Origin of the sequence: Clostridium aciditolerans, from assembly GCF_016316925.1 — a bacterium.
GTDB lineage: Bacteria > Bacillota > Clostridia > Clostridiales > Clostridiaceae > Clostridium_AM > Clostridium_AM aciditolerans.
In genome coordinates this window covers 1-57,671 of sequence record NZ_JAEEGB010000037.1, presented here as the reverse complement: position 1 = coordinate 57,671, position 57,671 = coordinate 1, and the positions used below count along the sequence as shown (strand labels likewise).

Annotated in this window: 58 protein-coding genes (1 of these 58 running past the window's edge); 47 read left to right on the top strand and 11 right to left on the bottom strand. The window is 30.5% G+C overall.

What is annotated here, in order from left to right; genetic code table 11:
* The 11 genes from rimO to I6U51_RS20060 form a co-directional block, all read left to right on the top strand.
* Positions 1 to 955, top strand: the 3' portion of a protein-coding gene (gene rimO / locus I6U51_RS20110; RefSeq protein ID WP_211144352.1) for a 30S ribosomal protein S12 methylthiotransferase RimO. Its footprint begins 386 nt before the window's first position; the window shows 955 of its 1,341 coding nt (coding positions 387-1,341); the start codon falls outside the window, past its left edge; its stop codon occupies positions 953 to 955.
* The gene (pgsA, locus tag I6U51_RS20105) at positions 939 to 1,526 is read left to right on the top strand and encodes a CDP-diacylglycerol--glycerol-3-phosphate 3-phosphatidyltransferase (protein WP_211144351.1); all 588 of its coding nucleotides are present in this window, start codon (positions 939 to 941) and stop codon (positions 1,524 to 1,526) included. The genes rimO and pgsA overlap by 17 nt, the downstream gene beginning before the upstream one ends.
* 247 nt (positions 1,527 to 1,773) lie before the next feature.
* Complete coding sequence (gene recA / locus I6U51_RS20100) at positions 1,774 to 2,838, top strand: recombinase RecA (protein ID WP_211144350.1); 1,065 nt, start codon at positions 1,774 to 1,776, stop codon at positions 2,836 to 2,838.
* 317 nt (positions 2,839 to 3,155) lie between these two features.
* The gene (gene rny, locus I6U51_RS20095; RefSeq protein ID WP_211144349.1) at positions 3,156 to 4,697 is read left to right on the top strand and encodes a ribonuclease Y; all 1,542 of its coding nucleotides are present in this window, start codon (positions 3,156 to 3,158) and stop codon (positions 4,695 to 4,697) included.
* 145 nt (positions 4,698 to 4,842) lie between these two features.
* Positions 4,843 to 5,103: a stage V sporulation protein S gene (locus I6U51_RS20090; RefSeq protein WP_066620210.1), complete on the top strand. Its 261-nt coding sequence runs from the start codon at positions 4,843 to 4,845 to the stop codon at positions 5,101 to 5,103.
* A 199-nt stretch (positions 5,104 to 5,302) separates the two neighbouring features.
* Positions 5,303 to 6,169: a decaprenyl-phosphate phosphoribosyltransferase gene (locus tag I6U51_RS20085; RefSeq protein ID WP_211144348.1), complete on the top strand. Its 867-nt coding sequence runs from the start codon at positions 5,303 to 5,305 to the stop codon at positions 6,167 to 6,169.
* A gap of 17 nt (positions 6,170 to 6,186) precedes the next feature.
* On the top strand, positions 6,187 to 7,440 hold the full coding sequence (locus tag I6U51_RS20080; RefSeq protein ID WP_211144347.1) for a hypothetical protein: 1,254 nt from the start codon (positions 6,187 to 6,189) through the stop codon (positions 7,438 to 7,440).
* Positions 7,437 to 7,793 (top strand): EamA family transporter, encoded by a 357-nt coding sequence (locus I6U51_RS20075; protein ID WP_211144346.1) that lies wholly within the window; start codon positions 7,437 to 7,439, stop codon positions 7,791 to 7,793. Before I6U51_RS20080 ends, I6U51_RS20075 begins: the two co-directional genes overlap by 4 nt.
* Positions 7,794 to 7,843: 50 nt before the next feature.
* Positions 7,844 to 8,737 (top strand): PHP domain-containing protein, encoded by an 894-nt coding sequence (locus tag I6U51_RS20070; protein ID WP_246517539.1) that lies wholly within the window; start codon positions 7,844 to 7,846, stop codon positions 8,735 to 8,737.
* On the top strand, positions 8,734 to 9,927 hold the full coding sequence (locus tag I6U51_RS20065) for a pyridoxal phosphate-dependent aminotransferase (RefSeq protein WP_211144345.1): 1,194 nt from the start codon (positions 8,734 to 8,736) through the stop codon (positions 9,925 to 9,927). Before I6U51_RS20070 ends, I6U51_RS20065 begins: the two co-directional genes overlap by 4 nt.
* 174 nt (positions 9,928 to 10,101) lie before the next feature.
* Complete coding sequence (locus tag I6U51_RS20060) at positions 10,102 to 10,362, top strand: HPr family phosphocarrier protein (RefSeq protein ID WP_178910834.1); 261 nt, start codon at positions 10,102 to 10,104, stop codon at positions 10,360 to 10,362.
* A 49-nt stretch (positions 10,363 to 10,411) separates the two neighbouring features.
* Here I6U51_RS20060 and I6U51_RS20055 read toward each other — a convergent pair whose 3' ends face one another.
* A complete protein-coding gene (locus I6U51_RS20055; protein ID WP_211144344.1) occupies positions 10,412 to 10,627 on the bottom strand; it encodes a DUF378 domain-containing protein in 216 nt (71 codons plus the stop codon).
* A 261-nt stretch (positions 10,628 to 10,888) separates the two neighbouring features.
* Between I6U51_RS20055 and purB the strand changes: the two genes are divergently transcribed.
* The 4 genes from purB (at position 10,889) to I6U51_RS20035 (ending at position 16,868) form a co-directional block, all read left to right on the top strand.
* On the top strand, positions 10,889 to 12,319 hold the full coding sequence (gene purB, locus I6U51_RS20050; protein WP_211144343.1) for an adenylosuccinate lyase: 1,431 nt from the start codon (positions 10,889 to 10,891) through the stop codon (positions 12,317 to 12,319).
* Positions 12,320 to 12,731: 412 nt separating this feature from the next.
* Positions 12,732 to 14,798 (top strand): glucose-specific PTS transporter subunit IIBC, encoded by a 2,067-nt coding sequence (gene ptsG / locus I6U51_RS20045; RefSeq protein WP_211144342.1) that lies wholly within the window; start codon positions 12,732 to 12,734, stop codon positions 14,796 to 14,798.
* Between the two features lie 264 nt (positions 14,799 to 15,062).
* A complete protein-coding gene (locus I6U51_RS20040) occupies positions 15,063 to 15,596 on the top strand; it encodes a 2'-5' RNA ligase family protein (protein WP_211144341.1) in 534 nt (177 codons plus the stop codon).
* Positions 15,597 to 15,692: 96 nt separating this feature from the next.
* Entirely contained in the window at positions 15,693 to 16,868 is a 1,176-nt protein-coding gene (locus I6U51_RS20035; protein ID WP_211144340.1) for a hypothetical protein, read from the top strand.
* A gap of 115 nt (positions 16,869 to 16,983) precedes the next feature.
* Here the strand turns inward: I6U51_RS20035 and I6U51_RS20030 are convergent, their stop codons facing one another.
* Positions 16,984 to 19,377, bottom strand: coding sequence for a Lon protease family protein (locus I6U51_RS20030; RefSeq protein WP_211144339.1), 2,394 nt, complete (start codon positions 19,375 to 19,377; stop codon positions 16,984 to 16,986).
* Between the two features lie 177 nt (positions 19,378 to 19,554).
* Here I6U51_RS20030 and I6U51_RS20025 point away from each other — a divergent pair, with 177 nt between their 5' ends.
* On the top strand, positions 19,555 to 19,968 hold the full coding sequence (locus I6U51_RS20025; RefSeq protein ID WP_211144338.1) for an acyl-CoA thioesterase: 414 nt from the start codon (positions 19,555 to 19,557) through the stop codon (positions 19,966 to 19,968).
* A gap of 152 nt (positions 19,969 to 20,120) precedes the next feature.
* A complete protein-coding gene (locus tag I6U51_RS20020; protein ID WP_178910825.1) occupies positions 20,121 to 20,531 on the top strand; it encodes a hemerythrin domain-containing protein in 411 nt (136 codons plus the stop codon).
* Positions 20,532 to 20,602: 71 nt separating this feature from the next.
* Here I6U51_RS20020 and I6U51_RS20015 read toward each other — a convergent pair whose 3' ends face one another.
* A complete protein-coding gene (locus tag I6U51_RS20015) occupies positions 20,603 to 21,052 on the bottom strand; it encodes a hypothetical protein (protein WP_211144337.1) in 450 nt (149 codons plus the stop codon).
* A gap of 315 nt (positions 21,053 to 21,367) precedes the next feature.
* On the opposite strand from I6U51_RS20015, the gene I6U51_RS20010 reads away from it, so the two are divergent.
* The 4 genes from I6U51_RS20010 to I6U51_RS19995 all read left to right on the top strand — a co-directional run bounded on the left by I6U51_RS20010 (position 21,368) and on the right by I6U51_RS19995 (position 24,795).
* Positions 21,368 to 22,285 carry a patatin-like phospholipase family protein gene (locus I6U51_RS20010; protein ID WP_211144336.1) on the top strand — a complete coding sequence of 306 codons (918 nt, stop codon included), beginning with the start codon at positions 21,368 to 21,370 and terminating at the stop codon, positions 22,283 to 22,285.
* Positions 22,286 to 22,385: 100 nt separating this feature from the next.
* Positions 22,386 to 23,063, top strand: coding sequence for an HD domain-containing protein (locus I6U51_RS20005; RefSeq protein WP_246517537.1), 678 nt, complete (start codon positions 22,386 to 22,388; stop codon positions 23,061 to 23,063).
* Between the two features lie 71 nt (positions 23,064 to 23,134).
* A complete protein-coding gene (locus I6U51_RS20000; protein WP_211144334.1) occupies positions 23,135 to 23,614 on the top strand; it encodes a hypothetical protein in 480 nt (159 codons plus the stop codon).
* A 38-nt stretch (positions 23,615 to 23,652) separates the two neighbouring features.
* On the top strand, positions 23,653 to 24,795 hold the full coding sequence (locus tag I6U51_RS19995) for an iron-containing alcohol dehydrogenase (protein ID WP_211144333.1): 1,143 nt from the start codon (positions 23,653 to 23,655) through the stop codon (positions 24,793 to 24,795).
* 656 nt (positions 24,796 to 25,451) lie between these two features.
* Here I6U51_RS19995 and I6U51_RS25475 read toward each other — a convergent pair.
* Positions 25,452 to 25,562 carry an iron-sulfur cluster assembly accessory protein gene (locus I6U51_RS25475; protein ID WP_464204168.1) on the bottom strand — a complete coding sequence of 37 codons (111 nt, stop codon included), beginning with the start codon at positions 25,560 to 25,562 and terminating at the stop codon, positions 25,452 to 25,454.
* Between the two features lie 472 nt (positions 25,563 to 26,034).
* Here I6U51_RS25475 and cysS point away from each other — a divergent pair, with 472 nt between their 5' ends.
* The 13 genes from cysS (at position 26,035) to I6U51_RS19930 (ending at position 40,325) form a co-directional block, all read left to right on the top strand.
* A complete protein-coding gene (gene cysS / locus I6U51_RS19990) occupies positions 26,035 to 27,447 on the top strand; it encodes a cysteine--tRNA ligase (RefSeq protein ID WP_211144332.1) in 1,413 nt (470 codons plus the stop codon).
* Positions 27,448 to 28,001: 554 nt separating this feature from the next.
* Positions 28,002 to 29,258, top strand: coding sequence for an FAD-dependent oxidoreductase (locus I6U51_RS19985; RefSeq protein WP_211144331.1), 1,257 nt, complete (start codon positions 28,002 to 28,004; stop codon positions 29,256 to 29,258).
* Positions 29,258 to 30,496 (top strand): NAD-dependent dihydropyrimidine dehydrogenase subunit PreA, encoded by a 1,239-nt coding sequence (gene preA, locus I6U51_RS19980; RefSeq protein ID WP_211144330.1) that lies wholly within the window; start codon positions 29,258 to 29,260, stop codon positions 30,494 to 30,496. The genes I6U51_RS19985 and preA overlap by 1 nt, the downstream gene beginning before the upstream one ends.
* A 46-nt stretch (positions 30,497 to 30,542) precedes the next feature.
* Complete coding sequence (locus I6U51_RS19975) at positions 30,543 to 31,046, top strand: DUF1097 domain-containing protein (protein WP_211144329.1); 504 nt, start codon at positions 30,543 to 30,545, stop codon at positions 31,044 to 31,046.
* 157 nt (positions 31,047 to 31,203) lie between these two features.
* Entirely contained in the window at positions 31,204 to 32,589 is a 1,386-nt protein-coding gene (gene hydA / locus I6U51_RS19970) for a dihydropyrimidinase (protein WP_211144328.1), read from the top strand.
* A gap of 341 nt (positions 32,590 to 32,930) precedes the next feature.
* Positions 32,931 to 33,356 carry a MarR family winged helix-turn-helix transcriptional regulator gene (locus tag I6U51_RS19965; RefSeq protein WP_211144327.1) on the top strand — a complete coding sequence of 142 codons (426 nt, stop codon included), beginning with the start codon at positions 32,931 to 32,933 and terminating at the stop codon, positions 33,354 to 33,356.
* Between the two features lie 99 nt (positions 33,357 to 33,455).
* The gene (locus I6U51_RS19960; RefSeq protein ID WP_211144326.1) at positions 33,456 to 33,701 is read left to right on the top strand and encodes a hypothetical protein; all 246 of its coding nucleotides are present in this window, start codon (positions 33,456 to 33,458) and stop codon (positions 33,699 to 33,701) included.
* 274 nt (positions 33,702 to 33,975) lie between these two features.
* Complete coding sequence (locus I6U51_RS19955) at positions 33,976 to 34,833, top strand: potassium channel family protein (RefSeq protein ID WP_246517535.1); 858 nt, start codon at positions 33,976 to 33,978, stop codon at positions 34,831 to 34,833.
* Between the two features lie 99 nt (positions 34,834 to 34,932).
* Complete coding sequence (locus tag I6U51_RS19950; protein ID WP_211144324.1) at positions 34,933 to 36,099, top strand: alanyl-tRNA editing protein; 1,167 nt, start codon at positions 34,933 to 34,935, stop codon at positions 36,097 to 36,099.
* Positions 36,100 to 36,337: 238 nt separating this feature from the next.
* A complete protein-coding gene (locus I6U51_RS19945) occupies positions 36,338 to 36,937 on the top strand; it encodes a molybdenum cofactor guanylyltransferase (protein ID WP_211144323.1) in 600 nt (199 codons plus the stop codon).
* 208 nt (positions 36,938 to 37,145) lie between these two features.
* On the top strand, positions 37,146 to 37,400 hold the full coding sequence (locus I6U51_RS19940) for a (2Fe-2S) ferredoxin domain-containing protein (RefSeq protein WP_211144322.1): 255 nt from the start codon (positions 37,146 to 37,148) through the stop codon (positions 37,398 to 37,400).
* The gene (locus I6U51_RS19935; RefSeq protein ID WP_211144321.1) at positions 37,397 to 39,118 is read left to right on the top strand and encodes a [Fe-Fe] hydrogenase large subunit C-terminal domain-containing protein; all 1,722 of its coding nucleotides are present in this window, start codon (positions 37,397 to 37,399) and stop codon (positions 39,116 to 39,118) included. The genes I6U51_RS19940 and I6U51_RS19935 overlap by 4 nt, the downstream gene beginning before the upstream one ends.
* 34 nt (positions 39,119 to 39,152) lie before the next feature.
* Positions 39,153 to 40,325: a PP2C family protein-serine/threonine phosphatase gene (locus I6U51_RS19930; RefSeq protein ID WP_211144320.1), complete on the top strand. Its 1,173-nt coding sequence runs from the start codon at positions 39,153 to 39,155 to the stop codon at positions 40,323 to 40,325.
* Positions 40,326 to 40,423: 98 nt separating this feature from the next.
* Here the strand turns inward: I6U51_RS19930 and I6U51_RS19925 are convergent, their stop codons facing one another.
* The 3 genes from I6U51_RS19925 to I6U51_RS19915 are packed head-to-tail and all read right to left on the bottom strand — an operon-like array spanning position 40,424 to position 44,568.
* Positions 40,424 to 42,148, bottom strand: coding sequence for an NADH-dependent [FeFe] hydrogenase, group A6 (locus I6U51_RS19925; protein ID WP_211144319.1), 1,725 nt, complete (start codon positions 42,146 to 42,148; stop codon positions 40,424 to 40,426).
* Between the two features lie 32 nt (positions 42,149 to 42,180).
* Positions 42,181 to 44,076 carry an NADH-quinone oxidoreductase subunit NuoF gene (locus I6U51_RS19920; protein WP_211144318.1) on the bottom strand — a complete coding sequence of 632 codons (1,896 nt, stop codon included), beginning with the start codon at positions 44,074 to 44,076 and terminating at the stop codon, positions 42,181 to 42,183.
* Positions 44,077 to 44,088: 12 nt separating this feature from the next.
* Complete coding sequence (locus I6U51_RS19915; protein WP_211144317.1) at positions 44,089 to 44,568, bottom strand: NAD(P)H-dependent oxidoreductase subunit E; 480 nt, start codon at positions 44,566 to 44,568, stop codon at positions 44,089 to 44,091.
* A gap of 615 nt (positions 44,569 to 45,183) precedes the next feature.
* On the opposite strand from I6U51_RS19915, the gene I6U51_RS19910 reads away from it, so the two are divergent.
* The gene (locus I6U51_RS19910; RefSeq protein WP_211144316.1) at positions 45,184 to 45,687 is read left to right on the top strand and encodes a hypothetical protein; all 504 of its coding nucleotides are present in this window, start codon (positions 45,184 to 45,186) and stop codon (positions 45,685 to 45,687) included.
* A gap of 35 nt (positions 45,688 to 45,722) precedes the next feature.
* Here the strand turns inward: I6U51_RS19910 and I6U51_RS19905 are convergent, their stop codons facing one another.
* On the bottom strand, positions 45,723 to 46,484 hold the full coding sequence (locus I6U51_RS19905) for a tRNA threonylcarbamoyladenosine dehydratase (RefSeq protein ID WP_211144315.1): 762 nt from the start codon (positions 46,482 to 46,484) through the stop codon (positions 45,723 to 45,725).
* 310 nt (positions 46,485 to 46,794) lie between these two features.
* On the opposite strand from I6U51_RS19905, the gene I6U51_RS19900 reads away from it, so the two are divergent.
* The 3 genes from I6U51_RS19900 to I6U51_RS19890 all read left to right on the top strand — a co-directional run bounded on the left by I6U51_RS19900 (position 46,795) and on the right by I6U51_RS19890 (position 48,871).
* Positions 46,795 to 47,625, top strand: coding sequence for a carbon-nitrogen hydrolase family protein (locus I6U51_RS19900; RefSeq protein WP_211144314.1), 831 nt, complete (start codon positions 46,795 to 46,797; stop codon positions 47,623 to 47,625).
* A gap of 197 nt (positions 47,626 to 47,822) precedes the next feature.
* A complete protein-coding gene (locus I6U51_RS19895) occupies positions 47,823 to 48,164 on the top strand; it encodes a CidA/LrgA family protein (protein WP_211144313.1) in 342 nt (113 codons plus the stop codon).
* Positions 48,165 to 48,169: 5 nt separating this feature from the next.
* Entirely contained in the window at positions 48,170 to 48,871 is a 702-nt protein-coding gene (locus I6U51_RS19890) for an LrgB family protein (RefSeq protein ID WP_211144312.1), read from the top strand.
* Positions 48,872 to 48,970: 99 nt separating this feature from the next.
* Here I6U51_RS19890 and yedF read toward each other — a convergent pair whose 3' ends face one another.
* On the bottom strand, positions 48,971 to 49,552 hold the full coding sequence (gene yedF / locus I6U51_RS19885; protein WP_211144311.1) for a sulfurtransferase-like selenium metabolism protein YedF: 582 nt from the start codon (positions 49,550 to 49,552) through the stop codon (positions 48,971 to 48,973).
* A 333-nt stretch (positions 49,553 to 49,885) separates the two neighbouring features.
* Here yedF and I6U51_RS19880 point away from each other — a divergent pair, with 333 nt between their 5' ends.
* On the top strand, positions 49,886 to 51,304 hold the full coding sequence (locus tag I6U51_RS19880) for a glycosyltransferase family 2 protein (RefSeq protein ID WP_211144310.1): 1,419 nt from the start codon (positions 49,886 to 49,888) through the stop codon (positions 51,302 to 51,304).
* A 66-nt stretch (positions 51,305 to 51,370) separates the two neighbouring features.
* Here I6U51_RS19880 and I6U51_RS19875 read toward each other — a convergent pair whose 3' ends face one another.
* Positions 51,371 to 52,126 carry an ABC transporter permease gene (locus tag I6U51_RS19875; protein WP_246517533.1) on the bottom strand — a complete coding sequence of 252 codons (756 nt, stop codon included), beginning with the start codon at positions 52,124 to 52,126 and terminating at the stop codon, positions 51,371 to 51,373.
* Positions 52,127 to 52,128: 2 nt separating this feature from the next.
* A complete protein-coding gene (locus tag I6U51_RS19870; RefSeq protein ID WP_211144309.1) occupies positions 52,129 to 52,785 on the bottom strand; it encodes an ABC transporter ATP-binding protein in 657 nt (218 codons plus the stop codon).
* Between the two features lie 179 nt (positions 52,786 to 52,964).
* Between I6U51_RS19870 and I6U51_RS19865 the strand changes: the two genes are divergently transcribed.
* The 8 genes from I6U51_RS19865 to I6U51_RS19830 all read left to right on the top strand — a co-directional run.
* Positions 52,965 to 53,123, top strand: a complete 159-nt coding sequence (locus I6U51_RS19865) for a hypothetical protein (RefSeq protein WP_178909209.1) — start codon at positions 52,965 to 52,967, stop codon at positions 53,121 to 53,123.
* A 174-nt stretch (positions 53,124 to 53,297) separates the two neighbouring features.
* Complete coding sequence (locus tag I6U51_RS19860; RefSeq protein ID WP_211144308.1) at positions 53,298 to 54,137, top strand: SEC-C metal-binding domain-containing protein; 840 nt, start codon at positions 53,298 to 53,300, stop codon at positions 54,135 to 54,137.
* Between the two features lie 81 nt (positions 54,138 to 54,218).
* Entirely contained in the window at positions 54,219 to 54,479 is a 261-nt protein-coding gene (locus I6U51_RS19855; RefSeq protein WP_178909207.1) for a YkuS family protein, read from the top strand.
* Between the two features lie 171 nt (positions 54,480 to 54,650).
* Positions 54,651 to 55,361, top strand: coding sequence for a pseudouridine synthase (locus I6U51_RS19850; RefSeq protein ID WP_211144307.1), 711 nt, complete (start codon positions 54,651 to 54,653; stop codon positions 55,359 to 55,361).
* Between the two features lie 120 nt (positions 55,362 to 55,481).
* Positions 55,482 to 56,024: a tRNA 5-(aminomethyl)-2-thiouridylate-methyltransferase MnmM gene (gene mnmM / locus I6U51_RS19845; RefSeq protein WP_211144306.1), complete on the top strand. Its 543-nt coding sequence runs from the start codon at positions 55,482 to 55,484 to the stop codon at positions 56,022 to 56,024.
* 49 nt (positions 56,025 to 56,073) lie between these two features.
* On the top strand, positions 56,074 to 56,238 hold the full coding sequence (locus I6U51_RS19840) for a YpmA family protein (RefSeq protein WP_178909204.1): 165 nt from the start codon (positions 56,074 to 56,076) through the stop codon (positions 56,236 to 56,238).
* Between the two features lie 108 nt (positions 56,239 to 56,346).
* A complete protein-coding gene (locus I6U51_RS19835; RefSeq protein ID WP_211144305.1) occupies positions 56,347 to 57,222 on the top strand; it encodes a MurR/RpiR family transcriptional regulator in 876 nt (291 codons plus the stop codon).
* 183 nt (positions 57,223 to 57,405) lie between these two features.
* The coding region (locus I6U51_RS19830) for a Glu/Leu/Phe/Val dehydrogenase dimerization domain-containing protein (RefSeq protein WP_281396391.1) at positions 57,406 to 57,671 on the top strand (266 nt) is incomplete at its 3' end.

Sequence of the window (57,671 nt, the reverse complement as noted above, 5' to 3'; positions counted from 1 at the left end):
TTATAGTGACTCTAGCATAAATGAGGGGAAAAGAATACTCACTACTGCATCCTTTACAGCATACTTAAGAATTGCTGAGGGGTGTGATAACTTTTGTACTTATTGCATAATTCCTAAAATTAGAGGAAAGTATAGAAGCAGAAATATAGAAAACATATTGGAAGAAGCTAAAAATCTTGCAGCTCAAGGAGTAAAAGAGATTATATTAGTTGCTCAAGATACTACAAGATATGGAATAGATATATATGGACAAAAGATGCTTCCAAAACTTATAAATGAAATATCTAAAGTTGAAGGAATCCAGTGGATAAGAATATTATATTGTTATCCTGAAGAGATTACAGATGAATTAATAGATGAAATAGCTAATAATGATAAGGTATGTAAGTATTTGGATATTCCTGTTCAACATATAAGCGATGACATATTAAAGCTTATGGGAAGAAGAGGAAGAAAGCAAGAAATAATAAATAACATAAATAAGTTAAGAACAAAAGTAGATGGAATAGTAATAAGAACATCTATAATTGTAGGATTCCCAGGAGAAAGGGAAGAAAATTTTAATGAGTTAAAAGATTTTATAAAAGAAATAAAATTTGATAAGTTAGGTGTATTTAAGTATTCTCAAGAAGAAGGAACACCGGCTGCAGAAATGAAAGAGCAAGTTGATGAAGGTATAAAACAAAAACGTGAAGAAGAATTAATGATGCTTCAACAAACAATATCGAAAGACATTAATGATAGTAAGATAAATAGAGCTTATGAGGTCATCATTGAAGGAAAAGAGAAAGAAGCATGGTATGGCAGAAGTCGTGAAATGGCTCCTGAAATAGATGGTCTAATTTATTTTGAAAGTGATAAAAAATTACAAGTAGGAACTATGGTTAAGGTTAAAATTACCAATAGCTCCGAGTATGATTTAATGGGAGTTGTATGTAATGAATTTAGCAAATAAACTTACGTTACTTAGAATACTTTTAGTTCCATTTTTTTTAATGTTTATTACGATTAAAGATATTCCTTATGGAAAGGCCATTGCTATAGGTATATTTGTAATTGCATCTATTACAGATAAATTAGATGGATATATAGCGAGAAGTAGAAATCAAATAACTAGGTTTGGTAAATTTATGGATCCATTAGCGGATAAACTTTTAGTTACAGCAGCATTGATTTCCCTTGTAGAGTATCATATTGTACCTGCTTGGGCTGCTATGATAATTATAGCAAGAGAGTTTGCGGTAACTGGATTAAGGTCAATTGCGGCCGCAGAAGGCATAGTTATTGCAGCAAGCAATTGGGGTAAAGCTAAAACAGTGACGCAAATAATTGCTCTTATTTTGGCATTGATAAACCTAAATTACAATCATGTATCACTTGGAATAATTAAAAAGTATATAGCTTATCCTCATAAGTTTTTAAATTTAACAACTAATATTGCAATGGCGATTGCGATTGCAATTACAATAATATCAGGGTTAGATTATTTTATTAAAAATAAAGAGGTAATGAGGGCTGACCGATAAAGATAATGTTGTATAAAAGAAAATCTTTAGATGATCAACTAATTTATTGACATTATTTGGTTAAATATTTGAGATGTGTCTATAATTAAAAATAGAAAGTTCCTGACTTTCAGGAACTTTTATTTTTCTATGGAGATGAGATCCATTGAAAAACTATTATGAAATTTGCTCATTCAGTTGACCATATACATAAGATAGTATATAATATTAATAGAACAAATGTTCGATTTGAAAGGAAGTGAACCCTATGGGGAATATTAATACTGATAAATTAAAAGCTTTAGAAGCAGCTATGGGGCAGATAGAAAAACAATTTGGAAAAGGATCTATAATGAAGCTTGGAGAGCACAGTATACTAAATGTTGATGCTGTTTCTACAGGATGCCTTGACCTCGATATAGCTTTAGGCATTGGTGGAGTACCTAGAGGAAGAGTTGTTGAGATATTTGGACCTGAGTCTTCAGGTAAAACCACTGTAGCGCTTCATATAGTGGCTGAAGCACAAAAGTCAGGTGGTACAGCAGCATTTATAGATGCAGAACATGCCCTTGATCCTGCATATGCTAAAAATTTAGGCGTAGATATAGAGAATTTAATTGTATCACAACCAGATACTGGAGAACAGGCTCTAGAAATAGCTGAAGCTTTAGTAAGGTCTGGGGCAATAGATGTAATTGTTGTAGACTCTGTAGCTGCTTTAGTTCCTAAGGCAGAAATAGAAGGAGAAATGGGTGACTCTCATGTAGGACTACAAGCTAGACTGATGTCTCAAGCTTTAAGAAAACTCACAGGTTCTATAAATAAGTCAAAATGTGTAACTATATTTATCAACCAGTTAAGAGAAAAGGTTGGTGTTATGTTCGGAAATCCTGAAACAACTCCAGGTGGTAGAGCATTAAAGTTCTATGCATCAGTGAGAATGGACGTAAGAAGAATAGATTCAATTAAACAGGGCGATGATATTGTAGGTAATAGAACAAAGGTTAAGGTAACAAAGAATAAGGTTGCACCGCCTTTCAAACAAGCTGAGTTTGATATTATGTATAATCAAGGTATATCAAGACCAGGTAATGTTCTAGATGTAGGGGTAAGGGAGGAACTAGTACAAAAAAGTGGTGCTTGGTTCTCTTATAAAGAAACTAGGTTAGGACAAGGAAGAGAAAATGCAAAGCAATTCTTGAAGGAAAACCCTGAGATCCTACTTGAAATTGAGAATAAAATTAGAGAAAAATACGAATTACCTTTGGCTAAAGCTTTAAATGATAATAAAGTAGATAGTGAACAACCAAAGGAAACTGTTGAAAACGAGTAATTTTCTAAAAATCGCAAGTATACAATACTTGCGATTTTATTATATATTTATACTTCTATTGGTGATTAGATAATCAGGTATTGGTTAAAATACAATAGTATAAAGACAGTATTATAACATAATTATTCAATAGATAATTATAATATAATTTATGTAACACTATAAACTTGACAATATGAAAAATATAATATAAAATTAAGACAAATTCTGGTTTATCATTTGCTTAGTAATTACCATTTGAATAAATATGACACCTTTTCTATGCTTGCATATTTGACTAAATAATAGATACACAAATAAGCGAAGGAGGTGTTCATGTGAGTGGAATTATATACATTATTATTTTCGGTATAATCGTAGCAGTCGGTTTATTTATTGGATTTTATATGACAAAAAGTAAAGCTGATGCTATAAAATCACAGGCTCTTGAAGAGTCTCATAGATTGAAAGAGGAGGCAGAGAGGGCGGCTGAATCCAAAAAGAAAGAAGCCATTCTTGAAGCTAAAGAAGAAGTTCATAGATTGAGATCTGACTCTGAGAGGGAATTAAGAGAAAGAAGAAACGAAATACAAAGGCTTGAAAGAAGATTAATTCAAAGAGAAGAACTACTTGATAAGAAGAGTGATTCACTTGAAAAAAGAGAAGATAGCCTAAACAAAAAACAGCAGGAAATTGATGAATTGCAAGCAAGTATAGAAGAATTATATGAAAAACAAAGGGAAGAACTTCAAAGATTATCAGGATTAACATCCGAAGAAGCTAAGGAAATATTATTAGAAGAAATTAACAAAGAAATTAAGCATGAAGCAGCAATTATGATTAAAGAGGTAGAATCAAAAGCTAAAGAAGAAGCTGACAAAAAAGCACGAGAGATTATAACTTGTGCAATACAAAGATGTGCAGCAGATCATGTAGCTGAAACTACAGTACATGTTGTTGCTCTTCCTAATGATGAAATGAAGGGAAGAATAATTGGTAGGGAAGGAAGAAACATAAGAACATTAGAAACCCTAACAGGCGTAGATTTGATAATAGATGATACACCTGAAGCAGTAATTCTTTCAGGATTTGACCCAATAAGAAGAGAAGTAGCAAGAATAGCTTTAGAAAAGCTGATAATTGATGGAAGAATTCATCCTGCAAGAATTGAAGAAATGGTTGAAAAAGCTAAAAAAGAAGTTGAAAATGATATCAAAGAAGAAGGAGAACAAGCAACTTTTGAAACTGGGGTACATGGTCTTCATTCAGAACTAATAAAGTTACTAGGAAGATTAAAATATAGAACCAGTTATGGTCAGAATGTATTAAAGCATTCTATAGAAGTTTCATATTTAGCTGGTCTCATGGCTTCAGAACTTGGTATTGATCCGACTTTAGCCAAGAGAGCAGGATTGCTTCATGATATTGGTAAAGCAGTAGATCATGAAGTTGAAGGTCCACATGCCATTATTGGAGCAGAAGTTGCGAAGAAATATCGTGAGTCTTCTGTAATAGTTAATGCTATTGGTGCCCATCATGGCGATGTAGAGTTTCAATCTTTAGAAGCTGTACTCGTTCAGGCCGCAGATGCAATTTCAGCTGCAAGACCTGGTGCTAGAAGAGAAACACTAGAAGCTTATATTAAGCGTCTAGAGAAGTTGGAAGAGATAGCAAACACATGTGAAGGCGTAGAGAAGTCATATGCCATTCAAGCAGGTAGAGAGCTTAGAATTATGATCAAACCAGAAGATGTTGACGATGCAGGGGCTGTTGAAATGGCAAGGAATATTGCTAAAAGAATTGAAAGCGAATTAGAGTATCCTGGTCAAATTAAAGTAAATGTTATAAGAGAAACCCGAGCAATCGAATATGCAAAATAGTTAAAAAAGACAATAATATTCCTTTTGAGTTTTGTAAAATATGAAATCTTTACAAAATTTAGAAGGAATTTTTAATTTTTTGTAGAATAGTATATTGTAGCGACAATAACAAATAAAGTTAATTATAGTATATAGGAGGTTTACCATGGAAGTATTAAAAGTTTCAGCAAAATCAAGTCCAAATTCAGTGGCAGGAGCATTAGCAGGAGTTTTAAGGGAAAGAGGAGCAGCGGAGATTCAGGCTATAGGTGCTGGTGCATTAAATCAAGCAATTAAAGCAGTTGCTATTGCAAGAGGGTTTGTTGCGCCAAGTGGAATAGATCTAGTTTGCATTCCAGCATTTACTGATATTGAAATAGATGGCGAAGAGAGGACTGCAATTAAGTTAATAGTGCAACCAAGATAAAAAATAATTAAAATATAATAAATTTGTTAAAAAGGACTTGAATTTGAATCAAGTCCTTTAATTTATGATGAAAATATGTTAAATTAGATGATGTTGACTATATTATAACCTATGATAAAATGTAAAAAGGTATTAACTAGTAGATAAGTAGGCAAATATGATATACAATTTTCAATTTTAATTACTGAGGAGGAAACCTATGGACGTAAAAGCTATATTTCAATTAATGAGGCCTAAACAATGGATTAAGAATTTTTTTGTATTTGCTGCAATAATTTTTTCAGGAAAATTTTTTAATGAAAATATATTGTATTTAAATATTATAACATTTATTTTATTTTGCCTTACATCATCTTCAATCTATGTGCTAAATGATATTGTAGATATTGAAAAAGATAGATGTCATCCTGATAAAAAAAGAAGGCCCCTTCCTAGTGGACGTGTTTCTTTAAAAACTGCTGTAATTTTAGATATAATAATTGTTTTATTTGTAACATATTTTTCATATAAAATGCTCAGTATTAAAATATTAAGTATATTAGCAATATATATGGTGATAAATGTATTTTATTCCTTTAAACTAAAAAATGTAGTAATAATAGATGTAATGATAATAACCTTTGGATTTGTATTAAGAGTTGAAAGCGGAAGTTTAGCAACAGGTGTTCAAGTTTCCCCATGGTTATTTTTATGTACTATATTATTGGCACTATTTTTAGCTCTTAATAAGAGAAGAAGTGAAATTATAACTCTAAAGGATAGAAGTGGCTCACATAGAAAAATATTAGAGGAATATTCTGTTGAAATGTTAGACAAGATGCTTATTATAGTAACACCATCTATATTAATGGCATACTGCCTATATACCTTTAGCTCTGTTCAAAGTAAGACTATGATATTTACTATTCCATTTGTATTGTATGGAATTTTTAGATATGAATATCTTGTAGATAAGAAAAATGTTGGTGGAAAGCCGGAAGATGTATTTGGAAAAGATATACCATTTTTAATAAATATAATATTATGGGTAATATCAGTTTTAACCATAATATATTTGAAATTATAGAAAGGACATTAGACAATATGAAAAGTAAAAACTCAAAAATAGGTACATATTACAAAGTTGTATTAATTATTGGGTTGTTAGTTTCTACATTATGGGTAGTATTTGTAGATGCAAAACCATTTTCAGATTTTCAATATTATTATAATCTTGCTGTTAATATAGCAAATGGGTTACCTTGGGGAGATACCTATACATCTGTAGGATATCCTATAATTCTTGGCGGAATTTTTAAATTATTTGGTTCAAGTTTAATTATTGCTAAAGTATTCAATTTAATTATTACGTTTGCATCTAATTTTTGCTTTTTACTAATACTTAGAAAATTAGATATAAATGAATTGGATAGAAGAATTATATTTACTATGTTTGTATTTATGCCAAATAATATTATGTATAATAGTATTCTTGCCACGGAAATACTTTTTACTTTAATACTATTAATTATAACTAACATTTATTTTGGAGAAATTAAATTTAAGTATATATTAATAGGTATACTTACAGGACTTAATACGATGATAAAGCCATTTTTTATAGCAATTTTCTTTGCAATATTTATTGTAGAGATATTGAAAGAAAAAAGGGTTACATTAGCATTTAAGAATTCTTTTATAGTTTTAATAGTCTCTATAATAGTAATCTCACCATGGATATATAGAAATACGAAGCTTGTAGGACAATTTACATATGTATCAAACAATGGAGGTATCGTTTTATACATAAATAATAATTCTCAAAATAATGTAGGTAGATGGATGGCTGCTAGTGATGTTGAAAATTCGATTGTAAAAACACCGGAATACGAAAAAGCAAATATGACTGAAAAAAATAAAATGCTTGGAGATGCAGCAAAAAAATGGATTAAAAATCATCCGAAAGAATTTTTAACTCTTGGTTTTAAAAGATTGTATAATACTTATTTTGTAAGTGATGATATCTTGTACAGCACTTATGGAAGCAATTTAAGTGATAATACTAAGACGATAATTTTTTCTGTAACAAATAATATAAGAAACATAATATTTACACCAGCTATACTATATATTTTAATCTACAGTATAGTAATCTTAAGAGCAATTGTTTTGAGGAAAACTCAATTACTAGATAAATTTACATTATATATTATAGTGATATTTTTTATGTTTACTTCAGTATATTTTATTACAGAAGGCCAAGGAAGATATGCTTTTCCCGAAATATTTATAATGATATATTGTTTCTATCAGTTTATTAAATTAGCACTATATAAGTTAAAGGAGTTATTTTTATGATTTGGTTAATTCTAACATCGGTTTTTTTAGGTGCAATTGGACAGGTTTTGGTAAAGTATGGAGCTGTAAATCTTGAATTGAATTTTGCTGCAAGGTACATTTTTTCAAGTATATTAAGTATATTAAAAAATGTACCTGTGATGCTGGGAACTGTATCTTATGGACTTAGTTTTCTGATCTGGATAAAAGTTTTGAGCAAGGTTGAATTGAGTTATGCATATCCTATGGTCAGTATAGGATATATATTAATTATGTTTTTCTCTTACTTTATTTTTAAAGAAAATATTTCACTGATAAGAATAGCAGGAGTAATTTTCATTATAATAGGAGTTATATTAGTAGCAAAAAGTTAAAAAAATATCTATAATTGATAATTAAGCCAAATGGTGATATATTGTAGTAAATGAATTTTTTATATTTTGAGAAAACGGGTGATATAATGCTGTACTCAGATTTACACATTCACTCAAACTATTCAGATGGGAAGCTTTCCCCAGAAAAGATAGTTGATTTGTCACAATTTAGAAATATAAAGTGTATTTCCATAACAGACCACGACAGTATTGATTCTCAATATATAGTTAAGAATAGAAACTCCGCAAATATAAAAATCATTCCAGGGTTAGAACTTAGCTCTCAATATAAGGGCATAGAAGTCCATATTTTAGCTTATTTTATTAATTTAGATGACAAGGCACTTAAAGATAGACTTAGTGATGTTAAACAAAGCAGACAAGAAAGGGCTCAAAAGATAATAAGCAAATTAAATGAATTGAATATAGACATAAATATAGAAGATATAGACAAGGAAGATTATGATAGGTCTATTGGAAGACTTCATATAGCTAAAATTCTAGTTAGTAAGGGATTTGCTGAAAGTACTAAAGAAGCATTTCAAAGATATTTAATCAAAAACAGACCTGCATTTGTGGAGCGGTGCAAAATAGATTATAAAGAAGCAATGAAGCTTATATTGAACGCAAAAGGAGTACCAGTTTTAGCTCATCCTGGAGAGATATATAGGAATATAGAAATAGAAAATATAATAAAAGATTTAAAGTCATACGGATTAAAAGGTATAGAAGTGTTTCATCCAGCGCACTCTTCTAGAACAGTAAATAATTGTTATAATTTAGCTAAAAAATATTCATTAATTATTACTGGCGGAAGTGATTGTCATGGCACTATTGTAAATGGCGACTATACGCTAGGAACTATAGGTATTAATGAAACTTTAACTTATAAATTTTTAAAAGCAAAATATAAAAACTTTCGTGATATGGAGGAAACAAAATGATATTATCAAAAAAAGCGCAGCAAATACAACCATCTATAACTTTGGCAATAACGGCTAAAGCTAAAAAAATGAAGGCAGATGGAATCGATGTTATTGGATTTGGAGCAGGTGAACCAGACTTTAATACGCCAGAAAATATTCAAAATGCAGCAATCAATGCCATTAGACAAGGATTTACTAAATATACACCTGCATCAGGTATAATGGAGCTAAAAGAGGCAATAGTAGATAAGTTTAATAAAGATAACAATTTGAATTATAAAACTACTCAAATTATTGTTTCATCAGGTGCTAAACAAAGTTTATCTAATGCTTTCTTATCTACATTAAATCCTGGAGATGAGGTTATTGTTCCAGTACCTTACTGGGTAAGCTATCCAGAACTTATAAAGCTAGCAGATGGAGTACCTGTATTTGTAGAAACAAGTGAAGAAAGCGGTTTTAAATATGATATAGAAGCCTTAAGAAGTGCTATAACAGAAAAAACAAAAATGATATTATTAAATAGTCCAAATAACCCAACAGGTACAGTGTATACTAAAGAAGAACTTGTGGCTATAGCAGATCTTGCTAAAGAAAAGAATATATTAATTTTATCAGATGAAATTTATGAAAAATTGTTATATGGGAACACTAAACATATAAGTATAGCTAGTCTAAGTGAAGACGCATATAACAGAACAATTGTTATTAATGGAGTATCTAAAGCATATTCTATGACAGGTTGGAGAATAGGATATTCCGCATCTAGTGAAGAAATAGCTAAACTTATGTCAAATATACAAAGTCATACTACTTCAAATCCTAACTCAATTGCTCAGTATGCATCTGTAGAAGCTTTAAAAGGTGATGATGCACAAATGATAACAATGGTTTCAGAGTTCAAAGCAAGAAGAGACTATATGGTAAATAAGATAAATTCAATAGAAGGTGTGTCCTGCATTAATCCTGAAGGTGCATTTTATGTAATGATGAATATATCAAAGATTTTTGGTAAAAAAATTGACGGTGTTGAAATTATAGATTCTATGAGTTTTTCTGAACAATTACTTGATAAAGCAAAAGTAGCAGTTATACCAGGTATAGGTTTTGGTGTAGATAACTATGTAAGATTCTCTTATGCAACTTCAATGGATAATATTCAAAAAGGGCTAGATAGAGTGGAGAAGTTTATTAGTGAACTAAAATAATACTATTTATTAATAGAAAATTTGTTTTTTAATAGACTAAAAATCTTTAATAAAATTTATTTTGTGTAATCTTTTACATTGGAAAATAGCCGTTGAAACCTATTAAAAAAATGTTATAATTAAAAGGAAAGTTTGTCATATATTATTATATTATAGAGGATTGAGGTGAATTTGATGGTATCTAAAGAAGTTACAGTAAAAAGTTCTACTGGCTTACATGCAAGACCAGCAACTCTATTAGTGAAAAAGGCTTCTTCTTTCAAATCAGATATAAGTATTGAATTTGATGGAAAAAAGGCTAACGTAAAAAGCTTAATTGGAGTATTATCATTAGGTGTAACTAAAAATTCAACGGTGAAGGTTACTGCATCAGGAGATGATGAAGCTTTAGCAGCTGAAGAAGTATCTAAGTTAATAGAATCATTAGAAGAATAAAATAATTTTTATATAAATAAAAGGCTCATATTAGTGAGCCTTTTATTTATCATTTAAAGGATTTTTTCATTTTTAATAAAAGCAGTAGCATGTCCACACCAGCTGCTCCAACAAGTATGTAAATTATCCTTCCAATTAAATTTACCGGTTCTCCGAGCAGTGCGCCTATTAAATTAAAATTAAATAACCCTATAAGTCCCCAATTTAGTGCACCGATAATTACTAGAATTAAAGAAATTTTATCTAATAAGTTAAACTTATACATAAGTACCTCCAAACCCATATAATTTTATTCTAATAAATTATATTAATTCGGCGATGAAATAGAACAGTTTGTACACAATTTAATTAATATTATTCTTAAGATAAAAATTATTAATAAAAATTAATAAATAAGAAAAGATAAAATATGCGATAAAAAAGAAAAAATACGAACGAAAGATATATGAAATAAGCTTGATATATGCTATAATGTGAATGAAAAAATAAAAAAAATCAATTACATACGTCTGGAGGTACTTTAATTATGAGAAATACGTATAATACACCGTTAAATACAAGATATTCTTCAAAGGAAATGAGCTATTTATTTTCAGATGAGATGAAGTTTAAAACTTGGAGAAAACTATGGGTGGCATTAGCAGAATGTGAAAAAGAATTAGGACTTAATATTACAGATGAACAAATACAAGAGCTTAGAAATAATATAGATAATATAAATTATGAAGTAGCTGAAAAGAGAGAAAAAGAAGTACGTCACGATGTTATGAGCCATGTTTATGCATATGGTGTACAGTGCCCAAAGGCAAAAGGGATAATACACTTAGGGGCAACCAGTTGTTATGTAGGTGATAATACTGATTTAATAGCAATGAGAGAAGCTCTGTTACTTATAAAAAAGAAAATTATAAATGTAATTAATTCTTTGTCTAAATTTGCAATTCAATATAAAGATGTACCTACATTAGGTTTTACTCATCTTCAGCCAGCTCAATTAACTACTGTAGGAAAGAGAGCAACGCTTTGGATCCAAGAACTTTTTTTAGATCTTGAAAATTTACAGTTTGTAATAGATCATATGAGATTTAGAGGAGTAAAAGGAACAACTGGTACACAAGCAAGCTTTATGGAACTATTTAATGGTGATGAAGATAAAGTAAAAAAACTAGATAAGATGGTAACAGAGAGAATGGGCTTTAAAGAAGAGTTCATGGTAACAGGACAGACTTATACAAGAAAGCTTGACTCAATTATACTAAATACTTTATCAGAAATTGCTCAAAGTGCTTACAAGTTCAGTAATGACATGAGAATACTTCAAAATATGAAAGAGATGGAAGAGCCTTTTGAAAAGAATCAAATTGGATCATCCGCTATGGCTTATAAAAGGAATCCAATGAGATCTGAAAGAATAGGAGCTCTTGCAAGATATATAATTGTAAATTCATTAAACCCAGCAATAACTGCATCGACACAATGGTTTGAAAGAACTTTGGATGATTCTGCTAATAAGAGAATTGCAGTTTCAGAAGCATTTTTAGCTTTAGACGGAGTACTTAACCTATATATGAATGTATCTAGTAATATGGTAGTTTATCCAAAGGTTATAGAAGCACATGTAAAGAGTGAGTTACCATTTATGGCTACTGAAAATATCATAATGGAAGCTGTTAAAAGAGGTGGAGATAGACAGGAACTCCATGAGAGAATAAGACAGCATTCCATGGAAGCAGCTAAAATGGTTAAAATAGAAGGAAAAGAAAATGATTTAATTGAAAGAATCATAAATGATGATTTCTTTAATATGACAAAAGAAGAGATACTATCATTAATTGATTCAAAGAAATTTATAGGTAGAGCGCCAGGGCAGGTAGAAGACTTTATTGAAAAGCAAATAAGACCTATACTTGAAGAAAACAAAGAATTACTTGGGGAAGAAGCGGAAATTAACGTATAGGTATTTTAAAAGGAGACTTAACTTATACAATTGTGTATAAGTTAAGTTTTTATATAAACAAAGTTCTTGGTATCATATGGAGATTGTCTACAACCACAAAAATAATATAAAAAAACTTTAAAATATATATTGAAAAAAGAAAAATATCTTGATATAATGAATTTGTATTAAGGCAGTAAAGCAATGTAAAAGTTTACGCCTAATAAATAAAACTTAATAAAAGTTTTGCGTGTTACTGATTCGATCAGGCATGAGCAAAGGTAGTTATAAGAAATAGTATTGTATCTATTTGTATTAGTCAAATAGATGTTTAAGGATTTCTTATTACCTTGCTCATGCCTTTTGTGTTTTAGAGCACAATAATAATTATAAGTAATGAATTAAATTAAAAATATTGAAGGGAGATAATCATATGTCTAAGAAGAGTAGTATTTTTGGTAAACTACAGCAAATCGGAAAAGCATTAATGCTTCCAGTTGCAATATTACCGGCTGCAGGTATATTACTTGCTTTTGGTAACATGTTTCAAAATCCGGCTTTCTTAAGCCATGCATCATTTTTAAATAATCATGCTTTCCAAACTTTCGCTAAAGTTATGGAGCAATCAGGAGATATTGTATTTGGTAATCTTGCATTATTATTCGCAGTAGGGGTTGCAGTAGGCTTAGCTGAAGGCGAAGGAGTTGCAGGACTTGCAGCAATCGTTGGTTTCTTAATAATGAATAAAACTTTAGGAATAGTAGCAGGAGTTACCCCAGAAGTATTAGCTACTCATAATCCAGCTTACACATCAGTTTTAGGTATTCCTTCATTACAAACAGGTGTGTTTGGCGGTATCATAATGGGTGTTGTAGCAGCACAGCTTTATAAGAAATATTATAATATAGAATTGCCTTCATATTTAGGATTCTTTGCAGGAAAGAGATTCGTTCCAATTGTAACAGCAGTAGCAGCTATCGCTATAGGAATTATGCTTGTATTTGTATGGCCGCCAATTCAATACGGATTAAATGCATTCTCACATAATATGATCGATGCAAACCCAACATTAGCAGCATTCGTGTTCGGTGTTATTGAAAGATCATTAATACCATTTGGATTACACCACATATTCTATAATCCATTCTGGTATCAATTTGGGGAATATGTAAGCAAAGCAACTGGTATGGTTGTAAACGGAGACCAAACAATATTTATGGCTCAGTTAAAAGATTTCACTCAATTTGGTGTTCTTAGCAATGGTGCTACACACTTCACAGCTGGTACATTTACAACTGGTAAATTCCCATTCATGATGTTTGGATTACCAGCAGCAGCACTAGCTATGTATCATGAAGCAAAACCAGGAAAGAAGGCATTAGCAGCAGGAATACTTGCATCAGCAGCTTTAACTTCATTCTTAACTGGTATAACAGAACCAATAGAATTTGCATTCTTATTCGTTGCACCAGTACTATTTGGAATTCACTGTATATTTGCAGGTTTATCATTTATGACAATGCAACTATTAAATGTTAAGATAGGTATGACATTCTCAGGTGGTTTAATAGACTATATCCTATTTGGAGTTATACCAAATAGAACAGCTTGGTGGTTAGTAATACCAGTAGGTTTAGTATTTGCAGTAATTTACTACTTCGGATTTAGATTTGCAATTAGAAAATGGGATCTTAAGACTCCAGGACGTGAAGATGATGTGGAAGAAACATCAACAGCTAATGTTGGAAATGCGGAACTTCCAGCAGCAATACTAAAAGCATTAGGTGGAAAAGAGAATATAACAAACTTAGATGCATGTATAACTCGTTTAAGAGTAAGTGTAAATGATATTAAAAATGTAGATAAGGCTGAACTTAAGAAATTAGGTGCAGCAGGTGTTATGGAGGTAGGAAATAATATCCAAGCCATATTTGGAGGAAAATCAGATCAATTAAAATCACAAATTAAAGATATTATGGCTGGAAAAACTCCTGTTATTGCAGAAAACACAACTGTTGAAAAGGAAGTTGCTGTGACAAAATCAGCGGATAATACTTTTGTTGCACCAATAGACGGAAAAATATTGTCTATAACTGAAGTTCCAGATGAAGTTTTTTCACAAAAAATGATGGGTGATGGTTTTGCAATAGAACCAGCAAATGGAGAAGTTGTATCACCAGTTAACGGTACAATAACTACTCTTTTCCCAACAAAGCATGCTATAGGAATAACTGCAGACAATGGTCGTGAAATACTAGTTCATTTTGGTATAGATACTGTAAACCTTCAAGGAGAAGGAATTGAAGCTTTAGTGCAACAAGGTGATAAAGTACAAGCGGGACAACAACTACTTAAAGTTGATTTAGCTCAAGTAAGAGGAAAAGTTCCATCAGTTATTACTCCAATTATATTTACAAACTTAGCTGAAGGAGAAACAGTATCAGTTAAGGTTGGAGAACAAGTAAAAAGAGGTCAAAGAGACATTGTAACAATAAAATAATTTAAACAAAAGTAGTATGTGCTGAAGTTAGGCGCATGCTACTTTTGTTTTATTTCGAGAACATAAGCTTAAAAGCACATAAGGCTCTCACCTGAGTAAATAGTTAGAGCACTTACCCCTATTCCTATAGATGAGTAGTGTTAATGTTAATCAGTTATTGGATAAGTAAAGGGATTTTGGTAAAAATATTTATAGAGGATAGTTATTGGATAAATAACGGAATTATTGTAAGATGAAGAAAAGATAATAAGGGGTTGATATTTTATGGAGAGATATGTGTTAGTATGTAATATTGAAGGTGATGCTTTAAAGTTTCATGAAAAGATTACGAGCGAGGTATGTCGTAAATTCAATAAAAAGCGTCAAAAGCTTCCTGCACATTTTACAATAAAAGCACCTTTTGAAACAGATCAGATAGATGACATGGTAAATGTTTTAGAAAAGTTTTCTAATAGCAAGATTAAAACATCTATAAAAATACAGGGCTTTGGCAAGTTTAGACAAGATGTAGTTTATATGAATGTAGAAGTATCAGAGGAAGCAAAACAAGTTCATGATGAGCTAATAGATGAAATTGCACAAATTCCATGGATAGAATTTAAAAAGAATGAAGGAAAAGATAGAGTATTCCATTGCACCATACTTTCCAGACGAATACAAGATAAATTTAATGAAATTTGGGAGTATGTAAACCAATACGAATGTGAGTTTGATTTATACTTCGATAATTTATCTTTGTATATATGGAGGAATAATACCTGGGAAATATATAAAAAGTTTAAGTTCAATGAAGCTTAGAATTAATGACACAATTACTAAAATGTAAAATTATATACCGTAACTAACTTAGGATAGTATTCATACTATATATTAGCAAGTTATGGAGGTATAATTTTGTCAAGGTCAAGAAATAATACAGACAAATTAGTAGACCTTCTTTTTTATGTACTTCCTCAGTATATGGATGAATATAATAATCAGAATCACAGCAAAAGACATCACAGGAAAAGAGAAGGTTTAAGAGACGAGGAAAGAGAAGGTTTTAGAGATGATGAAAGAGGTGATGAAATAGAAGGTTTTAGAGACGAGATAAAAGAAGAAATTTTTAAAAAATTTAAATCACTTGCTTTTAATGATGATAAGCATAATGTGAAAAGTGAGCATAAGGAAGGTAATGCAAAAAATGTTCAAGGTAATCATCAGGTACGTAAAAATAATACTGATGATGATAAGCATAATGTGAAAAGTGAGCGTAAGGAAGGCAATGCAAAAAAGGTTCAAGATAATCATCAGCTGCATAAAAATAATACTGACAGAAATATTATTGAAGAAAAGCATAATGAAGATGGTAATCATAAATGTAACAAGTTTGATGATGAGTGTAAGAATTGTAAGGGATGTAATGTAAAAAAGGTTCAAGATAATCATCAGCTACGTAAAAATAATACTGACAGAAATGTTATTAAAGAAGATACTGAAGATGGCAATCATAAATACAACAAGTTTAATGAAGATAAAAAAAGCAGTGATTTTAATTTAAATAATAATGAAAAAATGTCAGATAAGGAAGCTGACGATAAGTTTATAAAAGAAAGATATATATATAATGATGAACTTCAATTTAAAAAAATACTAAAAGTATTGATTAATAGAAAGATCAACATAGCCATTTCAGACCCTATAAGAAGTATAATATGTAACGTTATTATATTAGAGATAAGTAGTGATACTGTAAAATTAAAAACAGAAGCAAATGCCACAATAGTATTATGTATAAAAGAAATAGTGGCAATACAATGTGATGAAAAAGACTATGTTGCTTTTGTTAAAAATGTTTATTTTAATAAAAAAGAACATTATGGTGGAGGAGAATTACAGAGCTATCTCTATACTATAATAGGAAAAAGAGTTTTTATACAAACAAAAGGAAATGCAGACTTTAGACACATTAATTGTAAAAAAATAACTGCAGTAGGAGAAGGCTTTGTTGTTATTGAAGATAATATTATAATATCTATTTGTAAAATTATTTTAGTAGAAGAGCTTGAGTGTTATAAAGAGGATTCTTAATTTCAGATGGAGTTTTAAAGCTCCATCTGAAGCTTATTAACAGGCTTCCTAGTGTCTTTAGTACTTAGAAGGCGTTATCCTTTAGGGAGGCCCTTATCTAGGGGAGTAGCCACACTTATAATAAGCATCTATATTTTCCGATTTTACTTAAAATACGATATTTTATAAAATCAATGACAGGAGTACCCCCCATTTCTATTCCAGTGAAGTCAAATAGTATTTCAATACAGTCTTCAATTGTACTTGCAGAATATATGTGAAAAAGATCTTTATTTACTGCATCTAATACTCTGTGGTCTAATACTAGGTTGTTAATATTCTTACTAGGTATTACTACTCCATAAGTCCCGTCTAAACCATAAATTTTGCATATATCAAAGAATCCTTCTATTTTATCATTTACTCCACCAATAGGTTGTATTTTACCTTTCTGATTAACTGACCCCGTTATAGATATGCTTTGCTTTATAGGTATGTCACTGAGGCTAGATATAAGTGCTAATAGTTCTGCAGCAGAGGCGCTGTCGCCATCTATTCCAGAATAAAGCTGTTCAAATACTATTTTAGCGTTAAAAGATAAGAAAGTATTTTGACCTATAAACTCACCTATAAATCCTGATAAAATCATAACTCCTTTACTATGAATACTGCCGCTCATTTCCACCTCCCTTTCAATATTTGTAACTCCGCTATTACCTGCAAAAGTAGTGACAGTTATTTTATGCTGTTGCCCAACTGTACAATCGCCAAAGTCCATAACAGATAAGCCGTTAATTTCGCCAATCTTAGAATTTTTTAGGTCTATCACATATTTTCCTTCTCTGTACATTCTCAAAATTTTTTCTTTAACTAGTCCATGCATGCCATGTAGTTCGTGGATAGATTTTTTTATATCATTTTCATCCACAAAGTTAGAGTTCTTATTTTTAGCAAAGATACTAGATACATCAATAACCTCTAAGAGCTTATTCATATAAGCAGTAAAATAATTTTTATTTTCAGATAATCTACAGGAATATTTTAATAGCTCCTTTATCCCTTCTCTGTTTATATGAATTAAGTTATTTTCACTAATATAATTATTTATAAAACCTAGAATATTTTCTATAGTAGTTTTACTATTCTCAATTTGATTGTCAAACTCAGCTTTTATTTTAAAAAATTTATTAAAATCGTAATCATGATGTGATAATAAATAATAGGTAGAGCTACTACCAATAAGAATAATCTTCACTTTCAACGGAATTGATTCAGGTGCTAAGGTTATTATAGGAAAAAGCTCCATGTTATTTCTTGAATTTTGAATAAATACCCTTTCTAACTTTAAACATCTTTTTAAAGTGTTCCAGGAGCTAGGGTTGGCCAAAAGTTGTTCGGCATTAACTAATAAGAATCCGCCATTAGCAAGATGGAGACTACCGGGGCGAATCATTGAAAAATCAGTAATTGTATTGCCTTCTATGTTTTCATATTCTATTTTGCCAAAAATACTATTATAAGAAGGCAAATCTTCATAAACAACAGGCGCACCTGCATCTTTTTTGTTTGAAACAATTATTTTTACATCGTATCTTTTAAAAAAGTGTTTTGAAAACTTTAATGGTTCTTCGTTATTAGAGGTTTTATTATTTTCATTTTGAAGTGATTCCTCATCAGCTTCATCAAAAAAAGCATTAATGTTTTGAATAATATCTAATTCTAGCATATTTAAATAGTTGATAACTTTAGGGGTAGAACCATAAATATTTTTTAGACTTTCTATTTGTTCAGATATAATACTTTTTGATATTTTGTTGTCTAAGTTTTTAAGTTCTTCTAACATTTGTTTATTCAAATTACTCATTTCTTTTAAAATTTCAAAGGAAAGCATTTTTAGTTCGTTAGAAGCTGTATTTATTGCGGATTTGTCTTGTGGTGACAATTCATTGTAGTAATCAATATCCATCTTTTTACCGTTGCTTAGGGGAATGAAAATAAAGTTTCTATTTTCATCATGTTTTACAGTGAAATTTCTTTTAGCTGATTCTTCATGTATTATATTTGAAAGTTCCAATAGGAGTGTTTCGTATTTTTCAACTATTTTTCTTTTTTCATTTTCATAGCTTCTATTGTCAAAAGATGAAGGGACTTTTTTAAAAAGTTCATTAATAAATTTATTTAGGGCTTCTTTAAATTTAGGTGCAGTTCCAGTTGGAAGGGAGAGTGCAAGGGGTTTGTTACTATCTCTAAAATTATAAACATAGCACCAATCGCAGGGATCTGATAATGTTTTTGCATACTCTTCTATTTTATCTATAATATAGCTGGTTTTACCGGTGCCATTAGGCCCGGAAATATATAGATTATACTCTTTTTTATCCATAAGAAGACCTAAATCTATAGATTCAACAGCCCGTTTTTGACCTATTATGTTTTTATAAGGATGTATGTCTTTAGTGGTCTCAAATTGAGAGAGTTCATGAAATTCCAGTTGTAAATCCTCAATATTTAATTTTAGGTGATTTGACATGCTTACACCTCCAAAGTGATAAATAGATGATGATTAATTTTGCATATACTGCTATTATAATATGAAGATTATGTATATATGGAAACAGTTTTTAATAAATCAATTATATAGACAAAACATTATAAAGTAGTAAAATGTATAATATATACAAATATATAGAAGAAGGTGGAATACTAGATGTACATAAGTGAAAGTAAATTAAAAGTTAGATATGTGGAGACAGATCAGATGGGTATAGTTCATCATTCAAATTATTATCCATGGTTTGAAGTTGGCAGAAGTGATTTTATCTTAGAAACAGGAATTTCATATAGCCAGATGGAAGAAGAAGGAGTATTGCTTCCTTTAGTAGAAAGCTATTGTAAATATAGCGAAGGTGCAAAATATGAAGATGATATAATAATACAAACTTTTATAGAAGAACTTTCTCCAGTAAAGGTTATTTTTAATTATAATGTGATAAGAGAAAGAGACAACAAGCTTCTAGCAAAAGGAAAAACAACACATGCATTTGTAAATAAGGAATTTAAAATAGTTAACATAAAGAAAAAGCATATAAACTTTTGGGAAAACTTTTGTAGATTAAAATAAAAACATACTATCTAAGCAAAGGTATCAAATATATTATTTGGTACTTTTTTATTTTGTTATGTAACTAATGTTACGGGAATTTTTATTAAAAGGTGTTATCATTTGGATATAGAGGGAAAATCAATAAAAATTAGTTAAGAAGGGTGATTTATATGGCTAACATAGAAAGTTTAAAAAGACAACATACTGATATTTCAGAAGATATAGGAATAATTAAAAATTTAGTTAAAAAAACAAATTTTCAAGAGGATTCAAGTGAAATAGCAAAACATATAAGTTTACTTGCCGGAAAATTAAAAATACACTTAGACACAGAAGATAAGTTTTTATATCCTGAACTACTGAACAGCAAAGATGCTAAAATAAAAAAGATGGCAAATGATTATATAAAAGAGATGGGAAATTTATGCCAATCTTTTACTGTTTTCAAAAATCAGTTTAACACTAAAACTAAGATAATTAATAATTTAAGTGACTTTAAAATTCAATCTATTGAGATAATTAATTTATTAGAAAAGAGAATTTCTAAAGAAGATAGGGAATTATATCTTATAATTAAATAATTTGATATAGGATTACAAGACATAAAGTCGACTTTAGGCCTTGTAATCCTATATTAAGTTAAATACTTAGTTTAGGTGTCCATAGTATTAAGATCTAAATCTCTTGTATCAAGATGAATGTCTTCCAATCTATGAGGCAAATCTAAATTTGGACTTTTAAGGGTACCACCCATTTCTTTTAACATTTTCTCTACCTGCTCTTCGTTATTTTCATCTACCTCCATAGTAAGTTTATAGTTAACATCTGTAATTTCTTCAAATCCTCCCATACCGCTTACCATAGGGCTTGCAGCGTTTAAAGGGTTTTTAGAAGGGTCTTCAATGTATGGACCTGAGTTTAGAACCATCCTTGAAAGATTTGGCGCGTTTTCATTTCCAGGCAATATTGGTTTAACACCGCTATTAAAATCTTCATAGTGATCGTTTATATCTACTACTGCATTATTAAACCCTTTACTTTTAAGCTTTGCAGCTGCATCATTTGCACTTTTAATGCCTCTAAAATAAGCTTCTACTTTCATAATAAATCCTCCTTGCATTAGATATATATATTTATCAATAGTTTTCCGCTAGGTACAAATATTATTCTAATAGGATTATTATATAAAGAGTATATATCACTTATACAGAATGCCGATATGGTACGAATCGCTTACACAGAGTGAGTTGGGATATTAGTGGCGGTAGACATCGGATAAATATTATTGGAATAATTTTAAATATAGCGGGATTAATCTGCATGTATAAAAAATAGTAAGGTTATAGCATTAAAAACTTCTATAGTCTTGTTATTTATATGTATATTAAATCATATTTTATAACGAGGTGATAGAAGTATGAAGATTGATGCTGTTTTTGAGGGCGGTGGAATGAAGTTTATAGGTTTAGTAGGCGCTGCATGTTGCTTAGAAGATAAGGGATATGATTGGAATTATGTTGCAGGTACTTCGTCAGGATCAATTGTAGCAGCACTTTTGGCGGCAGGGTACAAAGCTATTGAACTAAAAAAAATACTAATGAATATTGATTGCACAAAGTTTCTTGACAAAAATAAAATAAATATAATATCTACAATAAACAAGCCCATAAATCTTTTTAAAAGTAAAGGAATTCATTCTGGAGACCCTTTGGAAGAGTTTATTGGAGAATTGTTAGCGGAAAAAGGTAAGGTTAAGTTTAAGGATGTAAGCGAGAATGGAAAATCAAGGCTCAAAGTTATAGCCTCTGACATAACACAGAGAAAAATGTTGGTACTTCCAGATGATATAAAAAATTATGGCATTAATCCTATGGAGCTTAAGATTGCAGAAGCTATAAGAATGAGTATAAGCATTCCATTTTATTTTAAACCAGTAAAACTTTATTATAAAGGTAAAGTTAGCTATATAGTCGATGGAGGAATTTTGAGCAAGTTTCCGATTTGGATTTTCGATGTATATGGTGTACCAAAATGGCCTACATTTGGATTTAAATTAGTTAGCAAGAAGGTCAGTAACACTGCAGAGGGAAAAACAGATTTTTCAGCTTTTATATTTGATATATTTGATACAATGATAGAAAAAAATGAAGATATATATATTAGGGATAAAGATGCTGTTAGAACTATATTTATTCCAACATTAGGTGTGCAAACTACTCAATTTAACCTGTCAAAGGAGATGAAAATTAAACTGTTTGATTCTGGTTATAAAAGTGCAGAAAAATTTTTAAATTCATGGGATTTTCAACAATATATAAAAAAATATAGGACTTAATTATTATTTTATTATTTTATTATTTTATTATTCAATTATTTTGGTATAATTAGTAAAAGAGTAGTTCGGATAACATATGCTAAGCTGAGGTGATATGAATATGAGCTTTTATAAAGCTAACGAAAAAGAATTTAGAAGAATAGTTTTGGAAACAGCGGAATTTGTAAGAGAAAAACTAGAAGGGGAAGGCTCAGGACATGATTGGTGGCATGTTTATAGGGTTTGGAAAAGTGCTTTATATATCTCAAAATATGAAAATGCTGATTTGCTTACAGTAGAGCTAGCCGCGCTGCTTCATGATATAGCAGATTGGAAGTTCTATAATGGAGATGAAACAATTGGACCTAGGATTGCCGTAGAATGGTTGATAAAGCAAAAGGTGGACTGTAAAAGAATTGAACATATAGCAAGTATTATAAAGGGCATATCTTTTAAAGGAGCGGAGGTTAAGGGCGGAATGAGCACTATTGAAGGTATGATAGTGCAGGATGCGGACAGGCTAGATGCAATTGGAGCTATAGGTATAGGAAGAACTTTTGCATATGGAGGACATAAAGGAAGGGAGCTATACAATCCAGATATAAAGCCAGTGTATCATGAAAGTTTTGAACAATATAAAAAAAGTCAAGGCACTACAATAAATCACTTTTATGAAAAGCTTTTACTTTTAAAAGATTTGATGAATACTGCTAGAGCAAAGGAATTAGCAGTTAAAAGACATGAATTTATGGAAGGATTTTTAAAACAGTTTTATTCGGAGTGGAATGGCGAATTTTAAAAAATATTCCTTGAAAATTTTAATATACTAAAAATGAACAATTTCTAATGTATTCTGAGGGGGATAGTATTATGGTGCGGAAAATATCATTAATACTTTTATTCATTATTATAAGTGTTTTTGTTGTTGCATGTAAAAAAGAAACAACCATATTAGCTTATCCAGAGAAAATTATAATTTATAGAAATGGCACAAAACAAGTACTGAATCAATCTAATCCTAGTTTTAATAACATCATAATGCTTACTAACAAACGGTTTAATAATATATATACAGAGACGATAGATGTAGATGATAAATGTATCCAAAACGCAAAAGATGATGGTATTGATATAGAATTTATTTATGCTCAAGAGCAGGAATTTAATGTTGTGGCAGAGGGGTTGAAACAGTTTAAGTATACAAGACTATTTTTCCCGTTATCTGTTAAAAATGATAAGAAGAATGATCAATATTTAATGTATTATGGAAATGGAAAAAAGTATTTAAATAATCCAATAGTAAATTTATCACCATCAGAAGACTTAATAAAAATAATAGATAAATTGTAATCAATAACTTAATCATTAGATAGGAGGCGTAAAATATCATGAAGAAGTTAACCTTTGGAGGAAAAAATATAATAACAGGTGAGGGAGCTTTGGAATACCTTAATAATATAAATGGTGAAAAAGTAGTAATCGTAACTGGTGGTAAATCTATGTTTAAAAATGGAACTATTGAAGGTATAGATAAAGTGCTAAAGAAAAATAATTGTGAACTCTGTATCATATCTGGAATAAGGAAGAATCCTGATACAGAAGAAGTAATATTAGGTGTAGAGAAGATGAAGGAATTCAACCCCGACACTGTGATAGCGGTTGGAGGAGGCTCATCAATGGATGCTGCAAAGGTAATGACCCTATTATATGAAAATGAACATATAAGCTTCGATAATATACTTTCAATAGAGCTTCCAGAGAAGAGAAATAAGGTTAAGCTTATTGCAATACCATCTACATCTGGAACAGGAAGTGAAGTTACAAAGGCAGCGGTAATAACTTTTAAAAAGGATAAGATAAAAATAGGCATTAAGACAGATGCGTTTATTCCAGATATAGCCATTTTAGACCCTAATATAACTGTGACTATGCCAGATAACATAGTTGCAGAAACAGGTATGGATGCTATAACTCATGCAGTAGAATGTTATATAAACCACAATTTAGATGATTTTACTGAGTGTATCGCTAAAGGTGCAGTAGAAGGCTTGTTTAAATACCTGCCGCTTTCATACAAAGATAAAACTTTAGAAGCTAGAGAAAAGGTACATCATTATCAGTGTATTGCTGGATTGGCATTCGATAATGTTGGGCTTGGCATGGCTCACGGTATTTCACATGCATTAGGAGGAAAATTTGATCTAGGCCATGGTATCGCTAATGCTATTGTGTTACCCTATGTGCTTAAATATAATTCAAGAAACGAAACAGTAGCAAAAAAGCTAAAAATACTTGCAAAGGTTATAAATAGTTTAGATTTTATTGAATCAGTTAAGAGTATTAATAATACATTAAACATTCCTAAATCTCTAAAAGATGTAGGAATATCAGAAGAGGATTTTAAAAATAGTTTTGAAATTTTAGTAGAAAATTCATTAAAAGGATCAACAAGGGTTAACCCGGTTAAAATTTCAGAGGAGCAAATGAAAGAATTACTTAACTGCATATATTATGGGTATACAATAAAGTAAAGCATAGATATAGATAAGACAACAATCTAAGTTGATAATTTTTATCCGATGACTTACCCGCTCTAATACTCCCATCGCACTCTGTGAAAGCGATTCGCATCAAATCAAAGATTTGGGCTCTCTGCTTTTATTTAAGTGGGAGTAAAGAGCGGCTATGTCCCTGGATAACGACTTCTAAGCTTCAGATGGAGTCAAAACTCCACCTGAAGCCAAGAATTCTGTTTATAGAAGAAGAGAAAAAATAAATAGTTGAGAGTTGACAATGGATAGTGGACAGTTATGGATGATTTTCTTATGTTATACTTCAGAAAATCATCCTTCACTCTCAACTGTTAATTCTCAACTCTCAACTAAAAATTATTCACTTCAAACTTAAAAATTGCCAGTACACATTAGTGTACAAGTTAACGAGCCGTTCAGTAGACTATATGTAGTTAGCCACAAGTTGAGCAGCTTCCGCCACATTCCCCGCCGCCTGGCTGTATTTCGCTTTCTATAGAGAAACCTCCACGACCATTTTCACTTCCGGATTTTAATGTGAAACTTCCATATTGATTAACAAGATCTTTATCTACAATAAAAGTTAAATCTTTTATTTGTTCAGTAGCGTCGTTTTCTTTTTGTTCATCCAGAACAAGATTAAATGCTGGACCGCTTCAGCCCATGCCTGCTAAATAAACTCTAATGACATTGGAATCGATGTTGTTATTTGCTAAGAGCTCTTTAAATTCTGCATAAGCTATATCGCTCATATGAATAACTGCCATATATATTACCTCACTTTACATTGAATTTTTATTTTACTTGTTACTAACAAGTAACAAATATTAATTAATAAAGCATTGTATAAACGCTCCTACTTAGTTATAATAATATAAAATAATAGAAAACTCAACTATTATAATTTTCTATAGTATATTATGTGATTTCAGTACAATCGACATACTATAAAATTTAAGTATTTCTTATAAATAATAAAAACTAAAAATGTTGCATTATTTTAAATTTGTGGTAATATTTATATAAGATTAGTGTTTGAGGAGGTATGTGAAATGTTTTGTTGTTGTTGTAGAAATTATTTAATGAAAGCTTTTAAATCACATAGGACCTGCGCACTATCTCTATATTTAATATAAGTTAAATAGATTTTTCTTACCGCAGGTATATATTTATCCTGTGGTTTTTATTTTAATTAAAGAATTAAAATATATGATATAAAGAATGGAGGATGTAATAGATATGGATTTTTTTGTGTACAATACCATGTCCGGGAACAAAGAAAAGCTTATACCTGTACAAGAAGGAAAAGTGGGCATGTATACATGTGGACCTACTGTCTACAATTATGCGCACATAGGAAATTTAAGAACATACATATTTGAGGATGTTCTTAAAAAGTCCTTAAGATATATAGGACATAACGTAAAGCATGTTATGAATATTACTGATGTAGGACATTTACAGTCAGATGCAGATACAGGCGAGGATAAAATGGAGCTTGGAGCACAGCGTGAAAATAAAACTGTATGGGAAATTGCTAAGTTTTATGAAAATGCTTTTCTTGAGGATTGTGACAAGTTAAATATTGAAAGACCAACAGTCATATGTAGAGCAACGGAACACATACAAGACATGATTGATTTAATAAAAAGACTAGAAGAAAAAGGCTATACATATATATCTAATGGAAACGTATATTATGAAATTGATAAATTCGAAGATTATAATGAGCTTGCAAATTTAAGTATAGAAGAATTGGAAGCAGGAAGCAGAGTAGAAGTGGATGAAGGCAAGAAAAATCCTTTAGATTTTGTTCTATGGTTTACAAATTCTAAATTTAAGAATCAAATAATGCAATGGGATTCTCCTTGGGGAAGAGGCTTTCCAGGGTGGCATATTGAGTGTTCAGCTATGTCAATTAAATATTTAGGAGAAACAATAGATATTCATTGTGGTGGAGTTGATCATATACCTGTCCATCATACCAATGAGGTTGCTCAATCAGAAGGGGCACTTGGACATAAGTGGGTAAATTATTGGATGCACGGAGAATTTTTAGTACTTGACGGTGGAAAGATGTCTAAATCAAAAGGTGATTTTTTAACGCTTTCAAAAATTGAAGAGAATGAATTTAGTCCTTTAGATTATAGATATTTTTGTTTGCAATCTAGATATAGAAAGCAGTTGGTTTTTAGCTTTGAAGCATTAAGGGATGCACAGAATTCTTACAAAAAGTTAAAGAGTAAGGTGTCATCTATTATAGATGCTTTGCAAGAAGAGGAAAGATTAGATGAAAATAAAATCAACTTATACAAAAGTGAATTTGCTGAACAAATTAGTGATGATCTAAATATGGCTAATGCTTTAACTGTATTGTCAAAAGTTATAAAAGATAGTCAATTAACTAATAGAGAAAAGTACACATTAATTGCAGATTTCGACAAAGTTTTATCACTCGAATTGACAAAGGAAAATAGCGAAAAGGATATGAAAGTTGATGAAAACTTAATAAGCAGACTTATAAAAGAAAGAAATGAAGCTAGAAAAAATAGAAACTGGGTTAGGGCAGATGAAATTAGAGATGAATTACAAGCTATGAACATCGAACTAATTGATTCAAAGCTTGGAACTGAGTGGAAAATAAAAAAATAATGCATTTATATAAAAAGAAAATGTCATATTTTAGACATTTTCTTTTTTTTTATATTTTTAAATCATAATAAACTTATACATAATATTGTGAAAGATTGTGCAATTAAATTATAATTTTTTATATAAATTACTTATAGATAAAAATGAAATTTTAAAAAAATTAAAATATATTGATTATTTTGTGAAAAAATAATTTGAAAAATTAAATTAAATTAATTATAATGCAGAAATAATTACAAAATATTTGTAAAGAATTTTTTGAAAAATAACAAAATGTTAACATTAAATTTAAAATAAAAAGGTATGTGCATCGAGGAATTGCTAAAGTTTCTTTGGATTTATTAAAAAACATAAAAATATAAAGAATATTCAAAAATGAAAAAAATGTCGTAATAAAAAAACAGCAAATGTCGTTTAAAGAAAAAATGTGTATATAGAAAGGGTATGGTACATTTAAAAAATTGATGTTATTATATTCACATAAAGCAGAAAATGATATAAGTCATTCGCTTTAATTCAAAATACACATAATTTTGAAAGGGGAAAATATAGAAATGGAAAACGGAAAGTACTTAGAAGAAACAAAAAAACCATTCACACCTTTGCTAGCGATTGAAGAAGCTGCAAGATGTCTATTATGCCATGATGCACCTTGTAGTAAGGCATGTCCAGCAGGGACAGATCCAGCTAAATTTATACGTTCACTTCGCTTCAGAAACTTAAAGGGTGCAGTTGAAACTATAAGAACAAACAATCCTCTTGGAGCAGTATGTTCAAGAGTTTGCCCTTACGACAAATATTGCGAAGGAGCTTGTAGCAGATGCGGAATAGACAAGCCGATTAGAATTGGAGAGCTTCAAAGATATTTAACTGACTACGAACAATCTATAAATATGAAAGTTTTGGAAAAAGTAGAATTGGATAAAGAAAAAGTAGCAGTAATTGGAGCAGGACCAAGTGGTCTTACTGCAGCGGCAGCTCTAGCACTAAAAGGATATAAAGTTACTGTTTTTGAAGAAAAAGATGTTTTAGGTGGATGGTTAAGTTATGGAATACCACCTCAAAGATTACCACAAGAAGTTGTTGAAAATGAAATCGATTATATAAAAGAACTAGGTGTTGAATTTAAAACAGGTTGTAAAGTAGGAAAAGATTTAAGTATAGATAGCTTAAGAGCTGAAGGATATAAGGCATTCTTAGTTGCATGTGGAATGCAAAAAGGAAAACTTGTAGATATTAAGGGCTCAGATTTAGAAGGAGTTGTAAACGGAGTAGACTTCTTAGCACAAGCTAAGACTACTAAGGGTGATGTTAAAGTTGGAAATCATGTAATCGTTATTGGCGGCGGAGACGTTGCTATGGACTGTGCATCAACAGCAAAACTTCTTGGTGCTGAAGATGTTAAGATTGTTTACAGAAGAACAATTGAAAAAATGCCAGCTAGCTCTGAAGAGAAAGAATATGTTAGCTCATTAAATATTCCAATTTTCACAGGATTTAAACCAGCAGAAATTACAGGAAAAGACGGAAAAGTTACAGCTTTAAAAGCTGAAGGAATGTTTGATGCTTCAAAAATGGAATTAGGTGCAGATATGGTTATATTTGCAGTTGGACAAGAAGCAGAGAATGTTGATGGAATTGCAGATCTTAAATCAACAGATGTATTTACATCAGGAGATATAGTTGAAGATGATAAGACAGTTGTGCAAGCTGTTGCATCAGGTAAATTAGCTGCAGAAAAAATCGAAGCTTTCTTAACAGGAAAAGCAGGATTAGACGAAGCAGCATCAGCTAAGGAGGGTGTAAGATAATGAAAAAAAGAGATCTTTCAATAGAATTTTGTGGAGTAAAATGTGAAAATCCATTTTTCTTAGCATCATCACCAGTTGGAAATAACTATGATATGTGTGCTAAGGCTTTAGAATCTGGTTGGGCTGGAGTAGTATTTAAAACTGTAAACTCAGAAAAAATGATAGAAGTTTCACCACGTTTTGATGCTACAAGAAAAGAAGGAACTCCTTTCGTAGGATTTAAAAATATGGAACAGGTTTCTGAGCACTCACTTGAAGAAAACCTAAGAGATATGAAAAAGCTTAAAGAAAATTATCCAAATAAGGTTTTAATAGCTTCAATAATGGGAGCTAGTGAAGAAGAGTGGACAAGACTTGCTCAACAAGTTACTGAAATAGGAGCAGACATAATAGAATGTAACTTCTCATGTCCACAAATGACAACTCATGCGATGGGATCAGACGTTGGACAAAACCCTGAATTAGTTAAAAAATATTCAGCAGCAGTAAGAAAAGGAACTCATCTTCCAGTACTTGCAAAAATGACTCCAAACATAGGAAACATGGAAGTGCCTGCAAGAGCTGCAATAGAAGGTGGAGCTACAGGTATAGCTGCTATAAATACAATAAAATGTATAACTGGAGTTGATCTAGATAAGCAAGTAGGTCTTCCAATAGTAAATGGTAAATCATCAATATCAGGATATTCAGGAAAAGCTGTTAAACCAATAGCTTTAAGATTTATAGCTCAAATGAAACAAGATGCAGCGCTTAAGAATGCTCCAATAAGCGGTATTGGTGGGGTAGAAACTTGGGAAGATGCTCTTGAATTCATAATGCTTGGATCAGGAACTGTTCAAGTTACTACAGCTATAATGCAGTATGGATATAGAATAGTTGAAGATATGATAAGCGGAATACAATACTATATGGAAGAAAAAGGAGTTGAAAAGCTTCAAGACTTAGTAGGTTGTGCACTTGACAATATTGTACCTGCTGAAAACTTAGATAGAGATTATATAGTATATCCAAATTTCAACCACGATAAATGTGTAGGATGTGGAAGATGCTATGTTTCATGTTATGATGGAGCTCACCAAGCTATAGTTTGGGATGCAGAAACTAGAAGACCATCACTTAAACAAGAAAATTGTGTAGGATGCCATTTATGTTCATTAGTGTGCCCAATAGAAAAGTGCATAACTAAAGGAGAAATAAAATTCAAAGATTTCGGAGTAGAAAGAGAAATAGCTCTTTAATAAAGATATATAATTTTTTATTATTGAGACACGAAGGGGAGATTTTATGGACGCTTTAATAGCTAATGCCATAAGCATGGGGATATTGGCATGGATATGGGCCAATGTAAGTGCAGCAATAGGCGCTGCTACTTGGGCAGGATTCATGGGAACTACAACATATTATGCATCAGGTCAGCGCTTTATCAAAGGATGGGTAAGAGGCATAATAGCAAACATGGTTGGAGTATTATGGGCTATAGTTTGCGTAGAAGTTTCAAAGGTTCTTCACCTTCCAAATATAGTTGCTATTATGACAGGAGTTATTTCCTTTGGAATAGTTGCACAAGCTAAATGGAAAACTTTGTCATTCATACCGGGTGTATATATTGGTTGTTCAACAACTTTTGGTATGCTTGCTATGAATAATTCTTACATGACTACAGCGGCAGCACTATTAATGGGTTCTGTTGTAGGTATTCTTTCAGATGCTGGCGGAGAGTTGATAGTAAAACTAACAACTAGAAAGAAAGAAGAAGATATCGAAGATAGAGCTCAAGAACAAGCATAAAGACTTTAATTAATTCATCCATATAAGATGTTTATCTTATATGGATGAATTTTAAAGCATATAAACGATAAAATATAACTTCTGATAAAAAATTATAAATAGGTCTATTAAAGTTTGGATATGTAATATGTTTATCCTATATTAGGAGGGAATATAAATGAGTAAATTTGATTTAGTAATAAAAGGTGGAACTGTAGTAACAGCTTCTGATACTTTTAAAGCAGACTTAGGTGTCAAAAATGAGAAAGTTATAGAAATTGGAATAGATTTATGTACTGAAGGAGCAGAAGTAGTTGATGCTTCTGGCAAATATGTTTTCCCAGGTGGAATAGACCCACATACTCATATGGATATGCCATTTGGTGGAACTTACTCAAGTGATGACTTTAAAACTGGTACAATTGCAGCAGCTTGCGGCGGAACAACTACTATAGTTGATTTTGCTATACAACAAAATGGTAAGACATTAAAGGATGCTACTGATACTTGGCGTGAAAAAGCAGATGGTAAGGCAGTTATTGACTATGGCATTCATATAAGTGTTACAGATTTAAATGATGATATTTTAAATGAAATGCCTGAAATAATAAAACAAGGCTATTCAAGCTTTAAGATGTTTATGACATATGATGGCTTAAGAGTAGATGATGGAACGATAATAAGAACTTTAATGAAAGTAAATGAAAGTGGTGGACTTGCTTGCGTTCATGCGGAAAATTACTATGTTATCGATTATCTTACTAAAAAGTTCCGTGAAGAAGGAAAAGGAGAACCTATCTATCATGCATTATCCCGTCCAGATCTAGCAGAGGGAGAGGCTGCTGGAAGAGCAATAAAACTTGCAAAAATTGCAAATGCACCTCTTTGTATAGTTCACAATAGCTGTGAAGCATCAGTTTCTGAAATTGCACGTGCTAGAGCAGAAGGATATCCAATAATCGGAGAAACTTGTCCTCAATACCTATTATTGTCAGAAGATAACTATAGAGAACCAGATTTTAATGGAGCTAAATATGTAATGTCACCTCCATTAAGAGATAAGAAAAATTGGCCAACTATGTGGAAGGCATTAAAAGATAATACAGTACAATTTGTGGCTACAGACCACTGTCCATTCTTCATGAAACAAAAAGAAATGGGAAAAGAATTCTTTGCTCAAATTCCAAATGGAGCTCCAGGAGTAGAGCTTAGAATGTCATTAATGTACACTTATGGAGTAGCAGAAGGAAAATTTGACTTAAATAGATTTGTACAAGTAACTTCAACTAACGCTGCAAAAGTATATGGAATGTACCCACAAAAAGGTACAATAGCAGTAGGAAGCGACGCTGATATAGTTGTGTTTGATCCAAATGTTGAAATTGTAGCTACAAAATCAATGCTTCATGAAAATGTAGACTATACACCATATGAAGGATTTAAATTGAAAGGTGCTCCGGTAGTTACAATAAGCAGAGGAAGCATTGTTGCAAAAGATGGACAATTTGTTGGTAAGGAAGGCGCAGGTAAATTTGTTATAAGAAAAGCACCTACATTAATTTAATAATGTAAATGCTGTTATATTCATCGACCCCTTATTGAGTTACTCAAAGGTAAGTTTAGAATAAAGTAAGAAATAAATTTAAGAGGTTAGCGCTGAGTTAACCTCTTAAATTTATTTCTTATAAAATTCTTTGATAAGATTTACTAAGAAAGTATTTAAAGTATCTTTAGTAATGCAAATATGTACATCTGCATATACATAAAGCAAGTATCGGGCTAAGATATTTATCCGATGCCAAGAACTATGTTTATAGGGATAAAATAGTTTTTATTAAAAAGGTTGATTATGGTATTGCATATAAGTAAAATAATATTAAGTAAATAAATAAGCAGGAGGAAAAAATGTTCGATTTAGATACATGTATAGCATTTATAACAAATAATGCAGCAAAAAAAATATCAGATGAATTTAATGATAGATTAAGTGAATTAGGAATTACAAGAGTTCAATGGATAGCGCTATATTACCTGGGAAAACATAAAAGTATTAGTCAAATTGAGCTAGCAGATCAAATGGATATAAAGCCATCCACTACAGCAAGACTAATTGATAGAATGGAGAGGGATGGATTTGTAAAAAGAGAAAGATATATTAATGATAGAAGAACAGTAAATTTAATGCTCACTGATAAGGGAAGAGAGTTTAGGGAAAAGTTGTTCCCCGTTGGAGAAAAAATGAGTGAGGATGTCTCTAAGGGCATATCAGAAGAGGAAATAGAGGTATTTAAAAATGTATTAAAGAAAATGGTTGATAATATTAATGAATAGAGTACACTTCTATAAAATGGTTGGTATGCTAACTGTTAATACTATAGAGCTAAGGTATATTATAATGTATTGAATATTATAATAAGGAGATGGAATTAAATGAAGTATAAGATAGGTCAAAAAATTGAGTTTACAAATAACTTTACAGTTGAGCTTGAAAAAGGTAAAAAGGCTAGAATTGTAAAGGGTGATAAGGCTATGGTTGTGAGAAAAGTAGATGAAAATTCAGGTGAAATAGTATATATTACTGGTGAAGCATCTGGGTTGAGCCAGATAATAGCGATTAATGTTGATGAAAAAGTAGATGCAGATTATATAGCAGGAAAAATTATTAATAATTTATAGTAAATACAATGTAATTTAAAGTAATTATACTAAAAATTTATCTCAAAGCCTTATGTTTTAAAACATGGGGTTTTTTTATTTGCAAGGTGTTGGATAATCATAGATATCCAACTTGAGTGCTTGACTTATTAGCGATATTCATAGGGGTACATCTTCTGTGCTGTTAATAATTTTGTTAAGAATACTACAGTTGAGCTTATAATAAAATTAATTAAAGAGAGTAAGTAAATATAAAAGGCGGAAGTATATGAAATTAATAACATATATCTATAAAATGCGGAAAAAGAACCTTTTAATGATATTGGGAGCGATGTACATACTAACTTTAATTGCTTTTGGAATAGCATACTGGAAAATAGCTAATATGTCTTCTGGAGAATTTTTTATATTCCAAAATGATATTAATATGAATACAAAGATAAGTGCCTTTAAGAAGAAGATGAAAATAAGTATTTACAACAGGGACTTTAATAATGTTGTAAGTAAATTAATTGCTTCTGAAGAGTATAAAAGACCTATAGTTAAGATTAGAACTGATAAAGACAAAAATATGTATTCTTTTGCTTTTGATGAGCCTTTAGGAGAAAACTGGGCCAACTATTATTATTTATTGCTTCAAGGAAAAGGTATTACGCATATGAAGATTGAAAGTTCAGAAGAACAAATTATAAATAGAAGAATTCCTACCTATAAATTAAATATATCATTGTATAGAACATCTCAAAAAGATAATAATGAAAAATATATAATATATGATAAAGAAGAAAATAAAAGCTTACAAAAACTGACTGCAATAACAATTTGGGTAAAAGGATATCCAACTATTCATGAGGAATTATTTAAAGCAGAGGACTGCTTTTATCCTTTAAATTTTTATTTTGTAAACCTTATGGAAAATTCTATTTCATTTATAGATGATAGCCCATTAGTATTAAAAAATGTAGCTAATGGAAGCTTTAAATATCCAATGTGGAATTTTTTATACTTCAGTGCTGTAACTATTACTACATTAGGTTATGGTGACATTCTTCCTAATTCTACTATGGTTCGTGTTCTTGTAATGTTTGAAACGATATTTGGTGTAGTTATTATAGGGATGTTTGCCTCTTGTTTATTTTGGAATCGTAAGTGATTATGTGATAAAATAGAATATGGTGATAAAAATATTGCTTGAAAATTAAAACTATAATAACATTAAATTTGTTTATAATGCAGAGGGGAGTTGTTTAATTTGACAGAAAAACTATTTTATAATGATCCTTATTTAAAGGAATGCCAAGCGGAAATTGTCGATATAATTAATGAAGACAATAAAATTTTAGTGATTTTAGATAAAACAATTTTTTATCCTGAAGGAGGTGGCCAGCCTTCTGATACTGGTGAAATTAATGGACTAAAAGTTACATATGTATTTGAAAATAACGGCATTATTTACCATGAAGTAGAAAAAGTTCCAGAGGGAAAAATTGCATCATGTAAAATTGATTTTGATAGACGTTTTGACCATATGCAGCAGCATTCTGGGGAGCATCTGCTATCAGGGGCTATTTTAAAATTATATGGTGGAAATAATAAAGGATTTCATTTAGGTGTTGATTATGTAACTATTGACATTGATATGAATGATATTGATGAGCAAATGGTAAATAAAATAGAAGAAGAAGTTAACCAGTACATATATTTAAATCAATCATTTAACACGTATGTGGTTTCAAAGGATGAATGCGAAAAGTTTCCTCTAAGAAAACAAATAAATGTTGATGAGGATATAAGAGTTGTAGAAGCAAAGGACATGGATTGCTGTGCTTGTTGTGGAACTCATGTATTTAAAACCGGTGAGATTAGCATTGTTAAGATTATAAAAACTGAAAAATACAAAGGAATGACAAGAATATATTTTAAATGTGGAAAGAGAGCTTTAAAGGATTTTGAAAATAAACATGATATTGTGACTAAGCTTATTAGGAGTTTTTCTGCAAAAGAAGATGATATCATTGAAAGAATTGAAAGCCAGTGTATAGAACTTGATAGCTTAAGAAAAGAACTAGGGAAGCTGAAAAAAAACCTTGCAGAAGTTGAAGCAGAGAATATAATTGAAAATGAAAAAACTCAGGTAGTTTTTAGAAAGTACAGTAATAAAGATTTTGATGATATACAACTGATAGCTTCAGAACTTAGTATGAAAAGCTACATAATAATACTCGCATCCTTAAGAGACAATAAAATATTATTTTTAAATAAAACAGATAAAGACGTTAACTGTGGGAAAATATTCAAAGAAAACATAAAAGAATTTAGTGGAAAAGGCGGAGGAAATGCATCTAGAGCACAGGGGACTTTTGATAAGGAAGAGGATTTAGTAAAATTTTCAGAGTTTGTATATTCAACTTTAATATAAAAAAAGCGGCATGTTATGCTGCTTTTTTATATTAAGAAAATATATTCTGAAGTTCATATCTTCTTTAGAATAGGATCAATGAAAAGATTTGTACTTAATAGTTATTTTTAGCCTTATATTCGAAGTTTAAAGTTGTGAATTATTTTGGTGTTATGGTAATATTTAAATTAAGGTACTAGCTAGGGAAACTTATTAAACTAAGTACTAGCAAGTTAGCAATTAGAATGAGGTGATTTATATGAAGAAAGTTGGCACTGCTGTAATTCTATGTGGTGGAAAGAGCAGTAGAATGGGATTTGACAAAAGTAAGATAAAGATAGAGGGTAGATTACTTATAGAAATAATTGGTGAAAAGTTAGAAAAGATTTTTAATGAAATAATATTAGTAGCAGAGAAAGAAGACAAGTTTGAAAACTTAAAGTATAAAGTAGTTGAAGATATGGAAAAAAATTATGGTCCAGCTGGTGGAATTTATACAGGATTAAAAAACGCATCTTCTAAATATGTGTTCTTTTTAGCTTGTGACATGCCTAAAATTAATATAGACTATATAAAATATTTGATGAACATTATAGAAGATGATGAATGTGACGGTCTAATATGTAAGAAGAATGATTGGATTGAACCACTTCATGCTTTTTACTCAAAGGATTTAATTAAGGATTTTAAGAAGGGAATAGAAGAAAATAGCCTTGTTCTTTACGACATAATTAAAAATTCTAACATAAGATATATACCTGAGGAAATCACTAAAAAGTATAGTCCTGATCTAGATATTTTTGTAAATTTAAATTATGTTAAAGATTTAGGAATATTAGAAGAGATTTTTAATAAATAATTTAAATTATATGTATTTTAATGAAAAAGTTTGCTATCTATATTATAATTAAATATATATGACAAAAAATAAACAAGCACCTAAGTAGAATTATATGAAGCGAAACCTAAGCAATATAAGTTTCATCTATAAATAAAAATAAATCTATTGTATAGATGTTTTAAAAATTAAAAAAGCTTGTAAACTCACAATTATAGGAGTGGTATTTATGATAACTGTAAGTGTATGTGTAGGAAGTGCTTGTCACCTTAAAGGTTCCTATGATGTAATTAATAGAATTCAGGTGTTAATTGAAGAGTACAAAGTCTCGGATAAGGTTGAGTTAAAGGGAGCTTTTTGTTTGGGGCACTGTACTGAAGGCGTATCGGTAACTGTTAATGAAGAAGATAAGATTTACTCTGTCAATAGAGAAAATGTAGATAGCTTTTTTGTAGAAGAGATTTTAGGGAGGATTAGGCAATGAAATATATGAACTTCTCTAGAGCGAATTGTAAAAACTGTTATAAATGTCTTCGTTCATGCCCTGTAAAAGCAATTAAATTTAAAAATGAGCAGGCGGAGATTGTGGAAGACAGATGTATAGCATGTAGCCACTGTCTAGCTATATGTCCTCAAAAGGCGAGGCACATAGTAAGTGATTTAGAAAGAGTTAAAGATGCTTTATCATCTGGTAAAAAAGTTGTAGCAACTATAGCACCATCCTTTGCAGGAGTATTTGATGCAAGCCCAGGCAAATTTGTAGCAGTGCTTAAAAAATTAGGATTTTCATATGTAGAGGAAACAGCAGTTGGAGCAAATGTAGTTTCTGATATATACAGACAATATATAAAAAATTGTGAAATAAATAACTATATTTCCACAGCATGTCCATCAGTTAACTATATTATTGAAAAATATTATCCTAGTCTAGTTCAATACATGATACCAACAGTGTCTCCTATGATAGCTCATGGTAAGATTCTTAGAGAATTGTATGGAGAAGATAGTCTTATTGTATTCATGGGACCATGCATTGCTAAAAAAATTGAGTCAGAAAGTTTTTTAACTAAAGAAATAGTAGATGCAGTAATAACCTTTGATGAACTAAACGATTGGGTGGACAACCTTCATATTAATATTAGTGAATTAGAGGACTGCGAATTTGATAGAAGCTTTTTAAATAGTGACAGAAATTATCCTATTTTTGGTGGAATTGTACAATGCGTTCGTCCAGAATTAGATGAAAGAGGTATAGAAGTAATATCAGTTAGCGGTACAGAGGAATGTATGGAGTTATTTAAAAGCATAGAAAAAGGCGAGGTAAACAATGCCTTTATAGAGGTCAGTGCGTGTAAAGGAAGTTGTATAGGCGGTCCTGGTATGATTAATAATGAAAAAGGATATTACAAAAGAGTTCAAAAGGTTAAGAATTACATTAAAAGTATAGCTGATAAAGATGGTACAAGCGTAGAAATAAAAAAGCAGCTAGATTTCTCAAGAACTTTTATTGATAAAAGCATTACAAAAGAGATTGCAAGTGAAGAACAGATAGCAAAAATAATGAGGGAAATGGGCAAATATGGATTAGAGGATGAATTAAACTGCGGTGTTTGTGGATATAACACCTGCAAGGAAAAGGCTCAGGCTATATTTGAAGGCATGTCTGAAAGTAATATGTGTCTACATTACATGAGAAATAGAGCGGAAAGCGTAAGAAATGTCATATTTGAAAACACACTTAATTGCAATATATTACTAGATGGTGAAATGAGGATTAAAGATATTAATCCAGCAGCAGAGTCTGCTTTTATGGTTAAATCTCAAAATGTTAAAGGCAAACCTATAACTCTGCTAATGGATGATACCGACTTTAAATATGTAAAAGATACTGGTAAAAGTATAATAAGTAAAAAAGTCTCGCTGCCTAAATATAATTTGGACTTTATTGAAACAATAGTTTACATTGAAAAACAAGATATAGTTATGGTATCTATGGTTGATATTACTAAGGAAGAAAAAAATAAAGAAAAACTCATTGAGCTTAAAGAAAACACTATAAATGCTGCTCAGCAGGTAATTGAAAAGCAGATGAGGGTGGCACAAGAAATAGCGAGCCTACTTGGCGAAACTACTGCAGAAACAAAGATAACATTAACAAAACTTAAAAAAATTGTTGAAGGAGAAAATGACAGTATATTGTAACCATATCTACTTTTAAAAGGAGGTTGATAATCTAATGGATTATTTCATAGATGTTGCCTATGGAACTTTAATAAAACACGGAGAAGAACTTGCAGGGGATATGGTAAATGTAATTAGAATGGACAATTGTACTGTAATTGTTATAGCTGATGGGCTTGGAAGTGGAGTAAAAGCAAATATATTAGCTACCTTGACCTCAAAAATTGCAGGTACTATGCTTAAAGAAGGAGCAGATATATATGAAACTGTTGATACAATAGCTAATACACTGCCTGTTTGCAAAGTCCGAAATATAGCATACTCAACTTTTACATTAATTAAAATATATCATAATGGAGAAGCTTATATTGCAGAGTATGATAATCCTCCTATATTTATGATTAGAGGCGGTGCTACCATAGATATTCCTAAAAAGCAGCTTCATATAAACGGAAGACGAATTACAGAGAGCAATATAACCTTAAAAGAGGGAGATGTACTAACGGTGGTAAGCGACGGAGTTATTCATGCTGGGCTAGGAAACATATTAAATCTTGGATGGCAGTGGAAAGATGTTCAAAATTATTTAAAAAAGAGATCAGTAGAAGATTTAAATGCTCAAAGTCTTGCTAAAGATTTACTTGAGGTTTGTTGGGATCTGTACTATAGAAAGCCTGGAGATGATACAACGGTAGTAGCAATAAAAATAAGAAAGCCTTCATGTATAAATATATTTACAGGACCACCTAAAAATAAGGATGATGACAGTCGTGTTATTAAAAACTTTATCGGTAGTGAAGGTAAGAAGGTTATCTGTGGTGGGACTGCTGCTAATATTGCGGAAAGAGAACTTAAAAGAAAGCTTAAGGTAAACTTAAATTTTATAGATAAGAATATACCTCCAACAGCTACAATGGAAGGAATAGACTTGATTACAGAAGGAGTTTTAACCTTGAGCAAGGTTTTGGAAAAGGTTAAAAAATATGCTGATCCATTTTCGGAAGATAATGAAATTATCAATTTCAATGGTGAAGATGCTGTTTCAAAATTAGGAAAATTGCTAATTGAGGAGTGCACTCACTTGAATTTATGGGTTGGAAAGGCTGTAAATCCTGCCCATCAAAACCCTGATTTTCCTTCTGATTTAAGTATAAAATTGAAACTTGTAGAACAATTGTGCGAGGTAATGAAAAGTTTGGGAAAAAAGGTAACTGTAAATTATGTTTAAAATTTAATAAACAAAGATGGTGTCTCGGGGATATTGAGACACCATCTTTTTTAAACAATCCTAATACTTTTTAGGGTTTTAGGGATTAGGGCAAACAATTAACATTCGCGGCAAGTATAATGAGTATGAAGTAACTTATGAGCTTTTTCACTATTTGGTTTACCTAAGTATTCCTCATAAAGCTTGATTATAGCTGGATTTTCATGAGATTTTCTAATTGGCTTATTTCTATCTTCTTCGTACAATGCATTTGCTCTCTTAGATAAAATATCATAATTACCATGTATATATGGCTGACCGCCTCCGTCTATACATCCACCAGGACAAGCCATGATTTCGATTATTTGATAATTTGCTTCTCCATTTCTTATTTTATTAAGAAGTGTACGAGCATTTCCAAGTCCGCTAGCAATAGCAGCTTTTACTTCCATATCTTTAATTTTTATTGTAGCTTCTCTAATTCCATCTAAACCACGAATAACTGTAAACTCTACATCATCTAGTTTCTCGCCAGTTATCCATTCATAAGCTGTACGTAGAGCTGCTTCCATAACTCCACCAGTAACACCAAATATAACTCCTGCACCAGTAGATTCTCCAAGAATGCTGTCAAATTCTTCATTGTCTAATGAATTAAAGTCAATTCCAGCTTCTTTTATCATTTTAGCTAACTCTCTAGTACTTATAACTACATCTACATCGTTGTTCATTTCTTCTCTTGCTGCTTCGTATTTTTTAGCCAAGCAAGGCATTACTGAAACTACAACCAAATTTTTCGGATCTATATTCATCTTTTCAGCATAATAACTTTTAGCTATTGCGCCAAACATTTGCTGTGGTGATTTACAGCTAGATGGAACATCTAATAAATCTGCAAATTCATGTTCAAAGAAGTTTATCCAACCAGGACAACAGCTTGTAAGCATTGGAAGTCTTCCTCCGTTTTGAATTCTTCCCATTAATTCTGTTGCTTCCTCCATTATAGTTAAATCCGCAGCGAAATCAGTATCAAAGATTTTGTCAAATCCAAGGGAACGAAGTGATGCAACCATTTTACCTGTAACTGCTTTTCCAATTTCTATTCCGAATTCTTCACCTAGAGCAGCTCTTACAGCAGGTGCTGTCTGAACTACAACAAATTTATCTTTATCATTTAATGCATCCCATACTTTTGATGTATTGTTAACTTCAGTTAAAGCACCAGTTGGACAAACAGATACACATTGGCCACAGAAAGTACAATTTGTATCAACCATTGGCATACCAAAAGCAGGGGAGATAACAGTTTCAAAACCTCTGTTAACAGCTGATAAAACAGATACTGTTTGAATTTCGCTGCATACAGTTTCACATCTTCTACATAATATGCATTTATCTAAATTACGCTCAATTGAAGCACTGGAAGTATCTTTAGGATAAGTAGACATTTCACCTTTATATTTAATTTCGCGTATACCCATATCTGCTGCTAATGTTTGAAGTTCGCAGTTAGTATTTTTTTCGCAAAGTAAGCAGTCTTGTGGATGGTCGGATAAAAGAAGTTCCACAACTGTTCTACGAGCTTTTATAGCTTTTATAGAATTTGTTTTTACAACCATGCCTTCAGACACAGGAGTAGTACAAGCTGGAGCTAAGTTTCTTCTTCCTTCAACTTCTACCATACATACTCTACATGAACCAGGTTTATTTTCAACTCCATCATGTAAGTTTAAATGACACAATGTTGGTATATTAATTTCAAGTAGTTTTGCTGCTTGTAGAATAGTAGTTCCTTGTTCTACTTGTAGTTGTTTATTATTTATAGTGATAGTAACTAAACTCAAAACGTCCACCTCTTTCTTAAAAATTTCATGCATTACTTTTTGATTACTGCATCAACTGGACAGCCAGTAAAGCATGCGCCACACTTAATACACTTATCTTGTATGATAGTATGAAGCTCTTTAACTTTACCACTGATACATGATACAGGACAGTTTCTTGCACACTTAGTACATCCAATACATTTGTTTGTAATTTCATAGCGTACTAGGTTCTTACAAACACCTGCAGGACATCTTCTTTCTTTAACGTGGGCTACATACTCATCCCAGAAGTATTTCATAGTACTTAATACTGGGTTTGGAGCAGTTTGTCCAAGACCACAAAGAGAAGTATCTTTTATAGTCTGTGCTAATTCTTTTAAGTTTTCTAAATCCTGTTCAGTACCTTGTCCATTTGTTATTTTTGTTAATATTTCAAGTAAACGTTTGTTTCCAACTCTACATGGAGTACACTTTCCACAGGATTCTTCCACAGTGAACTCTAGATAGAATTTAGCTATGTCAACCATACAGTTATCTTCATCCATAACTATCATTCCACCTGAACCCATCATGGATCCGATAGAAGTTAATGATTCATAATCTATTGCAATATCTAAGTCTTCAGCAGGGATACATCCGCCAGAAGGTCCTCCAGTTTGAACTGCCTTAAACTTACGGCCGTTTTTAATTCCGCCGCCTATATCATAGATTATTTCTCTTAAAGTAGTACCCATAGGAACTTCAACAAGACCAACGTTGTTAATTTTTCCTGCAAGGGCAAAAACTTTTGTTCCTTTAGAACCAGCAGTACCGATTGAATTATACCAGTCAGCACCTTTATTTATTATTGCTGGAATATTAGCATAAGTTTCAACATTGTTCACACATGTAGGCTTATTCCAAAGTCCGCTTTCTGCTGGGAATGGTGGTTTGTTTGTAGGCTCACCACGGCAGCCTTCTACTGAATGAATTAAAGCAGTTTCTTCACCGCATACGAAAGCACCAGCACCATATTTTATTTCTATATCAAAGCTAAAGTTTGATCCTAAAATGTTTTCGCCAAGAAGGCCAAGTTCTTTAGCTTGCTTTAATGCTATCATTAATCTATTAACAGCAAGAGGATATTCAGCTCTAATGTATATAACACCTTTAGTAGCTCCAATTGCATATCCTGCTATTGCCATAGCTTCTAGTACACTGTTTGGATCTCCTTCAAGTATTGAACGATCCATGAATGCACCTGGGTCACCTTCGTCAGCATTACAGATTATATATTTTTGATCTGCGTCATATGCTTTAGCAAATGCCCATTTTTTGCCTGTAGGGAAACCGCCGCCTCCTCTACCTCTTAAACCAGAGTCAATCATCACTTTAATAACGTCATCTGGAGTCATATCAGTTAGAACTTTTCCAAGTGCTAAATAGCCTTCTGCTCCAATTGATTCAGTTATATCTTCAGGGTTTATTAAACCACAGTTTCTAAGAGCAATTCTTTCTTGCTTTTTATAGAAAGACATTTCATCTTGTCTTTTAACTTTCTCTTTTATAGTTGGTTCTTCATATAGAAGTCTATCAACTATTCTACCTTCTAATAGATGTTCAGTAACTATTTCAGCTGCATCATCTGGTGTAACGTGTACGTAGAATGCATTGTCAGGACTTATTTTAACTATAGGTCCTTTTTCGCAGAATCCAAAGCATCCAGTAACAGCTACTGTAACTTCGTCAGATAATCCTGCTTTATCTATTTCAGCTTGTAAGTTTTCGATAATCTTATCACTTTCAGCGGATTTACATCCTGTTCCGCCGCAAACTGTTACATAACGTTCACATCTTTTATTTTCAACAGCAAGTTCTTCTTCGTGAGAAGGTTCCCTCATATCTAATTTTTTTGAAAAATCTTGAGAAATTTTTTGGAGCTCTTCAAAAGAATTGATTCTATTCAATGCTGCTACCTCCTATTCATTATACTCATCTAAAATTTTATCAACCATTTGTTTTGTGAAGTGACCGTAAACCTTATCATTTACAGTAACTACAGGAGCAAGTCCACATGCGCCTACGCATCTTAAAACTTGAACAGTAAATTTTCCATCAGATGTAGTTTGTCCAACTTTTATACCTAATTTTCTTTCGAATTCTTCAAGAACTTCTCCTGCACCTTTAACGAAGCAAGCAGTTCCCATACATACGTTTATAACGTATTTACCTGTTGGTATTTCTGTAAAGTAAGAATAGAAAGTAACAACACCGTTAACCTTTGATACAGGTAGGTCTAATTTTTTGGCTACAAATGTCTGTACCTCTTGAGGCAAATAGCCAAAAATATGTTGGGCCTTATGAAGTACAGCTATTAAGGCTCCTTTTTTGTCAGAAAGATTGTCAATGAATTCACCAAGTTCTTTAAAATATTGATCTTTTAGATTATTTGAACACACTAAGGTATACCCCCTTTGAATGTATATGTTTTTTTCTCTGCAATTAAATTATATCAAACTTTTTTTGAAAATATAAGTGTTTTTTGAAAAAAATTAATAAAATAATAAATAAAAAAGAAATAATCATTATAAAAAGAAAAAAAGCACATATTATCTTGTTAATTAAAATACAAATTTCGACAAAGATTGATTGAGAAATAACAGGTAAAGTTTTCGATATTTTTAACAAGTGATTTTTTAGAAAAGAGAGAAAATTGCAATAAAGAAATGAAAAAAGATTAATTTTTATGTTGTATTATACAGATTTTCTATTGTAACTAGGTTAAGGAGAAGTGTTGGTGAATTATAAATTGCATAAATAGTTTGACAATAATGATGCTATTTTTATTATTCAATGTAAATTATTATTCTAATTAGTTTTAAAAATAATTAATTCATAAAAGGTGATTTATAATTTTTTTAATAAATATTTTAAACAAAAAATTTATTATTTTATGTAAATTTATAATTTAGTGAAAAAATTTACTGAGTATATTATAATTTAACTATAGGAAGGGAGTGGTAAGTTCTATTTATAGATAATATTAAAATATAAGAAGTTAGGTGTGAAAGTATTTGGGATTTGAAGAATTATTAAAAATAGCATTAATTGTTGCGTCAGTCATTCAGTTTTTTCTCTCCTTCATAAAAGGAAGAAGTATAAATAAAGAATATGGAGATAAATTATTTATACTTAACTTAGGATATGCAAAGAGAAGATTTTTAGCATTATTATTTATAGGTTTAATAGCTTATTTTATCTACGTAATAATAACAGGGTACTTTACAATGCTTGGAATATTTATAGTAGTATATTTTTTACTAAGCATTTATGATTTTAGCAAATTGAAAATAATAACGAGTACCGGTATCGGACAAAAAAGTTTTTATAGTAATTCCTATTATAATTTTACTGATTGGAGCAGTATTGTTGAATGGAATTGGTCTAAAGATAAGGAAGACCTACTTATATTTAAGATTAGAAAGAATGAAAAAATACAAACTAAAGATTGGATAGTTTCTACTTCAGAAAGAGAAGCTATAAATGAATTATTTGAAAAATATATTGACAAAGTATAATTAGAGTTATGGGTATAGGGGTCCAAATTGGAACCCTATATATATTCCTTAATAATATCTTTAACTACCTCTCCGCCTATTATCATACCAGCTACAGGAGGAACAAAGGATATACTTCCAGGTATCTGTCTTTTAGCACTACATTTTTTTGTTCCGCCAGTGCAAACACAGCCCTCCTTGCAGGTAACTACTTCTTCTAATTTTGGTTTCATAGGCATTTCATCAGAAAATAATACCTTTAAATTCTTAATTTCTCTTTTCCTAAGTTCATAGCGCATAACTTTTGCTAGAGGACATATCTTAGTATCATATATATCTACAATTTTAAATCTAGTAGGGTCAAGTTTATTTCCAGTACCCATACAACTTATTATATCTATGTTATGTTCCTTGCACCAAACTATCAAAGATAGCTTAGAAGAAACGGTATCAATTGCATCTACAACGTAATCGGTATCTAAAGGAATTATTTCGGCAATGTTATCTTCCTTTACAAAAGTTTGATGTATTTCAACGGTACATTTAGGATTTATCCTTAAGACTCTATCTCTTAAAACCTCAACCTTTGGTTTGCTGATTGTATCAAAGTTAGCATGTATCTGTCTATTTATATTAGTTAGACAGACAGTGTCATCATCAACTAGTACTAGGTGTCCAACTCCAGCTCTAACTAAGGCCTCTAATGTAAAGCTTCCTACACCACCTAAACCGAAAACTACAACTTTGCTATTTGAAAGCTTCTCTAGAGCTTCTTTGCCTACTAAAAGTTCTGTTCTTGAAAGTGAATGTTGTTTCATAATTATCTCCTCTATATTTATAAAAATGAATAGATTGATTCTCAGTATAAAAATTTTGTGGCACAAAATTTTTATCAATTGTCCTCTGTCTTCTAAAAAAAATTACGTCGTATTATTTTTATACTGCGAACTCTATATAGATAGTTTATAAAAAAGTAAATTGATAGTGTTTTACGTCATATAGTATATAGTAATATACGTAAATGTCAATATGAACTATAATAAAATTAATATTAACTTTATTAAAAATGATATAATATATTATAAGAAGAAATACATATTTATGCTTAGTTTCATGGGGGGATTTGTAATGGATAAAGTGAGAATAGCTTTGTGTCAGATGATGGTTGTGGCAGGCAAAAAAGAGAACAAAGAGAGAGCTAAAAAAATGATATACGATGCGGCGGATAAAGGCGCTAAAATTGTTTCACTACCAGAAATGTTTAATTGTCCATATGACAATAAACGCTTTAGGGAATATGCTGAAACTTTTCCACAGGGTGAAACTATAAAAATGTTATCAAATGCTGCAAAGGAAAAAAACATCTACTTAATAGGAGGATCGATTCCTGAGTTAGATGACCAAGGCAGAGTGTACAATACTTCTTTTATTTTTGATAATAAAGGAAACTTAATTGGAAAACATAGAAAGATGCATCTATTTGATATTGATATAAAAGATCGCGTCAGCTTTAAAGAATCAGAAGTTCTTACAGGGGGAAAGGATGTAACTATTGTTGATACAGAGTATGGGAAAATTGGAGTGGCAATATGTTATGATATAAGATTTCCTGAACTTCTTAGAATTATGGCTTTAAAAGGAGCTAAATTAGTTTTTATCCCGGCAGCATTTAATATGACAACAGGACCAGCACACTGGGAAATATTATTTAAGAGCAGAGCTTTAGATAACCAAATATATGTAGCGGGAATTTCCACCGCTAGAGATATAAATTATTCCTATGTAGCTTATGGAAATTCAATAGTAGTTAGTCCTTGGGGAGAGGTAGTTAGTAGATTAGATGAGAAAGAAGCAATACTAATAGAAGATATAGACTTTGATTATATAAATGAAGTTAGAGAATCCCTTCCTCTTCTCAAACATAGAAGAGAAGATGTATATAGAGTGAGTTTGCTATAAACAGAATTCTTTAATCCTAGGTTCTTATGCTTAAGTTTAAGAACTTAGGATTTATTATTTGTTGTATACAATTTTAAGTAATAGAAAATTTTTTATATTTTATCTTTTTCGAAAAAAGAGGTATGACCACTAAAAGAGTGTATATTATTATAGTGTGTGTAAATTCATATATTCAAAATTAGAAAAGAGGTTTTAACATGAAGATGATTAGGCAACTCGCAATTATCCTTATAATTTGCTTTTTAGGTGAACTGCTTAGAAAAGTTTTTAATTTAGCTTTACCCGGTAATGTAATTGGAATGCTAATTTTATTTATCTGCCTATCCACTGGAATTATAAAGATAGAGGCTATAGAGGAGGCAAGTAAATTCTTCTTAAATCATTTAGCGTTTTTCTTTCTACCGGCAGGAGTAGGGTTAATAACTTCGGTAGGAGTTTTAAAAGATTACTGGCTGTATATTGTATTAATAACCATTATATCAACTATAGTTGTTATGGTAACAACGGGAATAACAGTGCAATTATTTAAGAGGAGTTGAGTATCTTGAAAGAATTAATTTCTACACCATTATTTGGTATAATGCTATCTTTAATAGCTTTTGAAATAGGATGTATTATAAATAAAAAAACAAGGCTTCCTATATTTAATCCATTATTTATAAGTATAGTATTAGTAATAGCTTTTTTAAATATTTTTAATATAAATGTTGCTGATTATGATAAAGGCGGACAGTTCATTGCTTTCTTTCTATCTCCCGCTACAGTAATATTAGCTGTACCTCTATATAAAAAGATAGAACTATTAAAGTCCCATGCAGTGCCAATAATTTCTGGGATAACAGTAGGTAGCATAGTTAGTATTATTACTATAATATCATTATGTAAGTTATTTGGTTTACCAAAAACTATAAATGTGTCCCTAATACCGAAATCTATAACAGTACCTATAGGAATTGAGGTATCAAAACAGTTAGGCGGAATAACTTCTATAACTGTAGCAGTAATAATATTAACAGGAATAATTGGAGCGATAATAGGACCATATATATGTAAGTTCTTTAAAATAAAGGATAAAGTGGCAATAGGTGTAGCAATAGGAACAGCCTCTCATGCTGTTGGGACTACAAAAGCAATTGAAATGGGAGAGATAGAAGGTGCCATGAGCAGTTTATCTATAGGTATCGCTGGAATTATAACTGTTATAATAGCACCTATAATAGCAAAAATTTTTAATGTTTTAATGTAAATTCATATTCCTTATTTTAACTCAATAAGAGCCTAAGAAAACTTATGCTTTAACAAGATTTCTTAGGCTTTTATTGCTTATGTATATATTAATAATACATTATAACTTTATGGTGTTATCAGATGAGTTCATTTTCTCTACTATTGTATACATATTAGTGATCTCACCAACTGCTAGTTTTTCTTTTAAATCATAAAAATCAAGACAGGTTCCACAGCTCAATACGTTAACGCCTTTTTCAGCAAGTTTCTTTATACTGTCTAAAGAATCTGATTCTTCAACAGTAAGCTTCACACCAGCATTTAAAAATAGTAAGTCTGAAGGTAAATTATCACTCTCGGAAAGAGCATATAGATAGCTTTTCATTAAGGTTGCACCAAGCTTGTCATCTCCAAGTCCCATCTTATCAGTAGAGATAACAATTGTGAGCTTTTTAGTATCAAAACTCATAGGTTTGCATGAACAGGCTCCTTTTGTAACAACAATATAATATAAGTTATCTTTTTCTTCAACACTGCTATTAAATCCATTGCTTTCAGCAAATTTAACTACGTTATTTTTGGATACTTCATTATCTACTATTACAGTAGCCTCACCTTCTTCTATAGCATCAAAGTATTTTTTTGTGTTAATAACTGGTTGTGGGCATTTTAAACCTTTGCAATCAATTGTATTTTTCATCTTGTCATCATCCTCCTGAAATAAAAATAACAACATAATTATATATTATGAATATTTGGTTAAATTAATATATAAGAAATCAATTAAAAACAATTGTATAATTCTTAGATAAATTATATCATAATGGTATATTTACAACTATAGTTTTTAATAATAGTAATAAGGCTAACTATAATGAAATATTATATACTTTAAAATAAATTAAGTAAAAATTAATAATCAGAAGATTCAAACATATAAGTTTGTAGGTGAAATTTGTGGTATTATGGTATACGGTATTTTATGTTTAAGACTTGATGAAGTGTCACAATAAATATAGAAAGGATTTTTGTAATGAAGGATTTTATTGCTAATTCGACAGCTATTTTTCAGATATCTACTTTTGTAATTACAATGTATTATTTGATGCTTTCATTATTTGGGCTCTATAAAAAAGAAGATAAAGGTGCAGAAAGTTGCGAACCACAAAAAAGATTCGCGTTATTAGTAGCAGCTCATAATGAAGAAATGGTTATTGGTAAGATTGTAGAGAGCTTGTTGGAGATTGATTACCCTAAGGAAATGTACGATATTTTTGTTATAGCAGATAACTGTAATGATAATACTGCTAGCATAGCTAGAGAACATAATGTTAATGTTTGTGAAAGAAATGTTACTGATAAAAGAGGTAAAGGATATGCTTTAGAGTGGATGTTTGATAAAATATTTAAAATGGATAAAAAATATGATGCTATAGCTATTTTTGATGCGGATAATCTTGTTTCAAAAAACTTTTTAAAAGAAATGAATTATAAGCTGCTTCAAGGATATAAGGTTGTACAAGGCTATATAGATAGTAAGAATCCACATGATTCTTGGATTACTGAATCATATTCTATAGCATTTTGGAGTGCTAATAGATTATTCCAATTAGCTAGAGCTAATGTTGGATTATCAAATCAAATAGGTGGAACAGGATTTTGTATGGACGCAGCAACTCTAAAGGAATTAGGATGGGGAGCTACTTGCCTTACAGAGGATTTAGAGTTTAGCTGTAAGCTAATTTTGAATGGACATAAGGTTGGTTGGGCACACGATGCCATAATATACGACGAGAAACCACTTACGCTAAAACAATCGTGGAATCAAAGAAAAAGATGGATGCAGGGATTTGCTGATGTTGCATCAAGATTTTTCTTTAAATTAATGAAAAAGGCTGTAAAAGAAAAGGATTTTGTAGCTTTTGACTGTGCTCTATATGTTGTTCAACCATTTGTAGTATTATTATTAGCTGTAGCTACAATATTAACTTTTGCACAAAATAGTACAGCTGGAGGATTAAATATATTTGCTATAAATCAAAAGATGCATGATCTTGGACTAGACAATGTTTGGAAAGCATTTTGTATATTTCAATTTCTACTTACTCCATTTATAATGATGAAAGATAAAAAACTATCAAAATCATTGTTTGCCATATTATCAGTATACTCATTAAATGTTTTTGTATATACTCATTTAATAAAGTTTTTAGATACTCAAGATTTTATAATTATATTATTTGTGCATATAGCATATACTGTAATATTTTTGTTGATTACTTACATGATTCTGGGAAAACATAATTTCTTAATGTTCTTCAGATATCTTTTATATGGTATATACACATTAACATGGATTCCAATAACAATACAGGGAATAATGGATAAAGACAATAAAGAATGGAGTCATACAAAGCATGTTAGACAGATAGGTATCCAAGAAGTTGAATAATAAAAATAACCGTTTAACATATATACAAGCCTGAAATAACAAATTAAGTTAGTTCAGGCTTATATTTTATATTAATTGTTTTCTTTCATTAAAAAAGCATCTATAAGACAAATAACAGGCTACAAAGGCTGCTATTGAGGTAGTTGACAACAGCATAAAGGTAACCATTATCTGAAATCTTATAGCCTGTAGTGGGGAGGTACCAGCTAAAATTAAACCTGTCATTGTTCCAGGTAAAGAAACAATTCCTAAAGTTTTCATTGAATCGATAGTAGGAAGCATTCCTGTTTTTATAGAATCCCGTATTATATCAATAGAAGAAGGTAATATATCTGCCCCCAAAGCTAGCTTTGTCTCAATTTCAGCTCTTCTATTTTTGAAATTTGAAGTTAACTGTCTGTAACAGAGGCCAATAGCTACCATTGCATTGCTAATAATCATTCCACCAACGGGGATTATTTCATAAGGCTCATATTTGATTGCTTTAGATGCTATTAGAACCAGCATGGTAGTTATGGTACCGCTGGATATTGCACAAAAGGATACTAGAATTACATGCTTTATTCCTTTGGCTCGATTGGATGCATTATGTGATGCGCTTAGTATCATAAATAGCAGCAATAAGCTTGTAAATATGGGGTTTTTAAGCCCAAAAATGAAGTTTAGAATGTAACCTATAATAGAGAGCTGAACTATAGCTCTAACCACACCTATAATAGTTTCTTTCTCTAGATTTAGTTTTTGATATCTTGAAAAAACAAGTGATATAATAATTAAGGATGATGATACAAGGAGAGAGGATATATTCATTGTGTTACTCATAATTATCTCAGCACCTCCAGGGACTTCAGAGAGCCATTTTCTATTGTTAAAATCTTATTTGCATACTTTCTGCTTTGTTCAGGATTGTGAGTAATCCATAGAATAGTTACCCCCTCCTCATTTAAAATATTTATAATATTTTCTACTATTTTTGTATTATCTACATCCAGAGCAGAAGTTACCTCGTCTAAAAGTAAAACTTCAGGTTTAATTATCAAAGATCTTATTAAAGATATCCTTTGCTTTTCACCGCCAGATAAGTTTGTTGTGTCTTTTTCTAAATAGTCTGTAGACATGTTGAAAAGATTTAAAAGGTACTTTACTCTATCCATATTTGCTGGTTTATTTCTAATTTTATAAGGAAAAGTCAAATTTTCTAATACAGTATTTCCAAATAGATGTGGAGTTTGAAAACAATAGCATATATTTTTCCTAATTTCAATTGGATCATAGTCTAGCATGTCTATACTTTTATAAAGTATTTTACCGCTGCTTGGTTTATGTAAATGGCTGCACAACTTTAAAAGTGAGCTCTTTCCACTTCCAGAGGGACCAACTATAGAGATAAAATCTCCAGCTTCAATCTTAAAAGATAAATTTTTTATAATGGAGCTATCATCATTTGAAAAATAAACATTAATAAATTCTAATAAGGACAAATTTATCACCTCGCATTTTATATGATTACACAATCTGTAATTATACACTTGAATAATAAAAATTTAAAGAGATATAAAGTAAAATCTGTATTAGAGTTAAAATTTATTATATATATTTTAGAAAAAAGAATATTGAGTTTTATATTTGGAAAAATATATTTGAGAGGAGTGTATATGGTATGAATAGTATTGATAAAAAACATAAATATGAACATACCAAAGAATATGCTGAAGAACTTTTTGCAAAAGGTATGTGTATGGGAGAAGTAATGAAAAAGACCAATTTAACAGAGGAGAAAATTGCTGAAACGAGAAAAGAGCTAGATGGAGAAGAATAAATTATATAATAGATAAATTTTCATGCATAAAGGTGAAGATTTGTCTATTATTTTTTATTAATTTTATGAGTAAATTATTCGTTTAAATTGTTTAATATGATTGATATAATATATAATGAAAATTTAAAAATGTTAATACTGTTTCATAAAAGTATTTGACAGATGAGGTGACATATGAAAGAAAAATTATATAGTATAGAGAAAAAAATAAAGATTCAACCTAATGACCAATGTATTTGTGGCAGTGGCTTAAAATATAAAGAATGCTGTTTAGATAAAAAATTTGATTATAAAACTTTAGGCAGAAATTATGAAGGTAGGGATATAGTTTTTAATTCCACCGAAATCAATAAGCTTTATGAATATATTTCTAATTTTCTATTAAAAGATATTTTAGATAAAGAATTAAGTGTTAGTAAGGGAAAAGAATATTTGAAACACTTGTATAAGAATGCTCAAAATGGTACAAGTCACTTTGCTAAATATGTGACTTGTAAAAAAGGGTGCAGTGGCTGCTGTCATATATACATGGACTGCACCGCTATTGAAGCAGAATTGATAAGAGAGTATATATTAGAAAACTTTAATGAAAAGCAAATTATGTGTTTAAATAGTAAAATAAAAGAAACTATAGATCAAGTACCAGAGCATGAGGATATACTTAAGGCTAGTAATAAAAATGATTTAATTAATAAATATGGTGCTAAACATTTACCATGCATTTTTTTATCAGAAGATAACAGTTGTTTAATATATGAAGTAAGACCTTTTAATTGCAGAAAGCTAATAAGCTTTTCAAAGAATACTGATTGTATGGAGAGTGAGAGCATAGTTAGGCCTAATATATCTATAAATAATATTGTCGCCTATTCTATTAATCATCTTTCAATGAACATAACTAGATATAGAAAATTGAAAATCTATTCTAAAGATGAATCAGAGTATAAATCAATTTATAAATCCATTCAACATTGGTTTAGCAACGGTTTTAGCGAAATTAATAGAACTCTATAGCAGACTTCATCAAAATCTTTTAATGAAAATAATGAATTAGTTTTATTATTTTTGTGAAAAATAATGTTGGAGGTGTTGAATGTGAAAAAAGTTGCAGTTGAAAAAGGATTAAAGGACCTTGAACAATACTTATCAAAGGAAGGATATAGTGTAAAGGAATTTGAGATGAACAGTACAGAAAACTCAAGTTTTTATGATCAATTTGATGCAGTTGTTATAACTGGTGGAAGTGTAAATGTTATGGGATATGAAGACACTATGACTAAAACCCCTCAAATAATAGCAGATGGCTTAACAGCAGAAGAAATTAAAAGTCAAATTGATAGTAAAGCTGTAAAATAACAAGATATTTATAGTAAGAAAGCATAGGCAACTTGATGATATATAAGTCAGCTTATGCTTTCTTAGTTTTAGATTGAATAAATTGTAAAATTTTTACTTGCATGTATATTAATTTAATTATAAATTAATATAGTAGTAAAATTATACATGCAACTAGGAAAGGTGATAACCATGGAAGAAAGATTGCAGAAATATATGGCTAGATGCGGAGTAGCATCGAGAAGAAAATGTGAAGAAATTATTTTATTGGGAAAAGTTAAGGTAAATAACAAGGTTGTTAACGAATTAGGATATAAAATTGATGCAGATAATGACAAGGTTACTGTTGATAATAAATTAATAAAGCCTGAAGAAAAAAAGGTTTATATAGCATTAAACAAGCCTGAAGGGTATGTTTCTACAGTTAAGGATGAAAAAGGAAGAAAGACTATAATTGATTTAATAAAAATTGAAGAAAGAGTGTACCCTATAGGAAGATTAGATTATGATACATCTGGGTTAATACTTTTAACAAATGATGGAGATATTTATAATAAAATAATACATCCGAGAGAGGAAAAAAATAAGATTTATATAGCAATTATTAAGGGGATACCATCAAAAGAAGAGATAGAAAGATTCGAAAATGGAATAAATATAGACGGATACATTACAGCAAAAGCTTCATTTAAAGTTCTAAAAAGTAACAGTGACTGCTCGGAAGTAAAAATAATGATACATGAAGGTAAAAATAGACAAATTAGAAAGATGTGTGAAGCAATAAAACATCCTGTATTAAAACTAAAGAGAGTACAGATAGGAGATATTAAGCTAGGGGATTTGCCTAAAGGTGAATGGAGATTCCTTAATGATAATGAATTAAACTATTTAAGGAATCTATAAAGGGAATTTATGGAAATAATTTACATAAGTAATAATATGTAAACAATGAAAAGAAAGTTATTGATTTAACAATTATAACATAATAAAATAATATAGAAATACCCATAAGGAGCGTAATTTATGTACAGATACGTTACAGACGTAAGTAAGCTATCTCATTATATAGTAAAGAACTTTTGTATTAATTTTAACGTTGCGGTAGATGCTACACTAGGTAATGGATATGACAGTGATTTTTTAAGTAAAAATTTTGCAAAAGTTTATGCTTTTGATATACAGAAATGTGCAGTTGATAAATATACAGAAAAAAACATAGATAATGTTTATCTAATTAATGATTCGCACGAGTATTTTTCTAAATATATAAATGAAAAAGTTGATTGTATAATGTATAATTTGGGCTTTTTACCTGGAGGTGATAAGAAGGTAACAACCAGATGGGAATCCACATTAAAAAGTCTAGAGGATGCTTTAAATATAATAGATGAAGGAGCGATTGTAAGCATAGCTCTTTATAGAGGACATGAGGAAGGAAAAAAAGAGGAAGAAATAGTTATAAACTATGTTGAAAAGCTTCCGAAAAATAAATATGGAGTTATGATTCATTCCTTTGCAAACAGAGACAATAATCCCCCAATTTTAATAATAATAGAAAAAAAGTAACTGGAGGTGAAAATTTTTATCAAATTAATAAATTTGATAAAAATAAATTATGAAAGATAAATTAGAATTAATAGCAGCAAAAGAATTCACATACTATGATGAAATGTATAAAGTGGTTGATTTTTTAAATAAAAATCTTAGTGAACATGACCTTGTATTTGGGATAACCGAAAGAGATGATAAGCATATAATAAATATTTACAAAGAAAAGTGATTAACAATTGAAAGAAATATTGAAAAATGGTTCAATAGATGTTAAAATGAAATAAATATTTCATAATTATTGCAAAAAAAGGGGATTAGAAAGAAAGGACTGAAAGACATGGAAGATGGAAATAAACAGGATCTAATGAGAACAATACAAATTAAATTTCCTAGGCTTAGTAAGGGACAAAAGCTAATTGCTGAATACATTTTAAAGCATTATGATAAAGCAGCTTTTATGACAGCAGCGAAACTTGGGGTAAGTGTTGGTGTAAGTGAATCTACTGTAGTTAGATTTGCAAATGAACTAGGATTTACAGGATATCCTAAATTGCAGAAGGCTCTACAAGAGTTAATAAAAAACAAACTTACCACTGTTCAGAGAATTGAGCTATCTAATGACTTTGTTAGTGAAGAAAGTGCATTAAAAGGTGTGCTTAAATCGGATATGGAAAATATAAGAGCAACTCTTGAAAAGATAAATCATAAAACTTTTGAGGACGTTGTAAATAGTATATTTACTGCCAAAAAGATATATATTATTGGACTTAGAAGTTCGACTGCACTTGCTGAATTTTTAGGTTTTTATTTAGGATTAATTTCGGACAACGTTAAGGTAGTTGGATATGGAATAAGTGATATATTTGAACAGATGATTAATGTAACTGAAGATGACTTGGTTATCGGCATAGGTTTTCCACGTTATGCTGCAAGAACAATTGAATCATTAGCTTTTGCTCAAAGTAGAGGTGCAAAAGTTGTTGCTATTACTGACAGTTTACTATCACCATTAGCAGCTAGAGCAGATTATACATTAATAGCACAAAGCAATATGGCTTCATTTGTTGATTCACTAGTTGCACCTTTAAGTGTAATAAATGCATTAATAATAGCTGTTGGTTTAAGGGAAAAAGAAAAGATATCCTCTACATTTACGGATTTAGAGAACATTTGGGAAGAATATCAGGTGTATTCATTTAAAGAAAGTGACTAAATTTTAAAAGGAGAAGTTTTACAACTTCTCCTTCATTTTCTATTTAAAAAATTTTTTAAATAATCAAATTTTTTTAAAAAGAAAGAAGGAAAAAATGAAATATTGGAGAATATATATATTGTAAAATACATCACATAATAAAAGTGATGAATAACATACATAATCATGGGGAGGGTTTTTATAATGACAAAAGAAAGAGTAACAGCTTATATCAATGGAGTTATTGAAAACGTTAAGAAAAGAAACGGCAGTGAACCAGAATTCCTACAAACAATTGAAGAAGTTTTAGGTTCTTTAGGACCAGTACTTGAAAAGCATCCTGAGTACATCGATGAAAACCTTTTAGAAAGATTCTGTGAGCCAGAAAGACAAATCATGTTTAAAGTTCCATGGACAGACGACAACGGAAACGTACAAGTTAACCGTGGATTCAGAGTACAATTCAACGG

Coding starts and splice junctions, on each gene's coding strand:
- I6U51_RS19940 (WP_211144322.1), top strand. CDS start 37,146: ATGATAACTGTAAGTGTATGTGTAGGAAGTGCTTGTCACCTTAAAGGT.
- recA (WP_211144350.1), top strand. CDS start 1,774: ATGGGGAATATTAATACTGATAAATTAAAAGCTTTAGAAGCAGCTATG.
- I6U51_RS20055 (WP_211144344.1), bottom strand. CDS start 10,627: ATGTATAAGTTTAACTTATTAGATAAAATTTCTTTAATTCTAGTAATT.
- I6U51_RS19850 (WP_211144307.1), top strand. CDS start 54,651: ATGGAAGAAAGATTGCAGAAATATATGGCTAGATGCGGAGTAGCATCG.
- I6U51_RS19865 (WP_178909209.1), top strand. CDS start 52,965: ATGAATAGTATTGATAAAAAACATAAATATGAACATACCAAAGAATAT.
- I6U51_RS20065 (WP_211144345.1), top strand. CDS start 8,734: ATGATATTATCAAAAAAAGCGCAGCAAATACAACCATCTATAACTTTG.
- I6U51_RS20060 (WP_178910834.1), top strand. CDS start 10,102: ATGGTATCTAAAGAAGTTACAGTAAAAAGTTCTACTGGCTTACATGCA.
- I6U51_RS20090 (WP_066620210.1), top strand. CDS start 4,843: ATGGAAGTATTAAAAGTTTCAGCAAAATCAAGTCCAAATTCAGTGGCA.
- cysS (WP_211144332.1), top strand. CDS start 26,035: ATGGATTTTTTTGTGTACAATACCATGTCCGGGAACAAAGAAAAGCTT.
- I6U51_RS19900 (WP_211144314.1), top strand. CDS start 46,795: ATGGATAAAGTGAGAATAGCTTTGTGTCAGATGATGGTTGTGGCAGGC.
- I6U51_RS19930 (WP_211144320.1), top strand. CDS start 39,153: ATGGATTATTTCATAGATGTTGCCTATGGAACTTTAATAAAACACGGA.
- I6U51_RS20010 (WP_211144336.1), top strand. CDS start 21,368: ATGAAGATTGATGCTGTTTTTGAGGGCGGTGGAATGAAGTTTATAGGT.
- I6U51_RS19835 (WP_211144305.1), top strand. CDS start 56,347: ATGGAAGATGGAAATAAACAGGATCTAATGAGAACAATACAAATTAAA.
- I6U51_RS19995 (WP_211144333.1), top strand. CDS start 23,653: ATGAAGAAGTTAACCTTTGGAGGAAAAAATATAATAACAGGTGAGGGA.
- I6U51_RS19880 (WP_211144310.1), top strand. CDS start 49,886: ATGAAGGATTTTATTGCTAATTCGACAGCTATTTTTCAGATATCTACT.
- I6U51_RS19875 (WP_246517533.1), bottom strand. CDS start 52,126: ATGAGTAACACAATGAATATATCCTCTCTCCTTGTATCATCATCCTTA.
- I6U51_RS20020 (WP_178910825.1), top strand. CDS start 20,121: ATGGCTAACATAGAAAGTTTAAAAAGACAACATACTGATATTTCAGAA.
- hydA (WP_211144328.1), top strand. CDS start 31,204: ATGAGTAAATTTGATTTAGTAATAAAAGGTGGAACTGTAGTAACAGCT.
- I6U51_RS19975 (WP_211144329.1), top strand. CDS start 30,543: ATGGACGCTTTAATAGCTAATGCCATAAGCATGGGGATATTGGCATGG.
- I6U51_RS20070 (WP_246517539.1), top strand. CDS start 7,844: ATGAATTTTTTATATTTTGAGAAAACGGGTGATATAATGCTGTACTCA.
- mnmM (WP_211144306.1), top strand. CDS start 55,482: ATGTACAGATACGTTACAGACGTAAGTAAGCTATCTCATTATATAGTA.
- I6U51_RS19985 (WP_211144331.1), top strand. CDS start 28,002: ATGGAAAACGGAAAGTACTTAGAAGAAACAAAAAAACCATTCACACCT.
- ptsG (WP_211144342.1), top strand. CDS start 12,732: ATGTCTAAGAAGAGTAGTATTTTTGGTAAACTACAGCAAATCGGAAAA.
- I6U51_RS19965 (WP_211144327.1), top strand. CDS start 32,931: ATGTTCGATTTAGATACATGTATAGCATTTATAACAAATAATGCAGCA.
- I6U51_RS19840 (WP_178909204.1), top strand. CDS start 56,074: ATGAAAGATAAATTAGAATTAATAGCAGCAAAAGAATTCACATACTAT.
- I6U51_RS19935 (WP_211144321.1), top strand. CDS start 37,397: ATGAAATATATGAACTTCTCTAGAGCGAATTGTAAAAACTGTTATAAA.
- I6U51_RS19955 (WP_246517535.1), top strand. CDS start 33,976: ATGCGGAAAAAGAACCTTTTAATGATATTGGGAGCGATGTACATACTA.
- I6U51_RS20005 (WP_246517537.1), top strand. CDS start 22,386: ATGAGCTTTTATAAAGCTAACGAAAAAGAATTTAGAAGAATAGTTTTG.
- I6U51_RS20025 (WP_211144338.1), top strand. CDS start 19,555: ATGTACATAAGTGAAAGTAAATTAAAAGTTAGATATGTGGAGACAGAT.
- pgsA (WP_211144351.1), top strand. CDS start 939: ATGAATTTAGCAAATAAACTTACGTTACTTAGAATACTTTTAGTTCCA.
- I6U51_RS19895 (WP_211144313.1), top strand. CDS start 47,823: ATGAAGATGATTAGGCAACTCGCAATTATCCTTATAATTTGCTTTTTA.
- I6U51_RS19960 (WP_211144326.1), top strand. CDS start 33,456: ATGAAGTATAAGATAGGTCAAAAAATTGAGTTTACAAATAACTTTACA.
- I6U51_RS20040 (WP_211144341.1), top strand. CDS start 15,063: ATGGAGAGATATGTGTTAGTATGTAATATTGAAGGTGATGCTTTAAAG.
- I6U51_RS19945 (WP_211144323.1), top strand. CDS start 36,338: ATGAAGAAAGTTGGCACTGCTGTAATTCTATGTGGTGGAAAGAGCAGT.
- purB (WP_211144343.1), top strand. CDS start 10,889: ATGAGAAATACGTATAATACACCGTTAAATACAAGATATTCTTCAAAG.
- I6U51_RS20085 (WP_211144348.1), top strand. CDS start 5,303: ATGGACGTAAAAGCTATATTTCAATTAATGAGGCCTAAACAATGGATT.
- I6U51_RS20080 (WP_211144347.1), top strand. CDS start 6,187: ATGAAAAGTAAAAACTCAAAAATAGGTACATATTACAAAGTTGTATTA.
- I6U51_RS19860 (WP_211144308.1), top strand. CDS start 53,298: ATGAAAGAAAAATTATATAGTATAGAGAAAAAAATAAAGATTCAACCT.
- I6U51_RS20000 (WP_211144334.1), top strand. CDS start 23,135: ATGGTGCGGAAAATATCATTAATACTTTTATTCATTATTATAAGTGTT.
- yedF (WP_211144311.1), bottom strand. CDS start 49,552: ATGAAAAATACAATTGATTGCAAAGGTTTAAAATGCCCACAACCAGTT.
- I6U51_RS20030 (WP_211144339.1), bottom strand. CDS start 19,377: ATGTCAAATCACCTAAAATTAAATATTGAGGATTTACAACTGGAATTT.
- I6U51_RS20075 (WP_211144346.1), top strand. CDS start 7,437: ATGATTTGGTTAATTCTAACATCGGTTTTTTTAGGTGCAATTGGACAG.
- I6U51_RS25475 (WP_464204168.1), bottom strand. CDS start 25,562: ATGGCAGTTATTCATATGAGCGATATAGCTTATGCAGAATTTAAAGAG.
- I6U51_RS19905 (WP_211144315.1), bottom strand. CDS start 46,484: ATGAAACAACATTCACTTTCAAGAACAGAACTTTTAGTAGGCAAAGAA.
- I6U51_RS20015 (WP_211144337.1), bottom strand. CDS start 21,052: ATGAAAGTAGAAGCTTATTTTAGAGGCATTAAAAGTGCAAATGATGCA.
- preA (WP_211144330.1), top strand. CDS start 29,258: ATGAAAAAAAGAGATCTTTCAATAGAATTTTGTGGAGTAAAATGTGAA.